Annotated in this window: 46 protein-coding genes (2 of these 46 cut by a window edge); 19 read left to right on the plus strand and 27 right to left on the minus strand. The window is 66.7% G+C overall.

The window, feature by feature from the left end; translation table 11 throughout:
- Window positions 1-476, plus strand: the 3' end of a protein-coding gene (locus NTCA1_RS12815) for an alpha-glucuronidase family glycosyl hydrolase (RefSeq protein ID WP_374705186.1). 1,621 nt of this gene lie to the left of the window's left edge; 476 of the gene's 2,097 nt are visible here — the last part of the coding sequence; its start codon lies beyond the left edge, outside the window; the stop codon is at window positions 474-476.
- 97 nt (window positions 477-573) lie between these two features.
- A complete protein-coding gene (locus tag NTCA1_RS12820) occupies window positions 574-1,632 on the plus strand; it encodes a LacI family DNA-binding transcriptional regulator (RefSeq protein ID WP_086493133.1) in 1,059 nt (352 codons plus the stop codon).
- A gap of 87 nt (window positions 1,633-1,719) precedes the next feature.
- Here NTCA1_RS12820 and NTCA1_RS12825 read toward each other — a convergent pair whose 3' ends face one another.
- The 9 genes from NTCA1_RS12825 to NTCA1_RS12865 form a co-directional block, all read right to left on the minus strand.
- Complete coding sequence (locus NTCA1_RS12825; protein ID WP_159830821.1) at window positions 1,720-3,153, minus strand: sugar porter family MFS transporter; 1,434 nt, start codon at window positions 3,151-3,153, stop codon at window positions 1,720-1,722.
- Between the two features lie 62 nt (window positions 3,154-3,215).
- Window positions 3,216-4,094 (minus strand): SMP-30/gluconolactonase/LRE family protein, encoded by an 879-nt coding sequence (locus NTCA1_RS12830; RefSeq protein WP_159830822.1) that lies wholly within the window; start codon window positions 4,092-4,094, stop codon window positions 3,216-3,218.
- Window positions 4,078-4,830 (minus strand): SDR family NAD(P)-dependent oxidoreductase, encoded by a 753-nt coding sequence (locus NTCA1_RS12835; protein ID WP_159830823.1) that lies wholly within the window; start codon window positions 4,828-4,830, stop codon window positions 4,078-4,080. Before NTCA1_RS12835 ends, NTCA1_RS12830 begins: the two co-directional genes overlap by 17 nt.
- A gap of 14 nt (window positions 4,831-4,844) precedes the next feature.
- Window positions 4,845-5,948 carry a fumarylacetoacetate hydrolase family protein gene (locus NTCA1_RS12840; RefSeq protein WP_159830824.1) on the minus strand — a complete coding sequence of 368 codons (1,104 nt, stop codon included), beginning with the start codon at window positions 5,946-5,948 and terminating at the stop codon, window positions 4,845-4,847.
- 175 nt (window positions 5,949-6,123) lie between these two features.
- Window positions 6,124-8,304, minus strand: a complete 2,181-nt coding sequence (gene treY, locus NTCA1_RS12845) for a malto-oligosyltrehalose synthase (RefSeq protein WP_159830825.1) — start codon at window positions 8,302-8,304, stop codon at window positions 6,124-6,126.
- A complete protein-coding gene (gene treZ / locus NTCA1_RS12850; RefSeq protein ID WP_159830826.1) occupies window positions 8,301-10,052 on the minus strand; it encodes a malto-oligosyltrehalose trehalohydrolase in 1,752 nt (583 codons plus the stop codon). Before treZ ends, treY begins: the two co-directional genes overlap by 4 nt.
- A 6-nt stretch (window positions 10,053-10,058) precedes the next feature.
- A complete protein-coding gene (glgX, locus tag NTCA1_RS12855) occupies window positions 10,059-12,173 on the minus strand; it encodes a glycogen debranching protein GlgX (protein ID WP_159830827.1) in 2,115 nt (704 codons plus the stop codon).
- Window positions 12,174-12,183: 10 nt separating this feature from the next.
- Entirely contained in the window at window positions 12,184-13,407 is a 1,224-nt protein-coding gene (locus NTCA1_RS12860) for a sugar phosphate nucleotidyltransferase (protein ID WP_159830828.1), read from the minus strand.
- 92 nt (window positions 13,408-13,499) lie between these two features.
- Complete coding sequence (locus NTCA1_RS12865; RefSeq protein ID WP_159830829.1) at window positions 13,500-14,648, minus strand: glycosidase; 1,149 nt, start codon at window positions 14,646-14,648, stop codon at window positions 13,500-13,502.
- A 349-nt stretch (window positions 14,649-14,997) separates the two neighbouring features.
- On the opposite strand from NTCA1_RS12865, the gene NTCA1_RS12870 reads away from it, so the two are divergent.
- Window positions 14,998-16,206 carry a mechanosensitive ion channel family protein gene (locus NTCA1_RS12870; RefSeq protein ID WP_086493085.1) on the plus strand — a complete coding sequence of 403 codons (1,209 nt, stop codon included), beginning with the start codon at window positions 14,998-15,000 and terminating at the stop codon, window positions 16,204-16,206.
- Between the two features lie 183 nt (window positions 16,207-16,389).
- Here NTCA1_RS12870 and NTCA1_RS12875 read toward each other — a convergent pair whose 3' ends face one another.
- Window positions 16,390-17,424 carry a class 1 fructose-bisphosphatase gene (locus NTCA1_RS12875; protein ID WP_086493086.1) on the minus strand — a complete coding sequence of 345 codons (1,035 nt, stop codon included), beginning with the start codon at window positions 17,422-17,424 and terminating at the stop codon, window positions 16,390-16,392.
- A 437-nt stretch (window positions 17,425-17,861) separates the two neighbouring features.
- Entirely contained in the window at window positions 17,862-18,314 is a 453-nt protein-coding gene (locus NTCA1_RS12880) for a MarR family winged helix-turn-helix transcriptional regulator (RefSeq protein WP_236549291.1), read from the minus strand.
- Between the two features lie 142 nt (window positions 18,315-18,456).
- Here NTCA1_RS12880 and NTCA1_RS12885 point away from each other — a divergent pair, with 142 nt between their 5' ends.
- Genes NTCA1_RS12885 through NTCA1_RS12895 form a run of 3 tightly spaced genes read left to right on the plus strand, consistent with a single transcriptional unit; the run spans window position 18,457 to window position 22,606 of the window.
- Window positions 18,457-19,617, plus strand: coding sequence for an HlyD family secretion protein (locus NTCA1_RS12885; protein WP_086493088.1), 1,161 nt, complete (start codon window positions 18,457-18,459; stop codon window positions 19,615-19,617).
- Window positions 19,614-21,149 (plus strand): MDR family MFS transporter, encoded by a 1,536-nt coding sequence (locus NTCA1_RS12890; protein ID WP_159830831.1) that lies wholly within the window; start codon window positions 19,614-19,616, stop codon window positions 21,147-21,149. Before NTCA1_RS12885 ends, NTCA1_RS12890 begins: the two co-directional genes overlap by 4 nt.
- An 8-nt stretch (window positions 21,150-21,157) precedes the next feature.
- A complete protein-coding gene (locus NTCA1_RS12895; protein WP_159830832.1) occupies window positions 21,158-22,606 on the plus strand; it encodes an efflux transporter outer membrane subunit in 1,449 nt (482 codons plus the stop codon).
- A 57-nt stretch (window positions 22,607-22,663) separates the two neighbouring features.
- On the opposite strand, the gene NTCA1_RS12900 is transcribed toward NTCA1_RS12895, so the two are convergent.
- Window positions 22,664-23,968, minus strand: coding sequence for a methyl-accepting chemotaxis protein (locus tag NTCA1_RS12900; RefSeq protein WP_159830833.1), 1,305 nt, complete (start codon window positions 23,966-23,968; stop codon window positions 22,664-22,666).
- Window positions 23,969-24,389: 421 nt separating this feature from the next.
- Between NTCA1_RS12900 and NTCA1_RS12905 the strand changes: the two genes are divergently transcribed.
- The 4 genes from NTCA1_RS12905 to NTCA1_RS12920 all read left to right on the plus strand — a co-directional run bounded on the left by NTCA1_RS12905 (window position 24,390) and on the right by NTCA1_RS12920 (window position 29,210).
- On the plus strand, window positions 24,390-25,754 hold the full coding sequence (locus NTCA1_RS12905) for an amino acid permease (RefSeq protein ID WP_086493092.1): 1,365 nt from the start codon (window positions 24,390-24,392) through the stop codon (window positions 25,752-25,754).
- 99 nt (window positions 25,755-25,853) lie between these two features.
- Entirely contained in the window at window positions 25,854-26,771 is a 918-nt protein-coding gene (locus NTCA1_RS12910; protein ID WP_086493093.1) for a LysR family transcriptional regulator, read from the plus strand.
- A 158-nt stretch (window positions 26,772-26,929) separates the two neighbouring features.
- A complete protein-coding gene (locus NTCA1_RS12915; RefSeq protein ID WP_159830834.1) occupies window positions 26,930-28,279 on the plus strand; it encodes an MFS transporter in 1,350 nt (449 codons plus the stop codon).
- Between the two features lie 28 nt (window positions 28,280-28,307).
- Window positions 28,308-29,210 (plus strand): shikimate dehydrogenase, encoded by a 903-nt coding sequence (locus NTCA1_RS12920; protein ID WP_086493095.1) that lies wholly within the window; start codon window positions 28,308-28,310, stop codon window positions 29,208-29,210.
- A 3-nt stretch (window positions 29,211-29,213) separates the two neighbouring features.
- Here the strand turns inward: NTCA1_RS12920 and NTCA1_RS12925 are convergent, their stop codons facing one another.
- Window positions 29,214-30,341 (minus strand): alpha/beta fold hydrolase, encoded by a 1,128-nt coding sequence (locus NTCA1_RS12925; protein WP_236549292.1) that lies wholly within the window; start codon window positions 30,339-30,341, stop codon window positions 29,214-29,216.
- A 243-nt stretch (window positions 30,342-30,584) separates the two neighbouring features.
- Between NTCA1_RS12925 and NTCA1_RS12930 the strand changes: the two genes are divergently transcribed.
- Window positions 30,585-32,150 carry an alginate export family protein gene (locus NTCA1_RS12930; protein ID WP_086493097.1) on the plus strand — a complete coding sequence of 522 codons (1,566 nt, stop codon included), beginning with the start codon at window positions 30,585-30,587 and terminating at the stop codon, window positions 32,148-32,150.
- 211 nt (window positions 32,151-32,361) lie between these two features.
- On the opposite strand, the gene NTCA1_RS12935 is transcribed toward NTCA1_RS12930, so the two are convergent.
- Genes NTCA1_RS12935 through NTCA1_RS12965 form a run of 7 tightly spaced genes read right to left on the minus strand, consistent with a single transcriptional unit; the run spans window position 32,362 to window position 38,830 of the window.
- Window positions 32,362-33,312, minus strand: a complete 951-nt coding sequence (locus tag NTCA1_RS12935) for a LysR substrate-binding domain-containing protein (protein WP_159830836.1) — start codon at window positions 33,310-33,312, stop codon at window positions 32,362-32,364.
- Between the two features lie 36 nt (window positions 33,313-33,348).
- Entirely contained in the window at window positions 33,349-34,392 is a 1,044-nt protein-coding gene (locus tag NTCA1_RS12940; RefSeq protein WP_159830837.1) for a PDR/VanB family oxidoreductase, read from the minus strand.
- Complete coding sequence (locus NTCA1_RS12945) at window positions 34,389-35,441, minus strand: aromatic ring-hydroxylating dioxygenase subunit alpha (RefSeq protein WP_159830838.1); 1,053 nt, start codon at window positions 35,439-35,441, stop codon at window positions 34,389-34,391. The genes NTCA1_RS12940 and NTCA1_RS12945 overlap by 4 nt, the downstream gene beginning before the upstream one ends.
- Before the next feature lie 26 nt (window positions 35,442-35,467).
- Complete coding sequence (locus NTCA1_RS12950; RefSeq protein WP_086493100.1) at window positions 35,468-35,830, minus strand: protocatechuate 3,4-dioxygenase; 363 nt, start codon at window positions 35,828-35,830, stop codon at window positions 35,468-35,470.
- 3 nt (window positions 35,831-35,833) lie between these two features.
- Window positions 35,834-36,715 carry a gallate dioxygenase gene (locus NTCA1_RS12955; RefSeq protein ID WP_159830839.1) on the minus strand — a complete coding sequence of 294 codons (882 nt, stop codon included), beginning with the start codon at window positions 36,713-36,715 and terminating at the stop codon, window positions 35,834-35,836.
- 22 nt (window positions 36,716-36,737) lie between these two features.
- Window positions 36,738-37,832, minus strand: a complete 1,095-nt coding sequence (locus tag NTCA1_RS12960) for an aromatic ring-hydroxylating dioxygenase subunit alpha (RefSeq protein ID WP_159830840.1) — start codon at window positions 37,830-37,832, stop codon at window positions 36,738-36,740.
- Between the two features lie 14 nt (window positions 37,833-37,846).
- Window positions 37,847-38,830 carry a PDR/VanB family oxidoreductase gene (locus NTCA1_RS12965; protein ID WP_159830841.1) on the minus strand — a complete coding sequence of 328 codons (984 nt, stop codon included), beginning with the start codon at window positions 38,828-38,830 and terminating at the stop codon, window positions 37,847-37,849.
- Window positions 38,831-39,045: 215 nt separating this feature from the next.
- Here NTCA1_RS12965 and NTCA1_RS12970 point away from each other — a divergent pair, with 215 nt between their 5' ends.
- Both NTCA1_RS12970 and NTCA1_RS12975 read left to right on the plus strand, forming a co-directional pair.
- On the plus strand, window positions 39,046-39,753 hold the full coding sequence (locus NTCA1_RS12970; protein WP_086493104.1) for a GntR family transcriptional regulator: 708 nt from the start codon (window positions 39,046-39,048) through the stop codon (window positions 39,751-39,753).
- A 105-nt stretch (window positions 39,754-39,858) separates the two neighbouring features.
- Window positions 39,859-41,190, plus strand: coding sequence for an MFS transporter (locus NTCA1_RS12975; RefSeq protein WP_159830842.1), 1,332 nt, complete (start codon window positions 39,859-39,861; stop codon window positions 41,188-41,190).
- On the opposite strand, the gene NTCA1_RS12980 is transcribed toward NTCA1_RS12975, so the two are convergent.
- From NTCA1_RS12980 to NTCA1_RS12990, 3 genes are all read right to left on the minus strand, one after another.
- Entirely contained in the window at window positions 41,191-42,153 is a 963-nt protein-coding gene (locus NTCA1_RS12980) for a transporter (RefSeq protein ID WP_159830843.1), read from the minus strand.
- A 128-nt stretch (window positions 42,154-42,281) separates the two neighbouring features.
- Window positions 42,282-44,204, minus strand: a complete 1,923-nt coding sequence (locus NTCA1_RS12985) for a bifunctional sugar phosphate isomerase/epimerase/4-hydroxyphenylpyruvate dioxygenase family protein (protein ID WP_236549293.1) — start codon at window positions 44,202-44,204, stop codon at window positions 42,282-42,284.
- Between the two features lie 118 nt (window positions 44,205-44,322).
- A complete protein-coding gene (locus NTCA1_RS12990; protein WP_159830844.1) occupies window positions 44,323-44,730 on the minus strand; it encodes a low affinity iron permease family protein in 408 nt (135 codons plus the stop codon).
- A 211-nt stretch (window positions 44,731-44,941) separates the two neighbouring features.
- Between NTCA1_RS12990 and NTCA1_RS12995 the strand changes: the two genes are divergently transcribed.
- Window positions 44,942-46,774: a sensor domain-containing diguanylate cyclase gene (locus NTCA1_RS12995; RefSeq protein WP_086493108.1), complete on the plus strand. Its 1,833-nt coding sequence runs from the start codon at window positions 44,942-44,944 to the stop codon at window positions 46,772-46,774.
- A gap of 156 nt (window positions 46,775-46,930) precedes the next feature.
- Here the strand turns inward: NTCA1_RS12995 and NTCA1_RS13000 are convergent, their stop codons facing one another.
- Window positions 46,931-47,989 carry a pyridoxamine 5'-phosphate oxidase family protein gene (locus NTCA1_RS13000; RefSeq protein ID WP_159830845.1) on the minus strand — a complete coding sequence of 353 codons (1,059 nt, stop codon included), beginning with the start codon at window positions 47,987-47,989 and terminating at the stop codon, window positions 46,931-46,933.
- Window positions 47,990-48,086: 97 nt separating this feature from the next.
- Here NTCA1_RS13000 and NTCA1_RS13005 point away from each other — a divergent pair, with 97 nt between their 5' ends.
- Window positions 48,087-48,944: a class I SAM-dependent methyltransferase gene (locus tag NTCA1_RS13005; protein WP_159830846.1), complete on the plus strand. Its 858-nt coding sequence runs from the start codon at window positions 48,087-48,089 to the stop codon at window positions 48,942-48,944.
- On the opposite strand, the gene pncB is transcribed toward NTCA1_RS13005, so the two are convergent.
- A complete protein-coding gene (gene pncB / locus NTCA1_RS13010; RefSeq protein WP_159830847.1) occupies window positions 48,941-50,245 on the minus strand; it encodes a nicotinate phosphoribosyltransferase in 1,305 nt (434 codons plus the stop codon). The two genes, NTCA1_RS13005 and pncB, sit on opposite strands and share 4 nt — an antisense overlap.
- Window positions 50,246-50,273: 28 nt before the next feature.
- Between pncB and NTCA1_RS13015 the strand changes: the two genes are divergently transcribed.
- The gene (locus tag NTCA1_RS13015; RefSeq protein WP_236549294.1) at window positions 50,274-50,909 is read left to right on the plus strand and encodes a cysteine hydrolase family protein; all 636 of its coding nucleotides are present in this window, start codon (window positions 50,274-50,276) and stop codon (window positions 50,907-50,909) included.
- A 140-nt stretch (window positions 50,910-51,049) separates the two neighbouring features.
- On the opposite strand, the gene NTCA1_RS13020 is transcribed toward NTCA1_RS13015, so the two are convergent.
- On the minus strand, window positions 51,050-51,904 hold the full coding sequence (locus NTCA1_RS13020) for an energy transducer TonB (RefSeq protein ID WP_159830848.1): 855 nt from the start codon (window positions 51,902-51,904) through the stop codon (window positions 51,050-51,052).
- Window positions 51,905-52,127: 223 nt separating this feature from the next.
- On the opposite strand from NTCA1_RS13020, the gene NTCA1_RS13025 reads away from it, so the two are divergent.
- The 3 genes from NTCA1_RS13025 (at window position 52,128) to NTCA1_RS13035 (ending at window position 56,079) form a co-directional block, all read left to right on the plus strand.
- The gene (locus tag NTCA1_RS13025) at window positions 52,128-53,051 is read left to right on the plus strand and encodes a LysR family transcriptional regulator (protein WP_159830849.1); all 924 of its coding nucleotides are present in this window, start codon (window positions 52,128-52,130) and stop codon (window positions 53,049-53,051) included.
- A 92-nt stretch (window positions 53,052-53,143) separates the two neighbouring features.
- The gene (locus NTCA1_RS13030) at window positions 53,144-55,132 is read left to right on the plus strand and encodes a TonB-dependent receptor domain-containing protein (protein WP_236549295.1); all 1,989 of its coding nucleotides are present in this window, start codon (window positions 53,144-53,146) and stop codon (window positions 55,130-55,132) included.
- A 68-nt stretch (window positions 55,133-55,200) separates the two neighbouring features.
- The gene (locus NTCA1_RS13035; RefSeq protein WP_159830850.1) at window positions 55,201-56,079 is read left to right on the plus strand and encodes a DUF4198 domain-containing protein; all 879 of its coding nucleotides are present in this window, start codon (window positions 55,201-55,203) and stop codon (window positions 56,077-56,079) included.
- Between the two features lie 190 nt (window positions 56,080-56,269).
- Here NTCA1_RS13035 and NTCA1_RS13040 read toward each other — a convergent pair whose 3' ends face one another.
- Window positions 56,270-57,671, minus strand: partial view of a potassium transporter Kup gene (locus NTCA1_RS13040; RefSeq protein WP_086493115.1) — the 3' portion only. Its footprint extends 482 nt past the window's final position; only the last 1,402 of its 1,884 coding nucleotides appear in the window; its start codon lies off the right edge, out of view; the stop codon is at window positions 56,270-56,272.

Raw genomic sequence — 57,671 nt, forward strand, 5'->3', positions numbered from 1 at the left:
CGGTCTACTATCACAAGGCCGATCGCGACGGCATCGGCTTCGACCGCACGAAGACCGGCAGCAACGCCGTGGCGCAGTACGAACCGGCGGTGGCGAAGCTGCTGGCGGATCCGCGCACGACGCCCGAAAGCGAACTGCTCTGGTTCCATCACCTGCCGTGGGACTGGAAGATGAAGTCCGGCCGCACGCTGTGGCAGGAAATGGTCGCCCATTACGATCGCGGCGTCGCCACGGTGGCGCAGATGCAGTCCGAATGGCAGGGCGTGAAGGGCCTCGTCGATGCGGAGCGCTGGCAGAAGACCGCCAGCTATCTCCAGATCCAGCACAACGAGGCCAAGTGGTGGCGCGACGCCAGCCTGGCCTACTGGATGTCGGTCAACGGCTTGCCGCTGCCTGCGGGCGTGGCCGCGCCGGAGCACGATCTGGCCTGGTACAAGGCGCAGGACTTCCCGCTCGCACCGGGACATCCCCACTGATCGCCCTTTGCCTGGTTGCGCTACCAGCGCGATTTGTGGTGTTAGCGAACATTCCCCGGTGCTCTTGGCGAGCGCCGGGGTCATGCGGGGGAACCAGATGAGCAGCCAGACCAGAGTTCCGCGCAAGCAGCGCTCCAGTGCCAAGATCGACGACGTCGCCCGCCTTGCCGGGGTCTCGCCGATGACGGTAAGCCGCGTCATCAACAAGGGCGCCAACGTCCGCGAGGAAACCCGCCGCAAGGTCGAGGCCGCCATCGCGGAGCTGAACTACGCCCCCAGCGCCGCCGCGCGGATACTGGCGGGCGGCGAGGACTTCAGGATCGGCCTGCTCCACTCCAACCCCAGCTTCGCCTATCTCAGCGAATTCCTGGTCGGCGCGCTGGAGGAAACCAGCACCGCCAATGCCCAGCTTCTGGTCGAGCCCTGCAACGAGGAAGGTGGAGAGGCCGGAGCGGTGGAGAAGCTGCTGCGCACGCGTATCGACGGCGTGATCCTGCCGCCGCCGCTCAGCGATTCCCCGGCCGTACTGGAGGCGCTGCGCCATGCCGACGTACCGGTGGTGGCCGTCGCCACGGGCCGCGCGCCGGAATGGGCGCTGTCGGTGAGCATCGACGACCGCGAGGCCGCCTTCACCATGACCCACCACCTGGCCGCACTGGGCCATCGGCGGATCGGCTTCATCACCGGCCATCCCAACCAGACCGCCAGCGCCGAGCGTCTCGACGGCTACCGCGAGGCGCTTTCGGCGCTGCACCTGCCGTTCGATCCGGCGCTGGTGGCGCAAGGCTACTTTACCTATCGCTCCGGGCTGGAAGCGGCCACGCAGTTGCTCGATCTCGACACGCCGCCCAGCGCCATCTTCGCCTCCAACGACGACATGGCGGCAGCGGCGATCACGGTGGCCCATCGGCGCGGGCTGGACGTGCCGCGCCAGCTTACCGTCTGCGGCTACGACGATACCGCGCTGGCCGTATCGGTCTGGCCGGAACTGACGACGATCCGCCAGCCCACCACCGACATGGCCCGCCGCGCGGTACGCCTGCTGATCGACGAGATCCGCGCACGCAATGCCGGGGCTCCGGCGGTCGAGCATCCGCATGTCGTGGCGGAATTCAAGATGGTCCGCCGGGATTCCGACGCAGGCCCTTCGGCCTGAACCTCACGCCGCACGAAGGAAAAGCGCCCCTTGCGACCTGTCGTCGCAAGGGGCGCTTTTCATTGAACTTCGGCAAGGCCAAGTGTTTCAGCCCTGCATCTCTTCCAGCTCGCGGCCCTTAGTCTCGTTGACCATGGCGCGGACGAAGAAGAACGACACCGCCGCGAAGAACGCATAGCCGGTGTAGGTCACGGCAAGGCCGGGGCTGACGGCCAGCGCCGGGAAGCTCACCGAGACCGCCGCATTGGCGATCCACTGGGCGAAGCCCGCAACCGCCAGGCCGGAGCCGCGGATCTGGTTGGGGAACATCTCGCCCAGCATGACCCACATGATCGGGCCCCAGCTCATGTTGAAGAAGATCACGTAGAGATTGGCCGCGACCAGCGCGATCACGCCGTTGTTGCCGGGCAGGGAAACCGCGCCGTCCGCGCCGGTAACGGCGGTGGAGAAGGCATAGGCCACGGTCGCCAGCGTCACCGCCATGCCCGCCGAGCCGATCAGCAGCAGCGGCTTGCGCCCGATGCGGTCCACCAGCGCGATCGTCGCAAGGCAGGCGCCGATCGAGAGCACGCCCGAGAGGATATTGGTCTGCAGCGCGTAGTCTTCCGAGAAGCCGACCGCCTCCCACAGGGTGGCGCCGTAATAGAACACCACGTTGATGCCGACGAGCTGCTGGAACACGGCGAGGCCGATGCCCGCCCAGACGATCGGACGCACGCGGCCGCTGGCCTTGTCAATCAGGTCGGAAAGCTTGGGCTTGTGATGGTCGGCGGCCAGGCTGGCGCGGATCTCTGCCACCTTGCGGTCTGCCTCGGCGGTGCCGAACAGCTTGGTCAGCACGGCATGGGCACGCTGTTCCTGGCCCTTCACGACCAGATAGCGCGGGCTTTCCGGGATGATCAGCAGCGCGAAGAAGTAGATCGCGGCGGGGATCGACTGGAGCCAGAACATCCAGCGCCAGGCCGGAAGGTCGAGCCACAGGGCCTCGGTGGAGCCGCCCGCAAAGCGCGCCAGCACGAAGTTGGCGACGAAGGCGCCGGTCAGGCCAGTGATGATCATGACCTGCTGCACGCTCGAAAGACGGCCGCGAATGGCGGCAGGCGTCACTTCCGAGATATAGACCGGCGAAATCACGCTGGCCGCGCCGACGCCGAGACCCCCGACGATGCGCGCGATGATGAACACCGCCGACGAACCGGCGGCGCCCGCCACCAGGGCGCTGACGAAGAACAGCACGGCGGAAAGCATCATCACGCCGCGCCGGCCGATCACGTCGGCCATGCGGCCTGCGGCGAAGGCACCGATCGACGAGCCCACCAGGATCGCGCCGACATTGAAGCCGATACCCAGCTTGCCAAGGTCGAAGGCGGCCTCAAGCCCCTTCTGGGTGCCGTTGATGACGCCGGAATCGTAGCCGAACATGAAGCCGCCGATCGTGGCGACGGCCACGATGGCGACGATGAACGCCATGTTGATCCGGGTATCCGACCCGGATATCGGGCCGCTCTGCGCCGCAGTCATTCCTCTTTTCCCCTTAATCGAATGCGCCGATATTGTTCTTGGCGCCCGTATGGTGTGCGGGCTTAACTGTTGGCCGGGTATACCGGCAAGCCGGAAACGCCCGGATCGAAAGCAAAAACGTTGCCCGCCAGCGGCTGCTGTTCGAGTTCGGCGGCGGAAAGGCCCTTGCGCGCCGTCGTGGCATAGGCGGTGGCAAGATCCGGGCCGCCGAAAGCGATCTTGGTGATATTGGCGACGGGGAACCGGACGGTCGCCATCAGCCTGCCCGAAGGATCGTAGCGGCGCACGCCCCAGCCGCCGAACAGGCCGGTCCAGAGGCAACCCTCGGCATCGATCACGCAGCCGTCGGGCCAGCCCGCGCCGTCCTCGATGGTGACGAACGCTTCGGGCTTGCCCAGCGTGCCGTCCTCATCGACGGAAACGCGCCAGATCGTCTTGCCCAGCGTATCGGTGTGCCAGAGCGTCCGCCCGTCGGCGCTGATCGCGGGGCCGTTGGTAATGACCACCTCGGGCAGGCCCGCGTGGACGCAGAGACCCTTGTCCATCCGATAGAGCGCGCCGGAAGCCTCGGTTTCCGCGTCATGCATCGATCCCAGCCAGATGCGTCCCGAAGGATCGGTGGCGGCATCGTTCAGCCGGTTGTCGGCGCGCGTCGGCTCGGGATCGTGGAGCAGCGCGAAAGTGCCGGTTTCCGGGCTGAAGCGATGGAGCCCGGTCTTGATGCCGACGATCATGTCGCCGCGCGCGCTCGGCAGTGCCCAGCCGATCTGGTCCGGGGCATGCCACATGTCGAGCATGCCGCTGGCCGGATCGTGCCGGTAGAGCCGGTGCTCCTTGATATCGACGAACCAGAGCCGGTCGCCGGTCCAGACCGGCCCCTCGCCCAGCGTGGCGCCGATGGAAAGAACGGATTCCGGCGTCACGTCAGCGCCACCCGGCATCGACGAAGTAGTCGTGTCCGGTACACATGGCGCCGTCGTCCGATGCCAGGAACAGGCAGAGCGCGGCCACGTCGGCAGGCTGGATCCGCGCCTTGAGGCACTGCGCGGCCAGGATCTCGGCCTCGCCCTCGGGCGTGTACCACTGCTTCTGTCGCGGGGTATCGACATTGCCGGGCACGATCGTGTTGACGCGGATATTGTCCGCCCCCAGATCGCGCGCCATGGCGCGGGTCATGCCCTCGATGGCGGCCTTGGCGGTCTGGTAGAGCACCAGGTCCGGCAGGCCGAGGTGCCAGCTGATCGACCCGAAGTTCAGGATCACGCCGTGCCCTTGCGCCTTCATGCCGGGGATCACCGCCTGGGCGACGAAGAACTGGTGCCGCAGGTTGGTGGCCATGCGGTCGTCCCAATAGGCGGGCGTCACGTCGTCGATCGTGTGGCGATCGTCGTTGGCGGCATTGTTGAGCAGCACGTCCACGCCGCCCAGCAGGCCCGAAAGCTCGGCCATGGTCGCGGCAGTGGCGTCCAGATCGCGAAGGTCGCAGGCGCGGAAATGCGTGCCGGGCAGCGCGGCGGAAAGCGCCTCGCCGGCGGCGGCATTGATGTCCACGAAGGCCACCTGCGCACCCTGCGCGGCGAAAGCCTCGACAAGGCCCGCACCGATGCCGGTGCCGCCGCCCGTGATGAGCACGCGCTTGCCCTTGAGGCTGGGATAGTTGGCGGAATGTCTGGTCATGGTTTCTATCTTCATCAGGCCGTGAGCAGGCCGCGCGAGAGCAGATTGGCGTAGAGCGCCGAGATGCCGGTGCGCCAGGGCGCCGCATCGCGCGAGGTGACGACGCGGTTCTGCAGCTGGCCGAGCTTGTCGCTCTCGATGGTGACGACGTCGCCCACCTTGTGCGTGAAGCCGCGGCCCGCTTCGTCACGGTCCTGCACGGGCGCGAAAAGCGTGCCCAGGAACAGCACGAAGCCGTCTGGATAGTGGTGCTCGCTCAGCGTCTGGCGCACGAGATCCAGCGGATCGCGGCTGATCTCGGCCATGTTGCTGGTGCCGCGCAGCACGAACTGGTCTTCGCCAGTGATCGACAGGCGCACTTCGGCGACGCGCACGTCGTCGATGGTGAAGCTCTCGTCGAACAGGCGCACGAGCGGGCCGAGCGAGCAGGAGGCGTTGTTGTCCTTGGCCTTGCCCAGCAGCAGCGCCGAACGGCCTTCGAAATCGCGCAAGTTCACGTCGTTGCCAAGCGTGGCGCCCACGGCCTCGCCATTGCTGCCGACCAGCAGGGCGATCTCGGGTTCGGGATTGTTCCAGCTGGAATCCGAGCGCACGCCGATTTCGGCGCCGACGCCCACCGTGGAGAGCACGGGAGACTTGGTGAAGACTTCGGCGTCAGGACCGATGGCGACTTCGAGGTACTGCGACCAGAGGCCGTCCTCGATCAGCGCGGCCTTGAGGGCGGCGGCGCCTTCCGATCCGGGCACGACCGAGCGGATCTGGCCGCCGATGCGCGCTTCCAGACGCTCGCGAATGGCGGCGGCGGCGCTCCAGTCGCCGCGCGCGCGCTCCTCGATCACGCGCTCGATGGCGGAGGTGGCGAACGTGACGCCGCAGGCCTTCACGCACTGGAGATCGACCGGGCTGAGCAGTTCTACTGCCGCAGGATCGAAGGCGCCCAGGCGCTTGCCGCCGTTGCCGGAGAAATCGCCCGCCTCGACGAGCGCCGAAACGGTCGGCGCGACAGCGGACATGTCGATCAATTCACCGCGCACGACGAGGATCGGGCTCGGCCCTTCGCCGAAATCGGCACGGCCCAGGAAAGTGCCGGAAGTCCAGTCGGCAGGCATCAACGACATGCAGTCTCGGGATTCGACACGATTCCCCCTCCCATGTTTCATTTACTGATAGCGCTACCATCTGGCAGACTGGCGCGGGTTGTCAAGGCCGATTGCACAGTCCGGCAACAGTTCGGGAAGAGGAGGCGCTAACGGGAGAACGGCTGGAGGAAGCGGAGCGGGGCTTTCGCGCGTTTCAGCCCTGCTTTCCGGCCAGAGGGCGTGCGATCTGCAGCGAGAACGTCCTGCCTTCGCATTCGCGCGTGACCCTCCAGCCCCCGGCACTTTCGACGAGGCTGTAACTGCCCCTGGCGAAGAGCGCCGGGTCTGCCCGGCGTGCTTCCAGCAAGTCCCGGGTCAGCGCCTCCTTGCGGGCGGAAAGGTCGTCGCGGCCCTCGCTCCAGTCGATGGGACGCCGGTTGTCGGGGTCGGTCAGGGCGGGCGTGAAGCGCTGCGTGCCCTGATAGATGTCGGGAATGCCGGGCGCGGTCAGCTGGAACGCCGCTTGCGCCAGGACCGTGCGCGCCCGGGCCGCCTGATAGCGCGCCTGGATGTCCCCGGGCCAGAACCCCGGATCGTCCAGCGCGGCGTGGAGCGCGCAGCAAAGCGCCGCGCCGCGCGCTTCGGCCTGCTCGTCCGGGTCTTCATGCGTGGAAATGTCCTTCGCCTCGCGCATGGCCTTGGCGATATGGGCGGCGATGCGATCCTGCGCTTCCGCCTCCCCCCATAGTGCAAGCGCGGTCTGCAGCGCGTAGAGGCCCCAGCGCTCCGGCAGACCGGCCGCAGCGGCGCGGCGGCGCGCCTCTTCGCAAAAGCGGCGCGCCGGTTCCGGGAAATGACTGAGGGCGATCAGGGCAGCGCGCGCGTCCGCCGAACGCTTGGTATCGTGCGTGGAAAGGGCATTCAGCGCAAAGGGCGTGGACTTGGCACGGCGTTGCATGAGCGCTTCGAAAGCCCCGGTTTCGATCGCGTCCAGTTCCGGTTCGGCGCCGACTTCGCAGAACGGCAGATAGGCCACGCTGCGGAAAAACACGGTATCTTCCTCGGACTTGGCCGTAAGCGCGCCCGTCAACTGCTCGAAACGGGCGGCGAAGATCCGGGCGGGTTCGTCGTCCGCGGCGGCATGGAGCAGGTCCAGCAGCGCGCCCGCCTGCCCGCTCACGCCGCGCAGCGCGTCCAGCGCAGGATCGAGCGGGCAACCGTCGGCGGTATAGGCGCGATAGACCGGCCAGACGCAGGCGAGATCGCGGATCCCCTCCCCAAGCGGTCCGCGCCGATCCGGCGGCACAGCCAGTGCCTCTCCCGCAGCGCCTGTCACGCGCCGCAGTTCGGGCGCCAGCGTCCCAGCCAGCAATTGCGCGCGAACCGCGCGCACTTCGGCCGGGACATCGTCCGGCACCGCACCCAGCGCTGCCTCCCGCATCGCGGCGAGGCCGGGGGCGTGGGTGAGCAGGCCCGTCACCGGGGTCATGAATTCGTAGCCGCTCATGCCCTCTATCGGCCAGGACGCCGGGATCGCCTCGCCCTGCTTGACGATCTTCTCGATCCAGACCGGCACCTCTCCCACCGCTTCGCGCAGGCGCCGCAGATAGGCGCCGGGCCGCGCCAGCCCGTCGATATGGTCCACGCGCAGGCCCTGGATGCGGCCCGCCCGGACATGTTCCACGATCCAGCGGTGGGTGAGATCGAAGACCGCCGGGTCCTCCTGCCGGACGCCGATCAGGCCGGTGATGTTGAAGAACCGGCGATGGACGATGGCATCCGCAGTCCCGCGCCAGTCCCCCACCGACCACCACTGCTGCGCAAGCAGTTCGGACAGCGTAGGCGCATCCAGCCCGCCCGCTTCCGCGACCTCCCGCGCCAGCGGCGTATCGCGCAGCGGATAGGGCTGGCCGTAGATCGTCAGCACCGGCGACTGCGCCGTGCCCCCCGCGCCGATCTGCCCGGCTGCCAGCAGGTCCTCGGCCGTGCCGTCCAGCACCGGGAAATGGAGCGGCCCCTTGTCCCAGTCGATATCGAACACCCCGGCGAACCGGCTGGCGCGTCCATGGCGCATGATATCCGCGACGAAGGGGTTCTCCGGCGTGAAGGCCATGTGATTGGGCACGATATCGAGCACCAGCCCGATCCCCGCGTTCCGCGCCGCATCGGCGAGCGCGACAAACGCCGCCTCCCCGCCCAGCACGGGGTCTATCGCGCGCGGATCGATCACGTCGTAGCCGTGCGTGGAACCGGAAGCGGCGGCAAAAGGCGGCGAGAGATAGAGGTGGCTGATGCCCAGTGCGACGAGACGGGGCAGCAGCGCCCGCGCCGCGTCCAGTCCCACGCCGCCGCGCAGTTGCAGGCGGTAGGTCGCGACGAGCCCGGGATCGCTCATGCCCGGCGATCCGCAAGAAGCGCGGCGGAAAAGGCGAAGGGGCTGGTCTCTTCAGCTATGACAAACAGCGGATCGTCATGCGCCGCAAATTTCCCGTCACCGAGACAGGCCCGCAGCGACAGCCGTGTACGTCCGAAATCCCAAGTCGCCTCGATCGCCGGCCCTTCCCGCGTGACAACGGCCTTCGGCACCGCGTCCGTCGCCAGCAGCGGCGCGATTTCGGCGCGGCGCAAGTGCAGAAGCTGCCTCACGAAGTCCTCATGATCGCGCTGGTCGCGGCGCTGCGGCTTGCCGATCTTGCTGGCCGCAAAACTCTTGGGCGAGATCGGATCGGGCACCTCCCCGCCGAACGCCGCGAACTTCGCGAACTCCTCGGCCCGCCCCTTGCGCACGGCTTCGGCGAGATCGCCGGTAAAGTCCGCGAAGAACAGGAAAGGCGCGTCGGTGAGGAACTCGTCGCCCATGAAGATCATCGGCACGAAAGGCGAAAGCAGGGTCAGGGCGGTAACGACGCGCAGCGCCGTGCGGTCGGACACCAACTGGTGCAGGCGCTCGCCCCGGGCACGGTTGCCGACCTGATCGTGATTGCCCAGGAAGTTCACGAAAGTGCTGCGCGGCAGGGCGGCGGAAGGCTCTCCGCGCGGCTTGCTCTCGCCGCTGCGCCGCTGGCCCTGTTCGACATAGCCGTCGCGCAGGGCGATCTCGATGTCAGCCAGGGGATCGACGGCGAAGCTGGCATAATAGGCCTCGTCCTCGCCGGTCAGCAGGCAATGGACGGCGTGGTGCCAATCGTCGTTCCAGGTTGCATCGAAGGCCCCGTGCTGCCCGGAGTTTAGCCCGAAGTAGCGCACCGGATTGCGCTCGTCCTCGGTTACCAGATGGATCGGCCGGCCCCAGTCCGCAGCGCGCACACGCTCGCCCAGTTCATCCAGGAAATGGACCGGCGAATGATCCTCGATGGCGTGGACCGCATCGAGCCGCAGCCCGTCCAGCCGGTATTCGCCCAGCCAGCAGAGCGCGTTCTCGATGAAATAGTCGCGCACCGGCCGCGCCTCGTAGGCGATGCCCTGCCCCCAGGGAGAGCGGCGCTCGGGATGGAAGAAGGAGGGACACCACGCGGAGAGGTAGTTCCCCGAAGGCCCGAGGTGGTTGTAGACGACGTCGAGCAGCACCCCGATGCCCAGCCCATGGGCGCTGTCCACGAAGCGGCGGAAATCGTCGGGCGATCCATAGGCACGGTGCGGCGCGTAAGGCAGCACGCCGTCATAGCCCCAGCCGCGCCGCCCGTCGAACTGGGCAACCGGCATGAGTTCCACCATGGTCACGCTCAGGTCCCGCAGCCGGGGCAGTTCCCGCGCGGCGGCGGCGAAAGTGCCCTCTTCGGTAAAGGTGCCGAGGTGCAGTTCATAGACCACCGCATCGGTCCAGGGCAGGCCGCTCCAGTCGCTTTGCCATGCGAAGTCCGCCGGATCGACCAGCAGCGAGGGACCATGGACGTCCCCCTGCTGCGCACGCGCGGCGGGGTCGGGATAGGCCTTGCCGTCCACGAGGAAACGGTAGGCCGCGCCCGGCTGGGCGGGCGCTTCTATGCTCCACCAGCCGTCGGCCTCGCTTTCAAGCGGGATCGCGGTGCCGCCAAGCTCCACCGATACCGCACCGACATCGGGCGCCCAGAGGCTGAAGCACCAGCGCCCGTCGTGCAGCGGCTCGGCTCCCCATGACTTGTGCCACCATTTCCCGCCAGCCATGACAGATCACTCCGGCGCGAAGACGCAGACGCTGGCGGCGGGGATCACGGCGGCGCCGTTCTCCACCGCCTCCACGGCAAAAGCATCTTCGCCCGAAGTGTCGGGCTGCGCCGTATCGAGCACGCGGTGCCACCCGGTTACGCCGTTGTGGGAGGGCAGGGTGAAAGTCACCTCGTCGCCCGCGTTGAGCACGATGAACAGCGGCCTTTCGCCTTCCACGAAGGCCTCCTGCCCGGAATATGTCAGGAAGAAGCCCAGCACGCGCAGTTCGGCCTGTCCCCAGAGTTCCTCGTCCATCTCGCGCCCGTCGGGCTGGTGCCAGGCGATTTCCACGCGGCCGTCCGGCCCGCGTTCGCCGCTGAGGAAATTGTCCTGCGAGAGCACCGGATGGTCGCGCCGGAAGCCGATCATGCGCGCGCAGAATTCCAGCAACGCGTCGTCCCGGCCCGCCCAGTCCACCCAGGCGGTCTCGTTGTCCTGGCAATAGACGTTGTTGTTGCCGTTCTGGCCGTTGCCGATCTCGTCCCCGGCCAGGATCATCGGGATGCCCTGGCTGAGCAGCAATGTCGCCACCATGGCGCGGCGACGACGGGCGCGGGCCAGGTTGATCCCCTCGTCCTCGCTACTGCCTTCCGCGCCCATGTTGTCGGAGACGTTGTTGTCGTGCCCGTCGCCGCCGCCTTCACCGTTGGCCTCGTTATGGCGATCGTTGAAGGACACCGTATCGAGCAGGGTGAACCCGTCGTGCGCGGCCAGGAAATTGACCGAGGAGGTGGCGCCGCGATCGGAATGATTGAATTGTTCGGGCGAGCCGATCAGGTGGTTGGCAAGATCGCCCACCAGCGCCGCATCGCCGCGCCAGAAACCGCGCGCGGTGTCGCGGAACTTGTCGTTCCATTCCCGGAAGGGATAGGGAAATCCGCCAACCTGATAGCCGCCGCTGCCCACGTCCCACGGCTCGGCGATCAGTTTCACGCCTGCCAGGATCGGGTCCTGCCGGATGGCGTCGAAGAAGCCGCCCTCACGGTCGAACCCCATCGCCTCGCGGCCGAGGGTTGAGGCAAGGTCGAAGCGGAAGCCGTCCACATGCATGGCCTGCACCCAGTAGCGCAGCGAATCCAGCACCATGCGGATGACCATCGGATTGGCGACGCTCAGCGTATTGCCGGTGCCGGTCTGGTCGAAGCTGTAGCGCGGGTTCTCTGGCGAAAGGACGTAGTAGGCCGCATTGTCCAGCCCGCGAAAGCTCAAGGTCGGGCCGCGCTCGGAGCCTTCGGCGGTGTGGTTGTAGACCACGTCCATGATCACTTCGATCCCGGCCCGGTGGAAGCGCTTCACCATGTCCTTGAACTGGCGGATGGCCGGCGCCTTTCCGCGTATGGGGCCGAGATAGCGTGGTTCGGGCGCGAAATAGCCCAGCGTCTGGTAGCCCCAGTAGTTGGACAGGCCCTTGTCCAGCAGCATGCGGTCGTCGAGGAAAAACTGGCAGGGCAGCAGTTCCACGGCCGAGACGCCCAGCTTCAGCAGGTGATCCAGGATCGGTTCGCTGACCATGCCCGCGTAAGTGCCCCGCAGCTCGTCCGGTACGTCGGGATGGAGCATGGTGAAGCCGCGCACATGGGCCTCGTAGATCAGGGTCTCGCTCCAGGGGCGGCGGATCGAGTTGTCGCCCTCCCAGTCGAACGCCGGGTCCTGCACCACGCCCTTGACCATGAAAGGCGCGGAATCGCGGCCGTCGAACGTCAGGTCGTCGCCGCTGGCAAGGTCGTAGCCCCAGAGCGCGTCATGCCATTGCAGGGTCCCGGCGATCTCGCGCGCATAGGGATCGAGCAGGAGCTTGTTGGCGTTGAAGCGGTGCCCCCGTTCCGGCTCGTAGGGCCCCTGCGCGCGGTAGCCGTAGAGCTGGCCGGGCTTCACGTCCGGCACATAGCCCGAAAAGATCGAGCCCTCCCGGCTGGGCATTTCCAGCCGGGCCAGCTCTTCCTTGCCGTCGGGCGAGAAGAGGCACAGCTCCATGGCCTCGGCATTCTCGGAAAAGATCGCGAAATGGGTGCCGTCGCCGGTGAAATCGGCGCCGAGTTCGTGCTGCTGCCGCTCCGGCTTGGCGAAAGCGAAAGTCATGAAGCCCCTTTCAGAGGAAGGAGACGGGAACGGCGGCCTCGGCCATGCGGGGGCGGGAATCGCGCTCCGGTCGGCCACCTGATGTGCCGGGATCGAAATGCCCCGGATCGAGCGAGCGCCTGCGCCGCGAGGCCAGCCGCTGGAGCGCCCTTGCGGAGATCACGCGAATGCCGCCTTCCGAGATCGTACACCACTTGCCATGCTCGGACAGTTCGGCTTCCAGCTCGAAACCGTCGGGAATCTCGGTATCGGCCAGCACGATCGCGTCGGATATGGTCACCGCCCGCCCGACCCGCGCGCCGGGCAGCAGCACGACGTTGCGAAGATGCGATCCGAAGCCGATCGCGCGCCGGTCGCCCAATCCGTGATGGATGGGATATTCGATCGGCCAGACCGGATCGAGCGGCAGCGATCCGTCCAGCAGGCGGCGCTGCACGGCATGATAGGCGTCCAGCGTGCCGAGGTCCTGCCACAGCGGCTCGCGCCCCTGCCGTCCCGGCAGGGCATAAGCATAGGCGGTGCCGCAGGAAACCAGCGCGGGGATGATGTGCTTGCCGAAATCGAGATCGGCCACGGTGCCCTCGATCTCCTTCAGCAGATCGCGCAGGAGCGACCATTCGAACACATAGATGCCCATGGAGGCCAGGGCCTGATCCGGCCGGTCCGGCGCGGCAGGGGCGACGAAAGGCTTCTCGATGAAAGCGGTAATGCGGTGCGCCGCATCGACTTCCAGCACGCCCAGCCCGGTAGCCTGCCCGCGCGGGACATGGACGACGCCCACGGTCACTTCCGCCCCGGTCGCGACATGGCGCTCCACGAAAGGACGATAGTCCATCTGGTAGAGATGGTCCCCCGCCAGGATCACGACATGGCGCGGCGCGGCGATGTCGATCTCGTCGATCACGCAGGAAATCGCGGCGGCCGTGCCCTCGTAAGGGCCGTAGTCGGCCCCGTCGAGGATCGAGATCGCAGCCTCGGCGGTCTCGGCCTGCCAGTTGTCCAGAAGATGGCGCTGAAGTGTATCGGGCTGGTACTGGGTCAGCACCATGGTCTCGCCAAGGCCCGAATTGACGACATTGGCCAGCGTGAAATCGATCAGCCGCGCGTGAGGCCCGATCGGCAGCGCCGGTTTCGCCTCGCCGTCGGTCAGGTCGTGAAGGCGGCTTCCCCGCCCTCCCGCCAGGATGATCGACAGGACATTCCCGGTAAGGCCTTCGGAACTCGTGCCCGCCATCGGCGCCTCTTCATTGCATGGGTTATGCGCTGCCTAATCCGCGAAAGTGGGGCCGGTTCCGGCGCCGGAAGCACAATTCGTCGCATTCATGGCTAGCCCCGCCACCCTTCGAAACGCGCCTTGGGAACATGGGTCACCCGGCAAGCCAGATCCGCCTCGCCCGAAGCCACGATGTAGCGGTCTCCGGCATCCGCGATTCCGGTCGTGAAAACAACGTCGTGGAGGTACATCTGCGCCTCCAGCGGCGCGGTGAGGGCCGGGCTCGCCTCGATCAGCGGGGCATGATCGGTGTGGAGCACGCGGGAGGGATCGTTGCGGTCGAGGATCGACCAGTAGGTGCGATAGATGCCCACGATTTCCTTCGGCTCCACCCCGTGCCAGAGCGTCAGCCAGCCCAGATCCGTCAGGATCGGCGGGGCGCCGCCGCCCATGCGCGCCGTGGCGAGCGTGGCCGCATGAGGCCGGATGCCGGGCTTGCGGAACGGCTTCCAGAACCGTCCGTCGGGGGAATGGGCTAGGTTGATGGAGGGTCCCGATCGCCATTCGCTGCCCGGCGGATAGGCGAAATAGAGATCGCCCAGCGGACGGGTCTGCGCCCAGTACTGCCCCGCGATCAGCCCCTCGAAGATCAGCATGTCCTTGTTCTGGTGATCGAGCACGATATCCTCGAAGCGCCAGTCCAGTCCGTTTTCCGAACTGTAGAGTGTGGTGGAATGGCGCTCCGGGCTGACCGAGCAGGTGGTCATCAGCCATGCGTCGCCCACCTTGCTGATCCGCGCATCTTCCACGCCGTAGCATTGCAGGCTGCTCTGCGGCGCGATCGCGCGGTCGTAATGGACGGCCACGACCTTAAGCCCCGCCGCGTCGAGTTCCACCGGCAGCAGCCAGGACAGCGAGGTCAGCGCCATGATCCGCCAGCCGCCGCCGCGCAGCATGAACTTGCGGGGATCGGCGGTATCGACATGCTCCAGCGGCCAGGCATCGAGGACGTAATGGCCCGCGCTTCCTTCCTCGCCTTCCCAGCGGATGGCGTGGACATGGCCGTCATGCACCGGATCGCGCAGCGCCTCGGCCACGCGGACCATCATCAGCAGATTGCCGCTTTCCAGCCGCGTCAGCCCCGGATTGAACGCCCCCAACACGTAAGTCTCGGCATCGAGGTGCCCTGCCAGCGGAGAACGGGAAAGGTCCACGTCGTCGGGGACGAAGACAAGACGATCTTCGGGAAACGGATCGGGCATTCGCCAGTGCTCCTTGGGGGGACGCAATTCCGCCGCCGTAACGCATGACATCCCGTGCGAGTGCCCGGAACCTGGCAAAAATCGAGGGCGACACGCATGCACGCACCGCGCGGGAAGCCCGGTTCGCGGGTACGCCGGTTGACGCCGCCAAGCGCCTTTCCCTAGGAAAGCCGGGAACAAATCGACCGGCCTGGCCATTGATCCGGCTTGCGGCGGCGCCTTTCCGCCAAGGAAAGGCTCCCTCCGCAGGTCGCATTGGCGGATTCCGGCGGCGGATCATTCCGACCGGCAGGACCGCACCCCCACGGCGGGGCGCGCCGCCGGCAAGCAGAGCAGACGAAGAGTACCTATGGCTGCAAGCACCCCTACCCCCGCCGTTACGGCGACAACCGCTCCCACCCGCGCCCCCGCACCCGACGTTCAGGCCCAGATCCACGATCTGACGAGCGCCACGGTGAACTGGTTCCAGGCCTACTGGTTGCAGATCATCATCGCCGGGGCCATCGCTGCGGGCATCGTTTCCGCCCTCTACGCGCTGCGGGGGCTCGGCACGCGGCTCTGCCGCCCCGGCAACCCGCGGGGCGCCTGGCTCACGGTGGTGGGCCGGGTCGTCGCCAAGACGACGAACTACTTCATCATCATGACCGCCATCAAGGTGGTCGACAACTATGCCCAGACCCCGCTCGCGCTCGACCGGCTGATCACGTTCCTGTTCACCATCGCCGCCGTGCTGCAATGCGCGATCTGGGCGCGCGAGTTCATTCTCGGCACGATCGAGCACAAGACCGCCAGCGAGCATTTCCAGGGCGAGACGATCATCAACGCCATGGGCCTGATCCGGCTGCTGGTCAGCGTGGCGGTCTTCGCGGTCGCCGCCATCGTGCTGCTGGACAACCTCGGCGTGAACGTGACGGGCCTCGTCGCCGGTCTCGGCGTCGGCGGCATCGCCATCGGTCTTGCCGCGCAGGGCATCTTCGCGGACCTCTTCGCGGCGCTGGCGATCATCTTCGACCGCCCCTTCAGCAAGGGCGACCAGATCAGCTTCGGCACCAGCACCGGCACGATCGAGGCGATCGGCCTCAAGTCCACGCGCATCCGCGCCTATACCGGCGAGCAGCGGATCATCTCCAACAAGGCCCTGCTGGACATGGAGATCCTCAACGTCACCAAGCGCGACCATATCCGCCTGCCCTTCACCATCGGCGTCGCTTACGAGACGCCGCCGGAAACGCTGGCCCGCATTCCCGATATCCTGAAGGAACTGGTCGAGGAGGCTGGCGGCAAGGCCGCGCGGGCCGGGTTCGAGACCTTCGGCCCCAGTTCGCTGGACTTCGCGCTGCTGGTGGACGTCCCCGGCGCCGACTGGAGCGTGGCCCATCCGCTGCGCGACCGCCTGCTCGTGGGGATCATGAAGCGCTTCGCGGCGGAGGGCATCTCGATCCCCTATCCCACGCAGACCACTTATACGGCGGCCCCGAACGGCGAGCTTATCATGCCCTATGCGGACGGGCACGACCGCACGGAACACGCGGGCCAACCCCGCATCCACCGGGCCTGACCCGCACCGCAGGATACCCGGACACGAAAAAGCCCCGGCCGCCTCAGGCGACCGGGGCTTTTCGCTGCCCTAGAGCGGCTTTCGACCCGATTGCATCGGATCGGCCGCTCTAGGTTATTGGTTTGTCGCATTTTCCGAGTCATCAGGTGATTCCACCTGATTAGAAAATGCACTAGAGAAGGATCAGGAAACCGGGGCGTCCTGAAGATCCATCGCCAGCGAGAGTTCGCGGACTTTCGCCACTTCCTCGGGATCGCCCAGCACCACGCCGATGCGCTGGTGCAGGCCGACCGGCTCGGCATCGAGAATGCGCTCGCGCCCGTCGGTGGCCGCGCCGCCCGCCTGCTCGATCAGGAGCGCCATCGGGTTGGCCTCGTAAAGCAGTCGCAGGCGGGCCTTGCCGGGCTTGCTGTGATCCGAAGGATAGAGGAACACGCCGCCGCGCTTGAGGATGCGGTGGACGTCCGCCACCATGGAGCCGGTCCAGCGCATGTTGTACTGCCCGGCGAGCGGGCCGTCGATGCAGCCCACGCGCTCGTCGACATAGCGCGAGATGCCCGGCGACCACTGGCCCCGGCGCGCCATGTTGATCGCGACTTCGGGATTGCCCGTGGCGACCTTGAGCGGGCCGTCGGTCATCCGCCAGGCGCCCACTTCGCGGTCCAGCGTGAATTCGTAGACGCCGGTGCCGATGGTCAGCACCAGCAGGGTCTGCGGCCCGTAGATCGCATAACCGGCAGCCACCTGCTCGCGGCCGTACTGGAGGAAGTCCTCCTCGGTCACTTCGCGGCCCGAAGCGCCTTCCGGCGCCTTGAACACCGAGAAGATCGTGCCGACCGAAAGATCGACGTCGATATTGCTGGAACCGTCGATGGGATCGTAGAGCAGCAGGTATTCGCCCTTGGGATAGCGGCCCGGAATGCGATGGATGGTCTCCATCTCTTCCGAGGCGAGCGCGGCAAGGTGGCCGCCCCATTCGTTGGCGTCGACCAGCAGGTCGTTGGCGATCACGTCCAGCTTCTTCTGGACTTCACCCTGGACGTTCTCTGACCCCAGGCTGCCCAGCACGTCGCCCAGCGCACCCTTGGAAATTGCCTGGGCAATCACCTTGCAGGCGCGGGCCACGGTCTCGATCAAGAGGCGCAGTTCGGCGGGACAGGCGGAATTTGGCTCCCGTTGCTGTTCTATCAGAAAGCGGGTGAGCGTGGTCGGCTTCATGGTCGTTTACCTGGCCTCGGCAATTATAGGGAAAATCACGTACAAGGAAGCACGGGCGAAGGCGGCCCGAAAGCCTGCATGCGCGCGCGCCGACTATCGAAAGCCATCGCCCGCCGCTCGCCTACCCTCGGTCCACGTCTGCCTTAGACCAAGCGATGCTCTGCCACCATCGCCAAACGCTGGAATGAAGGATTAGAAAGACGACTATTTCCGCTCCCATATCCGCAGGGGCGATACCGGGCGAAGAACACTGTTCTCTTTCCCGGTACGGGCGAACTGTGGTATCCTGCATGCAACCGCCAAAGAGCGGAAATAACAGGAGAGCGATATGGAACGTCTCGAATCCGTATTTTGCGTCTGCGAATTCAAGGCATTGTGCGCTGCGGTGTGTTGCTCCGGCAGTTTCGCACTCGTTACGATACTTCTGCTGACCTGATTCAGACCTGCGGGTCGGAATTTTTACTGTAAACGTTTGCCTCAAGCGTGCTCGGCGCGCCCATTTCGACCAGTCGATCGTTCAGGACCTGCAGAATAGTCAGGAATTTCTCCTGGTCTTCGCTATCGAGGACCCCGAAGAACTGCGCGGTGAACGCTTCCCGGTGAGGCGCCACGTCCCGGATGACCGCGCGCCCTTCCTCCGTCAGATTGATCCGCTTCGCGCGCCGGTCGCTGGGATCGGGATTGCGCACGACAAGGCCGCCCCGCTCCGCCGCATCGACGGCCTCCGTCACCGTACGGGGCGCCTGACCGAGCGCCTCGGCAATGTCGGTCGATCGCATTTCCCCGCAACGTTCTATCAGCAATAGCAGTTTCAGCTGCGCCAGCGACGCCCCCTGCGCCCGCATCCGGTCGTTGAAGAGCCGGTGCATGCGCAAGTGCAGATCGCGCATCTGCTCCATGAGTTCGTGCTGGACGCTCATGACAAGAAATATTGTGGGACCATATGAAATGGCATTGCCATAGGCTCCCTTCCAGTGCAAGTGCGAGCGACATCACTGCTGCGATGCAGCAACAAGGCACGAGTAACGATTGATGGCAAACGACGGTATCGAGTCGCACGAGGCCCCCGAAAACAACGGCGTAGAACAACCTGCCGCCACCAAGCGGCCCGGCGTTCGCCGTGCCCTGCTGGCAGGTGTTATCGTGGCGGCGATCGGCGGCGGGGCCTGGCTGCTCCACTACGAGACGCGCGGGAAGTACCTCGAAGATACCAACGACGCCTATATCCAGGCCGATGCCGTCACGATCTCGCCCAAGATTTCCGGCTATGTCGAACAAGTGCTGGTGGGCGACAACCAGGACGTCAAGGCCGGACAGGCGCTCGTGCGGATCGACCCGCGCGACTATGACGCGCAGGCCCAGCAGTACCAGGCCCAGATCGACGTCGCCAAGGCCAATGCCGACAATGTGCGCGCCGGTATCGGCGAACAGGAAGCCGGTATCGCCCAGGCCCGCGCCCAGCTTGCCTCGGCCGAGGAAGACGCCCGCTATGCCGAGCGCGAGGCCGCCCGCTACGCCCCGCTCGCCGCCAGCGGCGCCGAAACCAAGACGCAGCTGGCCAACTTGCGCAACCAGGCCGCCAAGGCCCGCGCCGCCGCCGATGCCCAGCGCGCCGCCCTGCTTTCGGCCGAGCGCCGGATCGGATCGCTCAAGGCCCAGATCCGCCAGGCCGAAGCCCAGGGCGAAGCTGCCAAGGCGCAGCTCGCCGCCGCCCATGTCAATGTCGGCTCCACCGTGCTCAAGGCGAGCGTGGACGGCCGCATCGGCGATCGCACCGTGCGCGCGGGCCAGTTCGTCCAGGCCGGTACTCGCCTGATGTCGGTGGTGCCGCTGTCCAAGCTCTACGTCACCGCCAACTTCAAGGAAACGCAGATCGGCCTGATGCGCCCCGGCCAGCCCGCGACCATCCAGGTCGATGCGCTGGACGGCACCAAGATCCGCGGCCATGTCGAATCCATCTCGCCGGGCACGGGCGCGCAGTTCTCGCTGCTGCCCCCGCAGAACGCCACCGGCAACTTCACCAAGATCGTCCAGCGCGTGCCGGTGCGCATCGCCATCGATGCAGGTCCCGAAGCGCGCCGCGTGCTCGTTCCCGGCCTTTCGGTGATCGTCACGGTCGATACGATCGCGGCCAAGGGTTCGCAGGGCGCCATCGCCAAGCAGGAGGAAGCACGCCGGGACGGCAATCGGTGAGCACGTCCGCCCCGGTTCAGGCGCCTGAACAGCGCGCCGATGCCGCGGCCTGGCTGGCCGTGGCGGCAGGCACGCTGGGCGCGCTGATGGCGACGCTCGACGTCTCCATCGTCAACAGTTCGCTCCCCACCATCCAGGGCGAGATCGGCGCCAGCGGCACCGAAGGCACCTGGATCGCCACGGCCTATCTCGTCGCCGAGATCGTCATCATCCCGCTGTCCGGCTGGCTGGAACGCCTGCTGGGCCTGAGGACGCTGCTGCTGGTCGCCTCGGCGCTGTTCACCGCCTTCTCGATCATGTGCGGCCTTTCCACCACGCTGACGATGATGATCATCGGCCGCGTCGGACAAGGCTTCACCGGCGGCGCGCTGATCCCCACCGCCATGACCATCGTGGCGACCCGGTTGCCGCGCGCGCAGCAGCCCATCGGCAATGCCCTGTTCGGCGCCACCGCCCTGCTCGGCCCCGTGGTCGGCCCGGTGCTGGGCGGCTGGCTGACCGAGAACGTCAGCTGGCACTACGCCTTCTTTCTCAACCTGCCGGTCGGCATCGCGCTGGCCACCCTGCTGCTGGTGGCGATCCCGCATCAGAAGTCCAACCTCTCGCTGATCCGCGAGGCGGACTGGCTGGGCATCATCGGCCTTGCCCTCGGCCTCGGGGGCCTGACCGTCGTGCTGGAGGAAGGCGAGCGCGAACAGTGGTTCTCGTCCGAACTGATCGTCATGCTGACCGGGGTCACCATCCTCGGGCTGGTGCTGATCGCCCTGGGGCAAGTGCTGGCGCGCAAGCCGGTGATCAAGCTCAGGCTCCTGCTGGACCGGCAGTTCGGCAGCGTCGTCGCCATGGTCACGGTTGTGGGCATGGTGATCTACGGCACGTCCTACGTGATCCCGCAGTTCCTGTCGCAGATCGCCGGGTACAACTCGCTGCAATCGGGGCAGGTGGTCATGCTCTCGGGCATTCCGGTCATGCTGATGATGCCGATCACCCCCTGGCTGATCCGCAACGTCGATATCCGCCTCTCGGTAGGCTTCGGTCTTTCGGTCCTGGCCCTCAGCGCTTTTCTGGAGACCGGCCTCACACCCCTGTCGGACGGCGCGGACTTCGTCGAATCCCAACTCCTGCGCGGCATGGGCACGGTGTTCTGCATGATGTTCCTGAACCAGGCGGCGATCCGCTCGGTGCCCAAGGAAGAGGCGGGCGACGCCTCCGGCCTCTACAACGCCGCGCGCAACCTCGGCGGCTCCTTCGCGCTGGCCGGGATCGCCGTGATCCAGGACCAGCGCCTCTGGCTCCATGCCCGGCGACTGGAGGAAAGCCTCAATGCCAACTCCGTCGCCGTGCAGGACTATGTGGCCGCGCAAGGCCCCGGCGTCCTGCGCTCGCTGGAATCGACCATCCAGATTCAGTCGCTGACGATGACTTACGCCGACATGTTCTGGATGATGTCGGTGGGCATCATCTTCGTCATTCCGCTCGTCCTGTTCCTTCGCCCGCTGCCCAAGAACGCGCCGCTGGCGACCGGACATTGAGGTACACCATGCGTTCCATTCTCCTCCTGCCTCTCCTGACCGGCATCCTGGCGGGCTGCACCGTCGGCCCCGACTATGCCGGTCCGCCCAAGGCGGTGTCCGACGCCGCGCCCCCCGCCGGTTTCGTGCGCGGCGACGCCCAGGCCGTCACCGCCGCGCCGCCTGTCGCGGACTGGTGGAAGCCGCTCGGCGATCCGCTGCTGGACGACCTGATCGCCCGCGCGCTGGCCGGCAATACCGACGTCAAGGCCGGGGAAGCCCGCCTGCGGCAGGCCCAGGCCGCACTCGGTGAACAGCGCGCCAACCTTGGCCCCAAGGCCAGCGCGTCCGCCCTCTACGCCCATGCCCATGTTCCCGGCGTCGCCTTCGGCCAGAGTGATTCCGGCAGCGATTCCGGCTCCGACAGCGGCGGCAGCGGCGACGGCACCGATCTCAATCTCTATAATCTGGGCTTCAACGCCAGCTGGGAAATCGATCTGTTCGGCGGCCAGCGCCGCGCCGTGGAGGCCGCCCGCGCCGGGATCGAAGGCGCCGAGGCCAGCCTGGCTGACGTGCAGGTGAGCATCGCCGCCAATGTCGCCAAGTCCTATCTCGACTTGCGCGACCGGCAGCAGCGCATCGCCCTCGGCCAGCAGTCGATCGCCTGGCAGGAAGAAGCGCTCGGCCTGACCCGCCAGCGGCTGGAACGCGGCACCGCCACGGCCATGGAAGTGGCGCAGGCGGAAGGCCAGCTCGCCTCGGCCCGCGCCCAGATCGCACCGCTCGCGGCCGAACGCGACGCCTTCATGAACGCGCTGGCCACGCTCACCGCGCAGGCGCCGGGGGCTCTGGACGCAGCGCTGGCTCCGGCGGGCGAGATTCCCCTGCCGCCCGCGGCGGTCCCCGTCGGCGATCCGGCCCGCCTCATCGCCAACCGCCCCGATATCCGCGCCGCCGAACGCGAGCTTGCTGCCGATACCGCCAAGATCGGCCAGGCCGAAGCCGCCCGTTTCCCGCGCCTCTCCTTCATGGGGCTGATCGGCATCGGCGGCACGAAGATCAGCGATCTCGGCAAGCTGGACGATTTCACTGCCCTCGCCGCGCCCCAGCTGAGCTGGAGCTTCCTCGACTTCGGCCGCAACAAGGCCAAGGTCGGGCAGGCGGAAGCCGTGCGCGACGAAGCGGAGGCCCGCTATCGCGGCACCGTGCTGACGGCCCTGCGCGATGCCGAGGATTCGCTGGCCCGCTACCGCGAGGGACGCGTCACCGTAGCCGCGCTCGCCCGCACGCGCGACAAGGCCGCGCTGGCCGAAAGCCTGACCGAGCAGCGCTTCCAGGCCGGCACCGCCACCCGCATCGCCCTGCTCGACGCCCGGGGGCAGCGCAACAGCGCCGAACAGAACCTCGTCTCGGCCCGCGCCGCGCTTACGGCGGACTATGTCGCGATCCAGAAGGCGCTGGGACTCGCCTGGAAATGAAAAAGGCTCCCCGACCGATAAAGTCGGGGAGCCTTAGCGCACCCGCAGCGAAACCGCTTAACCCTGCCGCGATATGAGGCGCAGGCCGGGCATGGGCGGTCCCATTCGGAAACGATCGGCTTCCGCCGCCAGAGCGGCGATTTCCGAAGAAAGGTTGCGTGCGGCGGCCGAGGTTTCCTCGACCATGGCCGCGTTCTGCTGGGTGGCGTGATCCATTGCGCCCACGGCCGTGTTGATTTCACCGATGGCGGCGGCCTGGGCGTCGTTGTCGGCAGCGATCTGGCCCGCCAGCCGGGTCACTTCCTCGCCCGAGGATGAAATCACGCCGAATGCGGAATCCACCTTGTGAACCGCTTCCACGGCCGCCTCGATATCGGTCTGGGTGACGCCGAGCTGGTCGCGCGCACGCTTCGATTCCTCTTCCGCCCGCATGGCCAGCGCCGAGACGAGATCCGCCACGACCGCGAAACCGCGCCCCGCATCGCCCGCGCGGCCCGCCTCCACGGCGGCATTCATGGCCAGAACGCGGGTCTGGAAGGCGATCTTGTCGAGCCCCTCGATCACCCCGTCGATGCCCTTGGCACTGTCGCTTACGCGGTTCATCGCCTGGACGGCCGCGTCGGTACGCGCCCGGCCTTCCAGCACCGCGCCCATGGCCTGTTCGGACGTCGTCACCGAGCGGGTCGCCGCCTGGGCCGTGGCTTTGAGCCGCTCGTCGATCTGCTGGATCGCCGCCGCCGTCTGCTCCAGGCTGGCCGCATTGCCCTCGGTTCGCCGCGCCAGGTCTTCCGAGGCCTGTGCGATCTCGCGCGAACCCGTCAGGCTGTTCTGGGTGCTCGCCTTGACCGAGCCCAGCAGGCTGCGCAGGCTGGCCAGCGCCTCGTTGAAGCTGACCTTCAGCGCGGCATATTCGGCCGGATAGTCCTCGACGATGTCGGCCGTCAGATCGCCTTCGGCCAGGCTGCGGAAATTCTCCGCCATGCCCTGCACGATCAGCGCGCCGCGACGGCTTTCTTCGTTCGCGGCGATTTCGGCCTGGGCCGTGGCGCGAAACTGGAACATGGCCTGGGTCAGGCGTCCCACGCAGTCGCGGTATTCGGTGAATTCGATCGGGCTGTCGAGATCGCCCGCTGCCAGCCCCTCCATCCGCACCACCGTCGTAACGTAAGGCCCGGCGATAGCCTCCCGCCAGACCACCGCCAGCCCGAGCGCCAGCACGGTAGCCGCCAGCGCCACCCAGTGGCCGGCATCCTCCCCAACGAACAGACTGGCGGCGCCGGAAAGCGCCACGAGCGCAACGAAGCTGCCGAATGCGATCAGCAGTTTAAGACGAATTGGCGCATTGGCCTTGTACCATCCCATCGGATTTCCCCCACCCCTGAGCTGACCGACCCGGAGAGAGTTCTCTTCCGCGTCGAATATCCTTCAGGCATTATAGAAGAAACGGATGGGGCCACGCCTTATCTTGAAATTTATGTCCAATATTGGGGAATTTACATTTTGTAATCGATATTATTACAATCGATTTATGTTAGCTTATTTTCCCAAAACGATTGCAATGTTCATAAGTGAACCATGAAATTGCCATGTTTTTCAGAACAATAATCGCCAAGGGCAGAATTTTGCGAGAAGATCGCAACAATGTCGGCTAACATCGGCAGCGCGGCGGCCCTTCACGGCGCCTTTCCCCGGGGGCACGATTGAGGCTGCAAGCAGCGTAACAAACTTGCGCGTCTGCGCACGGATGCTAGGGCGTTATCCATATCGAGAGGATAAGACCAAGATGACCGCCGCGCCCAACGTCCCCGCCGCGCTTCCCAAGACGCTTTCGTGGCCCCATCTGCTGGCGCTGGGCGTCGGATCGATCGTCGGCACCGGCATCCTGACGCTGATCGGCGTCGGCGCCGACCGCGCGGGACCGGCCGTGCTGCTCTCCTTTGCCATTGCCGGCGCCATCTGCGCCTGCGCCGCGCTGGCCTATGCCGAACTGTCGACGATGATGCCCACCGCAGGCAGCGCCTACAGCTACAGCCACAAGGTGCTGGGCAACACCATCGGCTGGATCGTCGGCTGGAGCCTGATCCTCGAATATTCGCTGGTGGTCTCGACCGTCGCTGTGGGCTGGTCGGGCTATGCCGCGCCGCTACTGCACGGGCTGGGCTTTCCCAAGGCCCTGACCGAAGGCCCGGAGCTGGGCGGCATCGCCAATCTGCCCGCCATTTTCATCATCGCCGTCGTCGCCGGTCTGCTGGCCTTCGGCACGCGCGAAAGCGCGCGGGTGAACACCGTGCTGGTGGTCATCAAGATCCTCACCCTCAGCCTCTTCGTGGCAGTGGCCCTGCCCGCCTTCGACGCCGCCAACCTTTCGCCCTTCATGCCCTTCGGCTTCGGCAAGTCGATGAGCCCGGACGGCGTGGAGCGCGGCGTCATGGCGGCTGCGGCGATCATATTCTTCGCCTTCTACGGCTTCGACGCGATCTCCACCGCCGCCGAGGAGACCCGCAATCCGGGCCGCGACCTGGTGATCGGCATCATCGGCTCGCTGGCGATCTGCACGCTGGTCTACGTCCTCGTCGCCGCCGCCGCGATCGGCGCCATGCCTTTCGCGCGCTTTGCCGACAGCCCCGAGCCGCTGGCTCTGATCCTGCGCCAGATGAACCGCGAGGGCGTGGCCCATATCGTCGCCATAGCCGCCGTGATCGCGCTGCCCACCGTGCTGCTGGGCTTCCTCTACGGCCAGAGCCGCATCTTCCTCGCCATGGCCCGCGACGGCTTCCTGCCCGCCTCGATGGCAAAGCTTTCCACGCGCGGAACCCCGGTGCGGGTGACGACGATGACGGCGGTGATCGTGGCGGTACTGGCCGGGATCCTGCCGATTTCGGAGATCGCGGCGCTGGCCAATGCGGGCACCCTGATCGCCTTCGCGGCAGTCGGCACCTGTCTGATCGTCCTGCGCAAACGCGCGCCCGAGGCGCACCGTCCGTTCCGCGTGCCCGCCGGAATCGCGGTGGGCGTGGTGACGATCCTGGGCTGCCTCTACCTCTTCGCCAGCCTGCCGACCAAGACGCTGATCGCCTGCCTCTGCTGGAACGTGCTGGGCGCCGTACTTTACTTTGTTCGCGGCAGGCCTTCGACAAGCTCAGGCTGAGCGGGGGGGCAACCCCAACCCCGCCCAGCCTGAGCCTGTCGAAGGCCCCGGCACAACCGCGCGGTTGGCGCATCCCCGGCGGCGTGCTAGCCGGAAGCCATGCTGACCATCAGGCAGATCGAGATCTTCCGCGCGGTGATGATCACCAAGACGGTGAGCGGCGCCGCGCGCATGCTGGGTACGTCGCAACCCGGCCTCAGCCGCATGCTCGGGCACATGGAGGACAAGCTCCACTTCCGCCTGTTCGACCGCACGCGCGGCAGGCTGGTGCCGACGTCCGAAGCCCGCGTGCTGTTCGAGGAGATCGAGCAGATCTACAAGGGCTTCAGCGATCTCGAACACGTCGTGCGCCGTCTGGCCAAGGGAGAGGACCGCACCTTCCGGGTCGGCGCCTCGCCCTCGCTGGGGCATTCGGTGGTGCCGCAGATGCTTTCGCGGCTCACCGCCAACTACCCCGACCTCACCATCCAGTTCGACATCCTCTCCGTGGAGCAGGCGGACGACTGGCTGGCGCTCCAGCGCGGCGACTATGCGCTGACCGTCTTCCCGATCGACCATCCCAACGTGCTGTCCAGCCGCATCGGCAACGGCCGCATGGTCTGCGCCGTTCCCGCCGGACACCCCCTGGCCGAACGCGAGCGGATCACCGTGGCGGACCTCAAGGGCGCGCGTATCCAGTCGTTCCGGGAAGACACGCCCCACGGCCGGATCATCGCCCGCATGTATGCCGATGCGGGCGAGGAACTGGAAGTTTCCACCTACATCCGCTTCGCCGAAACCGCCGTGGCCTTCGTCGCGCAAGGCATGGGCATCGCGCTGGTCGACAGCTTCACCGCCATGCAGCCCCATGCCGATACCGTGCGCTTCCTGGAGTTCGAGTCGCCGGGCCTGCTGCCGGTCTACGTCAGCCGAAACCTGGACGTGGCCCGCACGCTGGTGGGCGAGACCTTCGAGGAGATCGCCCGCAACATCCTGATGAACCTGCCAAGAGTTATCGCCCATAACATAACGCTATAAGTCACAGTCCCGCAATGTCTGGCAATGCGCCCCCGGATCAAACACCGTCATCAAGCTCGCAAGGTTCTACAAGTCCCGGCACCGAGCGGCCGGGCGACGACAGGCTCGATGACAACAGGCGCGAGGCAAGCGCCGCTGAGGATGGGAAAGGCGTTACCATGGCCAGCTATTCCGCCGCCGGATCGGTATCCGTGCGCCCTTACGTGACGGTCGGCGAGTCCGCCTCGCAGAACGTCGACGGCTGGACCGCGCGGCAGGTGCTGGTGGTCGCCATCTGTTTCCTGCTGAACATGCTGGACGGCATGGACGTGCTCATCCTCTCCTACGTCGCCCCCGCCCTTTCCGCCGACTGGAAGGTCAGCCCCGAAAGCCTGGGCGTGGTCTTCAGTTCCAGCCTGGCCGGCATGGCCGCGGGCGGGCTGCTGATCGCGCCGCTGGCCGACAAGTTCGGCCGCCGCAAGCTGATCATCGCCTCGCTGGTGATGATGACGGCGGCCATGTTCGGATCGGCATTTGCCGGATCGATCGCCGAACTGATCGTCTCGCGCTTCGTGGTCGGCATCGGCATCGGCACGGTGCTGGCCAGCATGGCCGCGCTGACCGCCGAATATGCGCCGGCCAAACACCGCACTTTCGCGGTGGGCTTCCTCCAGGCCGGATACCCGGTCGGCGCGACGCTCACCGGCTTCATCGTCGCCCACCAGATCGACACCCACGGCTGGCAGGCCATGCTGCTCGGCGCGGCGACGCTCTGCCTGCTGGCACTGCCGCTGGTCTGGGCACTCCTGCCCGAATCCGTCGATTTCCTGCTGGCGCACCAGCCCAGGGGCGCGCTCGCCAAGGCCAATCGCCTGCTCGCCTCGCTCGGCCGCCCGACGCTGGCGGCCCTGCCCGAGCGCCGCACGGCCGAAGCCCATTCCATCGGCCTGCGGGGCGTACTGGGCGAAGGGCGGACCATGGGCACGATCCTGCTCTGGACCGCCACGATCTTCGGCTTCATGACGCTCTACTTCGTGATCAGCTGGATCCCCAAGCTCGCCGTCGAAGCGGGCCTGCCCTCGACCCAGGCGATCTACGCCGGAGCGGTCTACAATATCGGCGCCTTCATCGGCATCACCTCGATCGGCCTGATCGCCAGCCGTATCGACCTGCGCCGCCTGATCCTGCTCTACATGGTGCTGGCCGCCGTCGCCCTCGTCGTGTTCGGCGCGGTTTCCATGACGATCGCCGCAACCCTGCTGACCGCCTTCTTCATCGGCGCCTTCATCCAGGGCGGTTTCAACGGCTGCTATCCGCTCGCCACCAGCTTCTACCCGCCGCAAGTGCGCAGCACCGGCCTTGGCTGGGCCATGGGCGTGGGCCGCATCGGTGCCGTCATCGGCCCGATGCTGGGCGGCGTGCTGCTGGCCGAGAAGGTGCCGCTTTCGGCTATTTTCGCCATCTTCGCGGTGCCTGCCGTGCTGGCCGGCCTCGCCGTCACCCTGATACGCATGCCAGGCCAGCGTTGAGCCTGCCATAACCCCCAAGGACTAGACAATGACCACGCCCGCTGAGGCTCCCTCCCGCTCGTCTCTTCTCTGCGGCCTGATCGGCTCCGGCATCGGCGCATCGCGCAGCCCGGCCATGCATGAAACCGAAGCGAAGGCGCTCGGCCTGCCGTTGGTCTACCGCATTCTCGACAGCGAGGTGGTCGGCTTCGGCGCGGAAGATCTTGGCCCGTTCCTCATGACCATGGCCGCGCTGGGTTTCGACGGCACCAACGTCACCCACCCCTTCAAGCAGGCGGTCGTGCCGCTGATGGACGAGCTGTCGGATGCCGCCGCCCGGCTCGGCGCCGTCAACACCGTGCTGCTTCGGGAAGGACGGCTGATCGGCGACAATACCGACTGGTCCGGTTACCGCGCCAGCTTCCTCGCCGCGCTCGGCGTGCTCCCGCGTGCGCGGGTGGCGATGGTCGGCGCCGGCGGCGCGGCCTCGGCGGTGGGCTATGCCCATCTCGACATCGGCGCGGCCCGGCTGGCGATCTTCGACCCCGCCACCGAACGCGCCGAAGCGCTGGCGCAGCGTCTCGGCGCGCTGTTCCCCGAAGCCGAAGTGATCGCCGCAGGGTCGGCGGCGGAAGCGATCTCCGGCACGGACGGCGTGGTCCAGTGCTCGCCGGTGGGCATGGAAAGCCACCCCGGCCTGCCGTTCGATCCCGCACTGCTGACCCGCGACATGTGGGTTTCGGACGTGATCTACTTCCCGCTCGAAACGGAGCTTCTCAAGGCCGCCAGATCGATCGGCTGCGCGACGCTGGGCGGCGGCGGCATGGCGGTGATGCAGGCCGCGCACGCTTTCGCACGCTTCACCGGACGTGAGCCCGACGTGGCACGCATGCTCGCGGACTTCGCGGCAGCCAGCGCAGCGGCCAGCCCCACCCGCGACACCGCGATCTGACGATCAGGTGAAAGCGAGCGAACCCCTGCGGCTTGCGAAGCGCCAGACCCGGTCGCTTTCCAGCACCAGCCTGTCGTCGAAGTCGCCGATCAGGACGGTCTCGCCCCTTTCGCCGCTATAAAGCACGACATAGCTGCGGGCGCGCGCCTCGGTTTCGCTCAGGAAATCGACGACGACGTTCGCCATGACGTGCCGGGTACGCCGCGCCGGGCGATCGCGAAAGAAGGCGCGGATCGCCTCGCGCCCCTCGACCGGCCGGTCCGGCTCGGTGGGCCGCGCGAATGTGCCGTCCTGCGTGAACATCTCCGCCAGGGCATCATGGTCATGCGCATCGTTCGCTTGCGCGAAACGATAGATCTGCGCCGCGATCGCCTGCTCGGCCATGGCCCGCGCCAGCACGTCGCCCGGCGTATTTCCCGGCTCCCGAGCAGACGGCATCTGCATCCAGTCCCGCAGGGCGGCGGTTACCGCCTCGGGACTTTCCATGGGCGCCATGTGCCCGCTATCCGCGAAGACCACATAGCGCGAACCCGGCACGGCGGCGGCGATCTCCTCGTGCTGGGACGGCGGACTCCAGCGATCCTCCTCGCCCACGCCGACCAGCAGCGGGCAACGGACGGCGGACAGCGCGGCGCGGGCATCGGGACGGCCGAGCAGCGCCGCGATATGGTTGCGGTGGATCGCCGGGTTCATGCGCTCCACCATGGCGCGCAATGCCCGGTCCAGGGCCGCGTCCTGTGTTAGCCGCCCTTCCTTCACCATCGGCGGCAGCCATGCCTCGGCCAGGGCGCCCATCCCCTCTTCCTCGCCCAGCCGGATCAGGGCCTGTCGGCGCTCCGCCTCCCCGTCGCGAAGGCCGTGAATGCCGGTATCGAACAGGGCCAGCCGGTCCACCCGCTCCGGCGCCGCGCGCACGACCTCCAGCGCCACGCGTGCGCCCATCGAATGACCTGCCAGCGAGAACCGGGCAGGCGCGATGTCGAGGACATGCCGCGCCATGGCCGTGATGGAATCGAAGGCGCGAAGATCGGCGACCAGCACCGCGTGGTCCGGTTCCAGCCCGCGAACCTGATGTTCCCACACCGCCGCGTCGCACAGCAGGCCGGGCACCAGGATGATCGTTTGTCGCACGGGCTTTTCCTTTCGCTGCTCGCTTTCCCGACCGGGGTAGCGAGCAGCGGCAAGGCCTGTCCTATTCAATTGGCGGGCCGCGATATGCCGATCCGGCATGACAGGGCTATCGGAAATGGTGATAGCGGGCGCGGCGGAAAGCATACGCCCTATCCGGCCCGCCATGCGTAACCTCTCCAGTGCCGCCCCAAGGTGGTGACAAAAGAGCAACGACCCGCACAGCAGGCGGAGAGGACGCATCCCATGACCCCGGCCCGTGGCCTGTTCCCGCAGATGACGGCGGCCTGTGCGCTGCTGTCTCTGGCTACCCCTGTCTTCGCCGCGCCCGTTCCGGCCGCATCCGCAAGCGCCGCATCCGACATGAGTGCCGCCATCGTGGTCGACCAGCCGCTGCCGCCCCCACCGGTGGAGATCGGCGCGCCGCCGCCGGTGCCGCCGCCCGCCTCGCCGCCCATTCCCGAGCCCGTCCCCGGCGGCCGTCCGGCCACACCGCTCACCCCCCAGAGCCTGCGCTGGACCGAGGACTGGTCGCCGCTTGCCGATCCGGCCAGGCGCACTTCACCGCTGGAAGTGCTGCGCTATCTCCCGCTCGGCAGCGACCCGGATGTCTATCTCTCCATCGGCGGCGAGGCGCGCTACAACTATACCTACTGGAGCGCGCTCAACCTCGGCGCCAAGGGCAAGGACAAGCTCTCCGCCCTCCAGCAGCGGCTGCGGCTCGTGGCGGATCTCCATCTCGGCCAATATGTCCGCGCCTTCTTCGAACTGGGCGACAACCGCGAGTTCTTCGAGGACTTCGCGACCCCGCCCAACCGGGACAAGCTGGATATCAACCAGGCCTTCATCGACGTGACCCTGCCGCTGGGTGAGACGACCAGCCTGACCTTGCGCCCCGGTCGCTTCGAGATGCCGATCGGCAACGGCAAGCTCGTCGGCCTGCGCGACGGCGTGAACGTGCGCTACGTCTACCAGGGCGTGCGCGGCACGCTGATCGAAAAGGGCAAGTTCCGGCTCGATGCCTTCGCAGTGAAGCCCGTCACGTTCGAACCCGGCACTTTCGACGACGGCCCCGAGGACGGGCGCCATTTCAACGGCGTCTACTTCGCCACCGCGCCGGGCCTGGTCGTGCCCAATCTCGCGGTCGACCTCTACTGGTACGATCTCTACCGCGAGAATGCGCGCTATACCACGCTGACCGGCACCGAAAGCCGCCGAAGCTGGGGCCTGCGCCTGTCAGGCCGGGCGAGCGGGTTCGACTACGACGCCGAGGGCACCTATCAGACCGGCAGCTTCGCCGGGCAGGAGATCAAGGCCTGGGGCATGCTGCTGGAAGGCGGCTATACGTTTGCCCAGGCGCCCCTGAAACCGCGCATCGGCGGCCGCTTCAACTGGTTCAGCGGCGATGACGACCCTAACGACGGCAAGATCGGCACTTTCGCCCCGCCCTTCCCGCGCACCCCGCTCTATAGCGATGCGGGCTGGCTCAACATGTCGAACATGATCGACATCACGCCCACCCTGACACTGAAACCGTCGAAGAAGCTGACAGTCGTGACCGGCCCGGAATGGTTCTGGCGCGATACCGCCGCCGACGCGGTCTATGCCGGGCCGACCAACTTCCCGCTGCTGCGCCCCACCGACGGCAAGCGCTTCGTCGGCACCGGCCTCAATTTTCAGATGGACTACCTCGCGACGAAGAACCTCAGCTTCCACCTCTACTTCACGCACTTCATCGCCAGCGATTCCCTGCAATCGGGCGGTGGGCGCAATTCGGACTACTTCGGTTTCTGGACGGACTTCCGGTTCTGAGAAGAGTCTGTTTGAAAATCCGCCGCAGGCGGATTTTTGCGGCACCGGCGAGTCTTTGTTGAGTACGCCTTCGACATCCATCGAAGGCTTACGGCACCGGCCCACACCCCCACCCGACCTCCCACGAGTGTATCCTGATGGGAGGTCGGGTGGGGGTGTGGGCCGGTGCCGCAAAAAATGCCCGGATGGGCATTTTTCAAACGGAGTGAACCTAATCCCGCAGCGGCAGCTCCACGATGTCGCTCTCTTCAAGACGGGCGACCTCGCGCTCCAGCTCGGCGAGCAGCAGCTTGCCCGCATCGCCGAGATTGCCGCGATGGATGATCCCGGCAGGACGCGCGGCGGCGGGGATTACCACCGGCAGGATGCGCAGCATGTCCCGCGCCAGGTCTCCCGCCACCAGCACGCGCGGCACCGCGCTGACGAAATTGCCGGAAAGCAGCAGTTCGCGCATGAAGCCGACCGAAGTGGACTGCACCGCGGCATCGGTGGAGAGGCCGATCTGGCGCAGGATTTCCCGCACGTCCCGCTCCATCAGCGTGCTGACGGCAGGCAGGACGAGGCTGAAGCGCTGGACTTCGGCAACCGAGATCGCGGGCATCGCGAAAAGCGGATGGTCGCTGCGCGCGACCAGGGAAATCGGCTCGTTGTAGAGGACCCGCCGTTCCAGTCCGTCGGACTGGGCCGGGGGATAGAGGCGCCCCACGATCACGTCGATCTCGCCCGACAGCAGCGAGGGGATCATCTGGTCGGTCCTGCCCTCCACCACCGAGATCGAGAGGTTCGCCGTGCGGCTTCCCGCATTGGCGAGCACCGCAGGCAGAAGGCCGTGCGCCGCCACCGGCAAGGCCCCGACGCGAATGGTCCGCTGCTGTCCGTCGGACAGGCGGTCCAGTTCGGTTTCGAGATCGCGGATGGTCGAAAGCAGCTTGCGCGCCGTGGCGGTGAGCACCTTGCCGGTCGCATTGGGGCGCACGCCGCGCGGGTGGCGCTCGAAGATCTCGGCCCCGATGATCTCCTCGACTTCCTGCAAGGTGCGCGAGAGCGCGGGCTGGCTGACCCGCAAGGCGCGCGACGCGCGGAGCAGGCTCTTGTGCTGCTCCAGCGCGTCGATCACCCTGAGGTGCCGGATCTTCAGCCGCTGTTCGAGGTAATGGGCCAAGGCTTGCGTATTCTCCTCAGGCGGCCGGTCCGCCGCTCATGCCGTTTCCCTTAACGCCGCTTCGCCTCCCCCAAAAGCAAAAGCGCCGTCGCCGCGCCAGGCCGGGTCGATCGTCACGCAGCCGCCCGCCACGCGTGAGACGCAGGCGCACATCTGCCGGTTCTCGCGGTGCTGCCGCGCCGAAAGGAAGACGTCGCGGTGATCGACAACCCCTTCGGCCTCGACGATGTCCACGGCGCAGAGACCGCATTCGCCGCGGCGGCATTCGAAGACCACTTCCACGCCCGCCGCTTCCAGCGCGTCGAGCATGGATTCGTTCTCGCGCACCACGACTTCGGCGCCGAGGCGCGGGACCTTGACCGTGAAGGCCTCGGCGCGGTGGCTGCCGCTCGATCCGAAGGTTTCGTAGCGCAGCTTCGCGCGGGGGCGACCGGCCGCTTCCCAGGCCTGCCGCACCGCTTCCATCAGGCCCAGCGGCCCGCACATGTAGAGTTCGCCGTCCGGCGGCAGGCGGTCGATCTCGGCGGCGAGGTCCAGCGCCGTCTCCCCGTCCGACGGGTACAGCGTTAGCCGCTCGCCCAGCAGGTCTTCCAGTTCGCGGCGATAGGCGAATTCCTCGGATGAGCGCGCCGCATAGACCATGCGCAGCGCAGCGCCGCGCGCCGCCAGTTGCCGTGCCATGGCCACCATCGGGGTGATGCCGACGCCGCCCGCCAGCAGCAGGTAATGCGGCGCGCCGTAGGTCAAGGGAAAGTCGCAGCGCGGCGCATCGACGGCCAGGGTGTCTCCCACCGTCAGCCCCCACATGAAGGCCGAGCCGCCCCGGCTTTCCGGCTGAAGCTTGACGGCGATGCGCAGTACCGCGCCGTCGGTTTCGACCACCGAATAGGAACGATGGTCCTGCCGGTCGCCCAGATCGACGCGAACGCGCAGATGGCTGCCGGGCGGGCAGGCGCGAATGTTGTCCATCGCCAGCGTGAATTCGCGGATCGTCGGCGTCACGTCGCGGATCGCCGCGACCCGCGCCTCGGTCCAATGGGCGTTCAGTGCAGCGCCCGCCGCTTTTGCCGACGCGCTCATTCCGCTGCCTCCGCCAGATAGGGTTCTTCCTCGGCCGCGATCATCCGGTCGATCGCCCGACGCGCCCACATGGAGCCCGCGTCGATGTTGAGGTTGTAGAAGACGTGGTCGGGATGCTCGTCGATGGCTACTTGCTGTGCCTCGATCACCGTCTCGTCCTCGACCATGATGCCGCCGCCAGCATTGAGCACGCGGCGGGTATGGCCCTGATCGCCTATGTTGTAATTGCGCAGGTGCGCCCAGAAGTAATAGCAGGTCTTGTCCGTCGAGGGCGTGGGCAGGTGCAGCACCCGCATATCGACGCCCTGCGAACGATCGCCTTCCGGCGCGCCGGTTCCGGCCGGGGCCACGCCGACTTCGAGGTAGATCACCGAGGGCGCAAGGAAATTGATGATCTGCCAGCGATCGGTCTTGCCCGGCTTGCCGAGTTGCCCCGCCCAGAACGGGGGCGCTTCCTCGTTTAGCACCCAGCGTTCGACGCGCGCGGTGCGCTCGCCGTGGAAGGCATCGAAGGGCGCCTCGGCCAGGGCCTCGTTGCCGATGCTGGAGGCATGGACGAACGTCTCGTGGGTAAGGTCCATGAGGTTGTCGATGACCAGGCGGTAGTCCGCCTTCACTTCGGTCATGCTGCCGTCGCCTGCCCATTCCGCATGGTCGGGCCAGGGCAGGTCCGGGATCAGCGCCGGATCGGCCAGCGCCGCGTCACCCGGCCAGACCCAGACGAAGCGGTGGCGCTGGACGACCGGGAACGACTTCACGCAGGCCGAGGGGTTGATCGTCTCCTGCGAGGGCATGTGGGTGCAGCGCCCGTTGGGGCCGAACACCAGCCCGTGATAGCCGCAGCGCACGTCGTCACCCTGAAGCGATCCGATCGAGAGCGGCACCAGCCGGTGCCAGCAGGCATCCTCCAGTGCTACCGGCGTCCCGTCCTGCTTGCGGTAGAGCACCATCTTGCGATTGCAGATCGTGCGCGAAAGCAGGCTGCGGCCCACTTCGGCATCCCACGCGGCGACGTACCACGCATTCATCGGGAATGTGCGTTGCTTCATGTTCTCTTCTCCCAAGATCCCGGCCATCAGCGTGCGTGCGGCACGGCCCGGGTCTGCATGAATTCCTCGAGGCTCTCTCCGCGCATGATCGCGTAGACTTCGAGATTGGTCTTGCGCACCACCCGCGCCCACTTTTCGAGGACGAAGAAGTTCACCCCTGATTGGACGATGCCCAGCCAGTCGCGCGCGCGGACAAGGGCCTTTTCCTCATCGTCCAGCCCGGCGGAGGCCATTGCCGCTTCCTCGTCCTGCCAGAAGGCCTCGCGGGCTTCCGGGCGGATCATGTTCCAGAAGAAGCGGTTGAAGGCGAGGCGGCGATTGCAGGTGCGTAGGTCGAACACGTAAGTGCCTTCCGGCATGCCCAGCGTCTGGGGATTCTGCGTGAACATGGCTCAGGCCACCTCCTGCTCGCGCATCGGCGCGGCAAGATCGCCGGCAACGCGCTCCTCGTAAGTGACGACCGTCATCGCGGTGGTGGTCATCAGGTAATAGTTGCGGTGAACCTCATCGAGCTGCGGCCCCAGCGCCCCGCGCATCGCCAGCCACATGATCTGCTCGACGCTCTCGGCGCCGCCCAGCCGCACATAGTCGGCATGGCTGAGCCTGGTCAGCCGCTCGGGGTCGTCGCGCAGCAGTTCCAGGAATTCGAGGTCCCACTCGGTATTGTTGAAGCCGGTCCGTTCGCCATGAATCTGGTGCGATAGTCCGCCGGTTCCGACCACGACCACGCTCAGGTCCTCGGGATAGCTTTCCACCGCACGCCGCACCGCCTGCCCCAGCCGGTAGCAGCGCCGCGCGGTGGGGAGCGGATATTGCAGGACGTTGATGGCGATCGGCACGACCGTGCCCGGCCAGTCCGGCTCATGCGGCCAGAGCAGCGGCAGGGGCGAGGCGATGCCGTGGTCGATCGGCTTGTTCTGGAAGAACGCCAGGTCGAACTCCTCGTTCACCAGCGCCTCGCCGATATGGGCCTGGAAATCCACGTCGCCGCGAATGTCGGGAAGACCGCGCAGCCCCGCGCCTTCGTCCGCGACCGGGAAGCGCGCGCCCACGCCCAGCGCGAAGGTGGGATAGAGATCGAAGAACAGCGTCGTCGCGTGGTCGTTGTAGAAGAACAGCAGAACGTCCGGCTGCTTTTCCGCGAGCCAGCTGGCGACCGGCTTGTAGCCTTCGAACAGAGGCGCCCAGACCGGGTCTTCCTGCCGCCCCTTGTCATAGGCGACGCCGATCGTGGGTACGTGCGAGGTGCCGATGCCGCCGATGATCCTTGCCATGGTATGTCCTTTTGAAGAGCGTTCAGTACCCGCGCGCCTGCTGCGCGGCGGCGCGTTCGAAGATGGAGCGGCGCATCAGCAGTCCGGGTTTGTCCGGCGCGAAGTTGAGGTCGAACTGCGGCTCCGCATCGGCGTTCACCGTCTCGGAAATCCATTCGAGAGCATCGACGTCTTCCAGATAGGCCTGCTCCGAAGCGCTGCGCAGGAACTCGTCCGCCGCTTCGTCGTCCAGCCGCCGGTCGCGCGAGTTGAACCACCAGTAATGGAGGGAATTCTGCGTCTCGGGCGTGATGAGATGGGTGATGTTGAAACGGTAGACTTCTGCCTTGCCGGAGGGATCCTCGTTGTCGGTCACGCTGGCATAGGCGGTGTGCAGCGCCGGGGAGACGAAGCGGGCCTCGGAAAACCGGTCGACGCGGCGCTCCATCAGGCCCATCGGCACGCCGTAGATGCCCGGAGGCGGCGCATTCTTCAGCGACCGGTAGATGACGATGACATCGCCCTCCTGTCGCACATCCAGCTTGGAGCGCGCGAATTCGGGCGTGCCGACGGTGCCGGGATGAAGGAAGGGGAAATGCGTCTGGTCCAGCAGGTTCTCGTGCATGGCCACGTAGTCCGACTTCATGTGGAAGCTGCCGCGCACGCTTTTCCAACCGGGACTGGCCAGCCACGACGTGTCCGGGATCAGGCTCTCGTCGGCATGGTCGGGATCGCCCATCCAAATCCACACCAGCGGGCCGCGCTCTGCGGTGGGAAAGGCGCGGACATTGGCATTGGTCGGCACGATCGGCATCGAGGGCATGTTCACGCAGCGCCCCGAGGGATCGAACTGCATGCCGTGATAGCCGCAGACCAGCACGTCCCCGTCGAGACGCCCTTTCGCCAGCGGGAAGGAGCGGTGCGGGCAGCGGTTGCGCACGGCCACGGGCTCTCCCGCCAAAGTGCGGTAAAGCGCCACGTCCACGCCCAGCAGGCGGCGGGCAAGGATGTCGCGGGTGATCTCGTCAGAGAAGCCGGCGACATACCAGCAATCGCGCACCAGCGGCGTGTTCTGGTCGGCAAAGCGTCCCATCTCCAGAGGGGAGGGCGTGGCGGCAATGGCGGTAATCGAATTCATGTGATGTCTCCCAATCACGCGTCGAGGACGAGCGTGCCGCCGCGCAGGCGCGACACGCAGATGCACAGCGTGTCTCCGGCGGCGCGCTCTTCTTCGCTCAGGTAGGAATCGCGGTGGTCGATGCGCTCGCCGCCCTCCAGTACGGGCAGCGGGCAGAGGCCGCATTCGCCGCGCCTGCAATCGGCAAGGGCGTCGATCCCGGCCACGGTCAGCGCATCGAGAATGCTGGTATCGCGCCCGACGCCCAGGGTCCGGCCCGAACGGCGCAGCTCGACTTCGAAAGGCACGTCGTCCGGCGAAGGTCCGGCCGTGAAGCGCTCCGAACGAACGCGGCCCTCCTGCCAGCCGAGATCCCCGGCCGCCGCATGGACGGCGTCGATCATCGCCGCCGGGCCGCAGACGTAGACGGTGGTGTCGTCGCTCTGGCGCAGCAGCAGTTCGCGAATGTCGAGGTGGCGCGCGGCGGCCTCTCCGCTGACATGGAGGCGTCCCGAGGCGCCCGCCAGCCGGGCGACGTCATCGGCATAGGCCATCTGCTCCGCGGCGCGCCCGGTGTAGATCAGCTCGAACGGGCGCTTGCGCCGCACCAGGCTGCGCAGCATGGAGTAGATCGGCGTGATGCCGATACCCCCCGCGATCAGCAGGCTGCGGCTGTCGCGCAAGTCGAGCGGAAAGTTGTTGCGCGGCCGGGATACCTTGAGCCGCGTGCCGACCGCGAAGGTATCGTGGATATGGGCAGAACCGCGCTGCCGGTCCTCCCGCTGCACGGCGATGCGGTAGCGATCCGGTGCATCGTCCTCCAGCCCTTCGCCGCCGACCAGCGAGTAATGCCGCACGACAGGGCCGCTGAGCGGCGAGACCGTGTGCAGTTCGACATGGGCGCCGGGCGCCGGACGCGGGAGCGGCGCGCCGTCCACGGCGGCGAGGGCATATTCGCGAATGCGCGGCGTCAGCTGGCGGATTCCTGCCACCGCCACATCGATCAACTGGCCTTTCACCCGACCTCTCCTTTGTCTGGGCAATGCGACGATTGCCACCGCGATCTCTGTCGCGATTCGATAATCAGAGATTCACATTGTATCCATTAATTGTCAATACGCCCGAATAAAGGCCTGTTTTCGGCCTTTATGGATCCATTATACCAGACAATGAATCCAAAGATGCTGCCGCAGCCTCTTGGCCATGCGAGGCTTGCTGTTGTAGGTTGCCCCCGATGTTGACCGATGCGACCCAGACCGTTCGCGGCAGACCCTCCGCCCTTACCCGCCTGCGCGAGATGATCCTGCGCGGCATGCTCCAGCCGGGCGAGCGGCTGCTGGAAGTGGAGCTGGCCGAGCGCCTCGACATGTCGAGAACCCCGATCCGGCAGGCCCTGCCCGCGCTCGCGCTGGAAGGGCTGGTCGTTCCCGCTGGCGGGCGCGGCTATGCCGTGCGCGCCTTCACGCGGGCGGAAAGCCTGGACGCCCTGCACTTGCGCGCCATGCTGGAAGGCTATGCCGCGCGCAGCATCGTGCTGGCCGGAAAGGGCCGCGACGTGGCGGACCGGCTCGCCGTGCTGCTGGCCGAGGGCGACGCGCTGCTCTCCGCCGCCGCCCTGTCGGACACGCTTGAGGAAAAGTACGGCGTGCTCAACGAACGCTTCCATGACGTGGTCGTGGAAGGCGCGGGCAACAGCCTGCTCAAGGACCTGATCGGCCGCTGCAACGTGGTTCCCTTCACCTCGCCCAAGGTCATCGCCTTCGAGGAAACCGAAGAGGAGGAGATCCTGGAACTGATGCGCTTCGCACACCGCCAGCACCACGCCATCGTCAATGCCTTTCGCGCCGGGGACGCGCTGCGCGTGGAGATGCTGTTCCGCGAACATGCCACGACGCAGGAAAGCAGCATGGCGATGGGAGAGACGCTACGCCGCGCGCTATAACGGTAGCGACATAGCTCGCACCGACAATGCGATAGGCCTCTGGCGCCCGCCTGCCCCTAGCATGACCTCCAAAGCGCCGGACCAAGGCGCGATGGAGGATGACCGATGGTAACGATCGCCAGGGCCGCGCCCTATCCGCAACATGCCGATCCCGGCGAGAAGATGACGGCATTCCAGATCGCGGCGATCGGGGTCTGCGTGCTGATCAATGCGCTGGACGGGTTCGACGTCCTGGCGATAGCCTTCACCGCCCCTGCCATCTCGCGCGAGTGGGGCCTTTCGCCGACGCAGATCGGCGGGCTGTTCAGCGCGGGCCTGGCCGGGATGGGCATCGGCGCCTTCACCATCTCTCCACTGGGAGACAAGCTGGGGCGTCGCCCGGCGATCCTGTTCTGCCTGGCGCTGCTCACCATCGGCATGGCCAGTTCCGCCCTGACTGACAGCCTGCAATCGCTGGCGCTGACCCGCGTCGTCACCGGGCTGGGCATCGGCGGGATTCTTGCCAGCATCAACACGGTCGTGGCGGAATATGCCTCTGCGCGGCGGCGCAGCCTGGCGATATCGTGCATGGCGCTAGGCTATCCGGTGGGCGCGACGATCGGCGGCCTGGCGGCGGTGCCGCTGATCGAATCCTTCGGATGGCGCGCGGTCTACGTGCTGGGCGCAGCCGCAGCGGCCGTGCTCATCCCGCTGGTGCTCTGGCTCCTGCCGGAATCGATCCAGTTCCTGACCGCGCGGCGCCCTGCGGGAGCGCTGGACAAGATCAACCGCGTGCGCGCCCGCCTGAACCAGATGCCGCTCGCCGTGCTGCCCGAACCCGCAAAGGACGCCCGAGCCCGCGAAGGCAGCATCGCCGACCTGTTCCGGGGGGAGATGCTGAAGTCGACCGTGCTGGTCCTGCTGCTCAACATCTGCGTCATGGCGACGGTCTACTTCACGATCAGCTGGACGCCCAAGATCCTGTCCGAGCTCGGCTTCAGCGACAGCATCGGCATCTATGCCTCGCTGATGATGAACGTGGCGGGCGCGATCGGCTGCCTGCTGTTCGGGCTGATGGCCAACCGCTTCGGCCTGCGCAACCTTTCCGCCGTCGTCTTCCTCGGCATGGCGCTGGCCCTTGCCGCCTTCGGCCTTGCACCGGCGCAGGCGGGCATGCTGATCGTGACCGCTTTCGTGGCGGGCTTCTTCCTCAACACCTCGATCACCTGCCTCTACACGATCCTGCCGCAAGTCTTCCTGCCCGCCACCCGCGCCACCGGAACCGGGATCGGGCTGGGCGGCGGACGGATCGGCGCCGTGCTCGGCCCCTATCTGGCGGGCATGCTCATCGACGGCGGCTGGAGCCGCGCGGCCTATTGCATCGCGTTGGCCGTGCCGATGCTGCTGGCACTGACGATCCTGACGGCCCTGCCCTCGTTCAGGAGGGAAGCGGCATGATCATTGGGCCGGAATGTTCATCTTCAGCGGGATCGAGAAATCCAGCCAGAAGGACGTGCCCTTGAGGCGGTTGGTGGTGTCCACTTCCTGAAGGACGCGCGCGCGAAACGTGGCCGGGCTCCTGCCCATGGTCACGTTGAGCGCGGCGGTTCCGCCAACCCCCACCGCCTCGCCCTTGAACGGGCCGAGCGGGCCTTTGTCCCCCGTCACCTGCTTGAGGTAGTAGCCCTGCACACCCAGCGAGAAGGCAGGGGAGAGCGCCTTTTCCACGGCCGCTTCGGCGTGGAATTCGTTGCCGCTGTCGTAGTCGGTCGTGCGGTTCTTGCCGTTGTAGGTATATCCGGCCTTGCCCGAGATATCCCAGCCCGACTTGGTATCGTGCCAGCTCAGGGCCAGCGAACCGTCGGCAGCCCAGCGGTGGAACGAGAGATTGGCCAATTGCCCTTCGCGATAATGGCCCACCGGCACGTTGACCATGCTCGAAACCTGGACATGGAACTTCTCGCCATGCCAACCCATCATGACGAGGCCCACCGGATCGCCGACCGTAAGCGTGGAATCGCGCCGGGACGCGGAAAGGGCCGGTCCGCCCGGTCTGGTCAGGACCGCCTCCACATCCAGCATCGGCGCGCCGAGCGGCATGATCGCGCCCACGGCCAGCGTGCCGCCCAGGAATTTGGTCGAAGGGACGAAGAGCAGCGTTTCGAAATCCGCCACGATCGTCGCGTCCAGACCGGCGACCACCCTGCCGTTGAGCGGAAACTCGCGGGAACGCCCGGCATCGCCGTCATAGACGTAGATCGTCTTGTCGTAGAAGATGCCCTCGACGGGGGGCATCACCGCCGCCCCCGGTCCGCCCGATCCCAGCAGATAGAGCGAGGCCGCCCCATCGGTGGCCTGCGCGGGCGCAGCGCAACAGAGGCCGAGAATTCCGCCTGCCGCGCAAAGCATGACCTTTTTCATGACTCGTCTCGCCTGACTGCTGCAACGAGCCTGAAAATATCGACGAATTCCGGCACAATATTATTGGGGAAATCCCCGAGGTCGCCCCGGAATGCTGCCCGCCATGCTGCCAGGAGGCTTCCCGCGCCTTATTCGGCGACGTTTTCCGCCGCGCGAAACCGGTTCTGCGCCGCCAGCCTGATCCCGGCATTGGGGGCGCCATATCCGGCGTAAGTGCCGCCGCGCTCGACGAATTCGAAGAAGAACAGCTTGTCGAAGGCACGGCTGTAGAGCTGGCGATAGGGATTGCCCGAGGCATCCTCGTCATAGAGGATGCCCGCCGTTTCCATCCGCGCCGCGATCCGTCCGTCGAAGCCGAAGCGGGCGACCAGGTCGTCATAGTAGTTCGCCGGGATATCGAGCATCGCCGCCCCGCGCGCACGGACGATCGTGGCGGTGGCGAGCAGGTCCTCGCTGGCCAGCGCGACATGCTGGAAGCCGCCGCCCAGCCCCTGCGCCAGGAAGCGCGAGGACAAGGTCTCGCGCGCGTCCGAGGCATTGAGGGTCAGGCGGAAGCTCCCGTCCGGCGATTGCAAAGCCTGGCTATGGACCAAGCCGGAAGGGTCGATCACGTCGTTGGCATCGCGCCCTTCCAGGCCGAAGAGCGCGCGCCAGTAAAGCTGCCAGGAGAGGAACTCGTCATTGTGGACCACGGCGGCCAGGTGATCGATCGAACGGGCGCCTGCATCGTCGGTCAGGTCTTCCACCGGCACGGCCTCGAACTCGCGCGCCCAGAGCGCCTCGGCGCCGTCGTCCTCGACCAGATAGACAAGGCTGCCGCCCACGCCGCGCAAGGCGGGCATGGCCATGCGGCCGGGGCGGCCTTCCGGGCTATAGGCGCGGATGCCGAGCGCGGCGGCGCGCTCCATCACGGCGGCGGCATCCTTCACCCGCACGCCGATCGCGCAGATCGAGGTGCCGTGAACGATGCGATAGGACTTGGCGAAACCCTTCGGCTCGGCATTGATCACGAGGTTGACGTTGCCCTGACGCCAGCGCGTGACCTTCTTGGTGCGATGCGTGCCGATATGCGCAAAGCCGAGCGCGGCGAAAGTCTCGCCCAGCCTCGGCACGTCCTCGCCGGTGGCGGTGAACTCGACGAATTCGGCGCCGAGCGGCGGCTGCGGTGCGGGCATCGCGGCGGGCCGGTCCAGCAGTCGCAAGGCGGCATCGCGGACATATTCGAGCGACCGGTGCCCGTCCTGCGCGACGAGGCGCGAGGATATCGAGCGGAAACGGTCGTTGAAGATCTCCAGCGATAGCGGCCCTTCGTAGCCGGTGCGCAGGATCTCGGCGACGTAGCCCGGCAGGTCGAGACCGCCCTGCCCCGGCAGGTTGCGAAAATGGCGGCTCCAGTAGAGCAGGTCCATGTCCAGCAGCGGCGCGTCGGCAAGCTGGACGTAGACGATCTTGTCGCCCGGAATCTCGCGGATGCTTTCATTGGGAATGCGGCGCGAAAGCGAGTGGAAGCTGTCGAGAATGATGCCGATGGCGGGATGATCCACCGCCTTCACGATCGACCAGACATCGCGGTGGTCGTTGACGTGGCGGCCCCAGGCCAGCGCCTCGTAGCCGACCCGGATGCCGCGCGCCGCAGCCCGGTCGCCCAGCTCGCGGAAATCGTCGACGATGCGCTGCCGATCGCCCAGCGCATGGGGCGAGCAGTTGGAGCAGACGAGAATTCGGTCCGTGCCGAGTTCGCCCATCAGATCGAACTTGCGCTCGGCCCGGTCCATGGCGCGGGCGCGCATCTCGCCGGGCATGCCTTCGAAATCGCGGAAAGGCTGGTAGAGCGAGCAATGGATGCCGAGATCGCCCATCAAAGCGCGCACTTCACGCGGGCTGAGGGCGGAACCGATCAGGTCGTTCTCGAAGATCTCGACACTGCCGAACCCGGCATCGGCCGCCGCCTTCAGCTTTTCCTCCAGGGTGCCGCGCAGCGAGACGGTGGCGATGGCATTCGACGGAGCCATGGCAAAGCCGGAGGGAGCAGTATTGGAAGAGCTGGGCATGGCGCGAATTCCCGGAACTGTGATCCTGGGAATATCGCTCTCACGGGGGCTGGATTGAAGCCGGTTCGATGCACTCGCCCATGCCATGTTGTTATGGACAAGGCAGGTCGAGGCCGATTCAGTATCGACTGAGCAGACGGTCAACGCTGGCATGGGCCTTGTGCCCGTCCTTGCATTCGCCGGTCTCTTCCTCGAGCAGCCTGCGCAGCCGTTCGATCTCCTCGACGCTGAGATGCTCGATGCCGATGAAATCGTCCCGCGCGGTTTCCAGCGCGCGCAGCAGTTCGTCCAGCTTTGCCTGGAACGCCGCGGCATCGCGGTTCTGGCTGTTCTGGATCAGGAACACCATCAGGAAGGTGACGATGGTGGTGCCGGTATTGATCACCAGCTGCCATGTGTCCGACCACTGGAAGATCGGGCCGGACACCGCCCATATGGCCACCACGGCCAGGGCGATGATGCAAGTCTGGGCCTTCCCGGCCGCACCGGCAATGAAATTGGCAAAGGCGGTGAACGACTTGCGCATGAAGGGCCTCCGGCTTGAGCCTGGGAGAAACGCCCAGGGTTCGGCAGGCGTTCCCTCCCCGGCGCCTGCCTGAACATCCCAACCGAAGCGGTGGTTTTACCGTCTGGCAAGTTCCCCGCACTAGAGGCATGGAGACGAGCGAGGCCTGCCGCGCCGGAATCGGCCCGAAATCAACCCCGAATCAACTGGGTCAGGGGCAGGATCACGAACGATGCGTATAGCGACGATCACCAACTGGGCCTACGGGGCAACGGTCTGCCTGACGATCGCGGCCGGCATCACCATGGTCATGGCGTCCAGTGCCGACCGGCTGGAACGCGACGCCGTGCGCCAGCGCGACCTGTTCGACCAGCTTTCGTTCGAGGTGGAAAACGACGAGGCGCAGTTGACCGACCAGGCGCGCCTGGCGGCAGTGACCGGCGACCCCAGCCACGAGATCGCTTATAACCACACGCTGGCGGCGATCGGCTCGGTAGAGAAGCGCCTCGGCCGGTTGAAGGACAACGGCGCCAAGGAAGAGGAACTCCACTCCCTGGAAGAAGGGCTGCGCTGGGCGCAGACGCTTCAGGACGAGCAGCAGGCCGCCATCGCCGCCGCCCGGCGCGGAGACCGGGACACGGCCTACAAGATCATCTTCGGCGCCGAATACGAACGCGAGCTGGAACGCACCCATTTCCTGCTCGGCCGCTTCCGCTACATGCTGGACCAGCGCTCCGACCGCGCCATCGAGGAAGCCAGCCGCGCATCCCAGCGGCTGCGCACGGTTTCGGAAGTGATGGTTGCGATCACCGCCGTCTTGTTCCTGTTCGTGCTGGGCTTCGTGCTGAAGCGCCGCATCCTCAAGCCGGTGGTGAAACTCAGCGACGTCGTCAACCGGCTGGCCGACCAGGACTATGCCGTGGAGCCGCCCCAGCTCTCGCAGATCGACGAGATCGGCGACATGGCCCATGCCATCCGCATCTTCCGCGAGAACGGCATAGAACGCCAGCGGCTGGAGCGTGAGCGCGATGCCGACTGGCACGTGCGCGACCTGCTGGCCCGCATGACGCAGCGCCTGCAAGGCTGCGAATCCGTGGCCGACCTGTTCGAAGTGGTGCGCCTTTTCGCGCCGCGCATCGCCCCCGATCTCGCCGGGCGGCTCTACACGCTCGACACCCGGCTGGGCATGATGGCCTGCGCCTCGGAATGGCAATCCGGCAGCGGCCAGCCTCTGGGCGGCAGCGACGCCGCCTTCACGCCGGACGATTGCTGGGCCTTGCGGCGGGGGCAGGCGCATATGCCGGGCGGCGATCTGGTGGACGTGCCCTGCAAGCACATCCCGCCGGAAAGCGCCTGTGCCGCCGTCTGCGTGCCCCTGACCGCCCAGGGCGAGACGATCGGCCTGCTGGTGCTGGAGAACATGGCCGGCGCGCGCGGCCCTGGAGAGAATACCAAGGTCTACATCGAACTCATGTCCGAAACGGTCGGACTGGCGCTCGCCAATCTCAAGCTGCGCGACGCGCTCCACGAAAAGGCGCTGTTCGATGCCCTCACCGGCCTGCGCAACCGGCACGAACTGGCCGATACCCTGCGCCGCAACCTGGCCCAGGCGGACGCCTCGAAAACACCGCTGGCCTGCCTCATGGTCGATATCGACCATTTCAAGCAGCTCAACGACCGCTACGGCCACGATGCCGGGGATCTCACCATCCGCTCCGTCGCGGGCGCGCTGGACAATGCAGTGAGCGAGGACGGGATCGCCTTTCGCTATGGTGGCGAGGAATTCCTGCTGCTGCTCCCCGCCTGCGACGAGGAGCATGCGCGGGAACGCGCGCGCCTGATCCAGGAACGCATCACCGGCATGACCCTGGTGCATGACGGCACCCCGCTGGGCCCGATCACGGTATCCATCGGCATCGCCATCTACCCCGATCACGGCCCCGCACACGGGCTGATCGGCACCGCCGATGCCGCGCTTCTCCGCGCGAAGGATGAAGGCCGCAACCGCATCGTGGTCGCCGCCAGCCGCCGCGATATCGGCACCGCATCGGCGGCAATGGGTTAGGCATGGACGGACCGATATTCAGTTCAGGTGGAACCGAGAAGCGTGATTTCCGAGCATCGCAGCGCAGCGGACTTTCGGTCCGTGAGCACCGAAGCCCAAAGGCACTGGTTGCAAATTGCGCTTCGCAGGCCCGCATGAGCTGAATATCGGTCCGTCCTAGTAGAGGTTGTCCTTGTAGTCCTGGGCCAGCCCCTTCTTCACCATTTCGGAGGCGCCGGGCACCGAAAGGCTGGCGCGGGCAAGCTTGGCGGCGAGGCCCTTGGTCCTGTTCAGCTTGATGTGATCGACGAAAAGCCGGGCCGGATCGATGTCGCTGCTCGTCCCCAGCGGCCAGAGACCCGCGCGCTCCAGTGCGGCACTGGTGCGCAGGACGATCTCCTCCACCTCCACCCGGACGGCCAGGGCCGGAACCTTGCCCTGCACTGCGAAGCGCGCCCGCTCCGCCTCATCGGTGGAAAGGGCGGCGCGGCCCTGCACCATGGCCACGCGCGTCGAGCCGGGCACCAGCAGCGCCATGGCCAGCGCGGGCTGCTGCACGATGTTGCGAAAACTGTCGACCCGGCGATTGCCCGGCCGATCCGCAAACCACAGCAGATCTTCCCTGTCCCCTGCATCCAGCCGCGCGAGCGATCCGGCCGGGTCGCCCTTCGGGCTGAGGTCCGCGCGGCCTTCGCGGCTGACCGTGGCCAGCGCCAGAAACCGGCTTTCCGCGACGAACCCGGCCGCCTCATCCGCTGCCGTAACCGGTTCCGCCGACCAGAGCCGGGAACGGATCAGGGCCTTGGCGCAGTGGCCGTAGCATTCCTCGACGGCGACATGCAGCACACCGTCTGCGACCGCGCGCACCCGCCCGTTGACCCGCAAGGTCTCGCCGATGCCCGGCAGGAGAAACAGCGAACCGAACGACTGGCCGGGTCGCGGGAGCTCAGGATCGTCTAGCAGATCCAGCGGCACCCGCAACGCCTTGCCCTCGCCAGCAGCGAAGCCCGCGCTGCCGCCCGCCAGAGTCACCCGAACGCACGCAGCGTCTTCGCCCATTTCGGCGCCCGTTTCTGCGCCCATTTCTGCAAAAGTGGCGAACATCAGCGGCGACTGCCCGATCCAGCGAAGCGCGCCTGCGTCGAGATGGTCGATGTCTTTGAGGAACATCTGCGGCGGCGTCTGGCCGATCACGGCCTCAAGACCGGCGATTGTATCGATGAAGGGACCGCTCATCCCGATCTCCTGATGCACCGGCTCAAGCTGCAAGCCATTGCTTTGTCGAACGCCATGCCTAAGATATTTGCGAACGATTCGCAAATAAAGTATGGAAATGGCAGAAGCCTACAAAGTCAGCGACTGGAGCGGGGCCAATGGCGCGCACTGGGTTTCCAATCAGGTCCGCCTCGATGCCATGCTGGACGTCTTCGGCGCCGAGGCCCTTGCCGCCGCCGCGCCCCGCGAAGGGGAGCGGGTGCTGGACATCGGCTGCGGCGCGGGGGCGAGCAGCTTCGCGCTGGCGGCAAAGGTCGGCGCTTCGGGCCATGTCCTGGGCGTCGATATCTCCGCCCCGCTCTTGGAACGGGCGCGGCTGATCGCGCCCACCGGCGCGCCGCTCGCCTTCGAACTGGCCGACGCCGGGGGAGCGGCATTGCCGCAGGCCGCGTTCGACCTGCTGTTTTCCCGCTTCGGCGTCATGTTCTTCACGGATCCGACCGCCGCATTCACCCATATGCGCAAGGCGCTGAAGCCGGGGGGCCGCCTTTCCTTCGTCTGCTGGCGGGGTGCGGCCGAGAACGACTGGGTCCGGCTACCGATGGGCGCGATCAAGGGCATGATACCGGATGTTCCGCCGCCCAACGCGGAAGCGCCCGGCCCTTTCTCCTTCGGCGACCAGGCCCGGATCGAGCTTATCCTTGGTGCTGCCGGTTTCACGGACATTGCGGTGCTGCCCTTCGACCACGACATCCCCTTCGGTCACGGCAATACCCGCGAGGCCGCGCTGGACGATGCCGTGGCCATGGCTTTCGAGGTCGGCCCGCTATCGCGCGCGCTAGCCGACCAGCCGCAGGAGATCCGCGCCCGCGCCGCCATCGCCGTGCGCAAGGCTTTCGCGCAGCGCCCCGGCGAGAATGCCGTGATGATCGACGGCGCGGCCTGGATCGTGACCGCGCTTAGTCCAGCCTCCTAGACCGAGACCGCTGCCGAAACCCGCCCTGCTTCTCCGAATACGCGCAGATAGCGCTGGATCTCGGCCGCGTCGCCGGTCGCCTTGGCCGGGTTGTCCGACAGCTTCACGGCCGGGCGCCCGTTGGCGGAGACGACCTTGCAGACCAGCGAGATCGGATCGAGGTCGGCCGTCTCGAACGGCGCGCAGCCGCGGAAGTCGTTGGTGAGGTTGGTGCCCCAGCCGAAGCTCATGCGCACCCGGCCGTGGAAGTGGCGATAGGTCGCCTCGATGCTGTCGATATCCATCCCGTCGGAAAAGATCAGCAGCTTGGTCCTGGGATCGCGGCCCTTTTCGCGCCACCAGCGGATGATCTGCTCGCCCCCTTCGATCGGCGGCGCGCTGTCAGGGCGGAAGCCGGTCCAGTCCGCCACCCAGTCCGGCGCGCGTTCGAGAAACGCCGTCGTGCCGAAGGCGTCGGGCAGCACCACGCGCAAGTTTCCGGCGTAGTGATCGCTCCAGTCCTTGAGCACGCGGTAGGGCGCCTGCCGCAGTTCCTCGTCGTTTTCGGCCAGGGCGGCCAGCACCATCGGCAATTCGTGGGCATTGGTGCCGATCGCCTCCAGATCGGCATCCATGGCCAGCAGGACGTTGGAAGAACCGATGAAGCGGCTGCCCAGCCCTTCCTTCAGTGCCTCCACGCACCAGCGCTGCCACAGGAAACCGTGGCGGCGCCGGGTGCCGAAGTCCGACAGCACGAGGTCGGGAAGCTGGGCGAGCCGCTCCACCTTCTCCCACAGCTTGGCCTTGGCGCGGGCATAGAGCACGTCCAGCGCGAAGCGTCCCCGGTCCTTCAGCGCCGCGCGCGAACGCAGTTCGTTGACGATGGCGAGCGCGGGAATCTCCCACATCATCGTATGGGTCCACGGCCCTTCGAAGCGCAGTTCGTACTGGCCGTCCACTTTGTGCAGCTCGTATTCGGGCAGGCGGAAATCGGCCAGCCAGGCGATGAAATCCGGGCTGAACATCTGCGCCTTGCCATAGAAGCTGTTGCCGGCCAGCCAGATCAGCTCCTTCTTGCCGAAGCGCAGCGAACGGGCATGGTCGAGCTGGGCGCGCAGTTCGGCCTCGTCGATCACTTCGGCCAGCCGCACCGACCTTGAGCGGTTGATCAGCTCGAAAGTCGCCTGCACATCGGGATAGAGGTGCCGCACCATCTGCAGCATCAGCAGCTTGTAGAAATCCGTATCGAGCAGGCTGCGCACGATCGGATCGAGCCGCCAGTTGTGATTGTAGGTGCGGGTTGCGATATCCGTGTAGACCATGACCCTAGTCTTAGGACGATCTCGAGCGATGACAAACCGTGCAGCACTGGAACTTTCGGCAACGCCGCTTCCGGTTTCCGGCAGAAGGCGGTTCGTCGTGGTCGTGGACATGCAAGGCGATTTCGTCCACCCCTCCGGCGCACTGCCGGTTCCGGGCGCCGAGGCGATAGTCGGGCCGATGCAGCAATGGCTTGCCGGACTCGATCCGGCGACCACAGCGGGCGTGCTCCTGACTTTCGACAGCCACGTGCCGGAAATCTATGCCCGCTCGCCGGAAAGCGAGGCCTTTCCGCTCCACTGCGTGCGCGGCACGGCGGGCTGGGAAAGCGTGCTCGATATCGGCGCGATCGCCCCCGCCATCCCGGTCCATGCCCTGCACAAGGGCGTGTTCGACATGTGGGCAGAGCCTGGCCTGACGGTGCATCCGCTGCGGGAATACAGCAGCGGAGGCGACATCGACCGCGAGGCATTCTTCGCAGGACTTCTCGCTAGGGGCGTGCGCGAAGTCACCGTCGTCGGCGTCGCGGCCGATTTCTGCGTGAAATGGGCGATCGAAGGCCTGCTGGCGCGCGGCTTCCGCGTCGAACTGCCCGCCATGCTGACGCGCGGGATCGGCATGGATGCGCAGGCCGTGGTTACGCAGCTGGCCCAATCGGTGCCTTAAAGGCGTATCGACATTCAGTTCAGGTGGAGCCGAGAAGCGTGATTTCCGAGCATCGGAGCGCAGCGGACTTTCGGTCCGTGAGCACCGAAGCACAGGACATCGCGCTTCGCAGGCCCGCATGGGCTGAATGTCGATCCGCCTTAGGTTCGCAGGACGAAGGGTATCTCTACCAGCCCCCTCACCATCACCGGCGCGCCGTCGCGCTTGGTGGGCATCCATTTCCAACGGCGGACGGAGGACAACGCCGCCTTGTCGAGCCTGTCGAAGCCGCTGCTTCGCGAGACCGAGATATCCGCCACCGCGCCGTCGATGCCGAGGATGACCATCAGAACCACGGTGCCCTGCTCGTGCTTGCGGCGCGATTCCAACGGATAGCGCGGCGGCTCGGCGGAGATCATCTTGGAAGAGAGGTCCCCCGCATTCTCGATGCGCGGCGCCGGTGCCACGGCCACGCCCTGGGTCTGCGGCGCGGGCGGGCCGGGGATCGCCACTTGCACGACCGGCGGCTCGGGCGAGGTGCTGACCGTGGCGGGGGCCGTGGTCAGCACGATCGGCGGCGGCGGCGCGACCACCGGGGAGACCGGCTGCACCGTCTGCTTCACCGGCTGGGGCTGAGGCTGGATCTTCGGCGGCGGCGGGGGTTTGAGCTGCTGAAGGTCTGCCACTACCAGCCGCTTGCGGGCCTCGCGGTGCGCATTCACGATATTGAGCGCGAGCATGGAGGCGATCATCCCGCCGACGATCGCCGCCGCCGCCAGCATCGCCGCCACGTTGGGCCTGCGGCTTTCGCCATAGCGCGAACCCGCCCAGGGAGCCGGAACGGCGACGGCTTCGGCCGAGCCGCGCGCCGATATCAGCGTTTGGGACGGGAAGCCGACCGGCTTCGACAATGGGCGATCCGGCGCGATGTCGTCCGCGTGGTGGATGGTGGCGTACATGGTCAAGCGCTCGAACCCCAGAAGGCCGCCCTGTCGGCCAAGGCTAATGCGAGTCATTCGCATAGCCCAGACTTCCTTTCTGGTCGAGTGCGAATCGCCACCGCTCCGGCGGATTCGTGGGCTATTCGGGAGGATCTGCCCGCCCCGTGCCAGACCCTTTCGCAGGCCCCTCATTTCCCCAGTATTTCTGCGCGTTTCGCATGTGCGACTCCGGCGCAATAAAGCGCCCTGCGCGCTCGCGGTGATTGCGATTGAGACGAAGTTGCAATAATTGCGCGCGATGGCCCTGCCGATTTCGCCCAATCTCCTCGTCACCTTGGCCCTGCTGCTCAAGACCAAGAGCGTCAGCGGCACTGCCCTTGCGCTCGGCGTAAGCCAGCCGAGCGTGAGCCGGTCGCTATCCCAGCTGCGCACGGCGCTGAAGGACCCGCTGCTGGTGCGCTCCGGCAGCGGCATGGCCCGCACCCACCGGGGTGAGGAACTGGTCGAGCGTCTGGCCGACTGGATGGTGACGACATCGGCCCTGCTGGTGGAGGAAAGCTTCGATCCGGCCCGCGTCGAACGCCGCTTCCGCGTGGCCACCACCGATTTCGGCGTCATGTCCGTGCTGCTGCCTGCCATGGCCGCCTTGCGCGAAGAAGCGCCTGCGATCGCCATCGATATCGTGCCGCTGAGCCACGCCACCCACCGCGCCCTGGCCGAGGGCGAGGTGGACCTGGCGATCTCCGGGCTGGATCACGACCCTTCGCAGCTGCACCGGGCCTTGCTGTTCGAGGACGAATTCCTCTGCGTCACCCGCGCCGACCATCCTTTGGCCGGAAGCGACGAACGGGTGCCGGTGGCGGATTTCCTGGCCCATCCGCACCTCGGCATTACCGTCAGCGAGGCGGAACTGGACCGGGTGACGATGACCCTGGGCGCCGCGGCTGCCACGCGGAAGGTCGCCGCGAGCCTGCCCTATTTCGGCCTGGCCCCGGCCATGCTGGCGGCAGGCGATCTCGTCATGGTCATGCCCTCGCGCGCGGCCGCCCATTTCGACGCGCGCCACGGCCTGGCCACGCGTCCTGCCCCGGCGGAACTCGGCCTGCTGCAATACTGGCTGCTCTGGCACGAGCGCAGCCACCGCGACCCCGCCTCACGCTGGCTGCGGGAGCGGCTGGCACGGATCTGCCGGAGCGCGGTTCCAGACGCGATTCCTGAATAGTCGATATTCGATCTTGATTGTTGGCCTTCGGCTAACCCCCCGCCAATGGCGCTACTGCAAAGCATTCGCATTAGTATTCCAAAGGGGGAATCGTGATCAACAAGTTCAAGCTGCGCGCAGGCGCGGCTACCCTGAGTCTCGCCGTAAGCATGGCGGGCAGTTTCGTAGCACCCGCACAGGCGGAAGAAGCCGCTGAAGGCACCGGCGCCTCCACCATCGTCGTCACCGCCACCAGCCGCGAGCAGGAAGTGAAGGACGCACCGGCTTCCATCAGCGTCATCACCCGCGAGGAGCTGGAACGCCTGCCCTATCGCGAAGTGACCGACGCGCTGATGGAGATCCCGGGCGTTACCGTCACGCCCGGTGAGGGCAACAGCCGCGATATCTCGATCCGCGGCATGTCGCCGCAGTACACGCTGATCCTGGTCGACGGGAAGCGCCTGAACAGCCGCGAAACCCGCACCAACGGCGGCAACAACTCGGAGGGCGGCATGCTGCCCCCGCTGGAATCGATTGAACGCATCGAAGTGGTGCGCGGCCCGATGTCCTCGCTCTACGGTTCCGATGCCATGGGCGGCGTCGTCAACGTCATCACCCGCCGCATCGCCAGCGAATGGCGCGGCAGCGTGCGCGTGAACGGCACGATGCAGCTCGGCAGCGACTACGGCAATTTCTACGACGGCAACTTCTACCTCTCCGGCCCGCTGACCAAGGGCGTGGGACTTCAGTTGCAAGGCTCGCTCAATCGCCGCAGCGAGGATCGCGTCGTCGGCGGCACGCCCGAGCGCAAGGATGAGAGCCTGGGCGGCAAGATCGGCTTCTCCGCCGGTCCCGACCACGACTTCCTTGTCGAGGGTGGTTTCTACCGCCAGGAAGTGACCGCAACGGCGGGCAAGACCGTGGAAGTGACCGCGACCGTTCCCGAAGGCACTCTCAACACCCAGACCCAGGAACGCTATGTCGCCGCGCTCAGCCACTCGGGCCGCTGGGGCTTCGCCAATTCGGAAAGCTACGTCCAGTACGAAGACGCCAAGAACCTCGAAACCACCAAGCGGATCAAGAACACCGTCGCCCAGTCGATCTGGTCGGTGCAGCTGCCTTCCAACATGCTCAGCCTCGGCGGTTTCTTCCGTAACGAAGACCTGACGGACACGGTCGGCAATCTGCTGCCGGGCTCTACCCGCGGCGGCGCCAGCCGCACCAACTGGGCGCTGTTCGCCGAGAACGAGCTGTCGATCCTCGACAGCCTGCGCCTGACCGGCGGCATCCGCATGGACAATGACGAACAGTACGGCAACCACTGGACCCCGCGTGTCTACCTCGTCTGGAACACCACCGAGCGCCTCACCCTGAAGGGCGGCTACTCGCAGGGCTTCCGCGCACCGAACCTGCGCCAGACCCTGCCCGACTGGGGCCAGGCCAGCCGCGGCGGCACGATCTACGGCAACCCCGACCTCGAAGCGGAAACCTCGCGCACGATCGAGGCGGTGGCCATGTACGAAGGCAAGGGCTTCGAGGCCAGCCTGACCGCCTACGACACCCGCTTCAACGACAAGATCACGCGCCTGACCTGCGAACAGGCCGGGGCCTGGTGCGTCGACGAGCCGCTCAGCTCGATCGGCCGTCCGCCGACGACTTACGTGAACGTCGACAAGGCGAAGGTACGCGGTATCGAGGCCACCGTCTCGCTCGACCTCACCCGGACCCTGCGCGTCAACGCCACGGGCACGCTGACGGATTCCAAGCAGCTTACCGGCGCCAGCGCGGGCATGGCGCTCAACGACACGCCCAAGCAGCAGGCCAGCGCCTCGCTGAACTGGCGTCCCGACGATCGCCTCAGCATGTACGCCCGCGCCGTCTATCGCGGCGAGGAAGCCGTGACCGAGGCGCAGATCAGTGGCAACAACCTTGTCGTCGAATCCTACACGACCGTCGATCTCGGCGGATCGTACAAGGTTTCGCCCGGCTTCACGTTCCACGCCGGCGTGCAGAACCTGTTCGACAAGCGCCTGGACTACGAAGAGGCCGGCTACATGATCGACCCGGCCCGCGTCTGGATGGGCGTGACCGCCCGCTTCTGATCTCAACGAGGCGCCCCGGCAGGTCCGGGGCGCCTTTTTCTTCTAGGCCTTTTTCTTCTAGGATTGCCATGACCATTCGCACGCTTCTGCTGGCGGGCCTTGCCCCTGCGACACTTGCCGCCGCGCTCGTCACCCCGGCCCATGCGCACCGCGCCTGGCTGCTGCCTTCCACCACCACGCTGTCCGGCACCGGGCAGGTCGTCTCCGTGGACGCGGCTGTCTCCAACGACCTGTTCCACCCCGACCATGTCGCCCTGAAGACCGACCAAATCACCGTCGAGGCGCCCGACGGCAGCAAGGGCCTGATCGAGAATGCCGCGACAGGCCGCCACCGCTCCACGTTCGACGTGACGATCGACAAGCCCGGCACCTGGAAGATCGGCACCAGCCGCACGGCCTATGCCGGAACCTTCATGCTGAACGGCGAGGAATGGCGCGTCGGCGGCCGTCCTCCCCGCCCCGCCAAGCCCGGCACGCCCAAGCCCAGCACGGGCGCGCCGCCGGTCCGCCGCGTCGCGGGCCTTGCCGATATTCCGGCCGGGGCGACCCAGGTGAAGCTGGCGGAAGTGCTTTCCACCAATGCCGTCTTCGTCACCGCCGATGCGCCCACGAAAACCGTGTTCACCAGCGGCAAGGGTCTGGAACTCGATCCCATCACCCACCCCAGCGCGCTCGTTTCCGACGAGGAAGCGCGTTTCCGCTTCCTGATCGACGGCAAGCCCGCAGGAGGCGTGAAAGTCACGCTGGTGCCGGGCGCCAAGAAGTTCCGCGAGGCCGAACAGGCGCAGGAACTCGTGACCGACGCCCAGGGCCTGCTGACGGTAAAGTGGCCGCTCGCGGGCATGTACTGGCTGAGCGCCGCCGCCAGCGACACGAAGCCTTCCGAACGCCGCGCGCAGGAACGCCGCATGACTTACGTCACCACGCTGGAAGTCGTGGCCCCCTGATCCGAAAAGCGGTCACCGGGGTTCCACGCGAACCCCGGTGACTGTTTGAAAATTCGCAGTATGCGAATTTTGCGGCACCGGCCCTCGCCCCCACCCTACCACCCATCGGTAGTATCCTGCGGGTGGTAGGGTGGGGGCGAGGGCCGGTGCCGATCTAAAATGCCCTTTCGGGCATTTTTCAAACAGACACTCAGATTTCCAGCTGGCTGCCCAGTTCGATCACCCGATTGGTGGGCAGTTTGAAGAACTCCATCGCGCTCTGGGCATTGCGGACCATCAGAGCGAAGAGCTTCTCCCGCCAGAGCGCCATGCCCGGACGGCTCGACGGGATCAGGGTCTGGCGGGAGAGGAAATAGCTCGTCTCCATCGCCTTGAACGGCCCGCCCGCGCGATCCTCCAGCGCCAGCGCGGCGGGAATGTCCGCCTCGTCCATGAAGCCGTAGTGCAGGACCATGCGGTAGAAGCCCTGCCCCAGGTCCTCCACTTCACAGCGATCCGCCTGCGCGACATGGGGCACACCCCGGTTGGCCACCGTCAGGATCACCACGCGGTCGTGCAGGATGTGGTTGTGCTTGAGGTTGTGCAGCAGGCCCGGCGGCACGCCGTCCGCGCTGGAGGCCAGGAATACCGAAGTTCCCGGCACCCGGCGCACCCGCTCTCCCACTGACTTGAGGAACGTGGCGAAAGGGATCGAATCCTCGTGCAGGCGCGTGCGTACCAGCCGCCTGCCCGTGGCCCAGGTCGTGAGCAGGGTGAAGACCACCACCGCCACCAGCAGCGGGAACCAGCCGCCGTCCGGGATCTTGGTTGCGGTGGAGGCAAAGTAGAGCCCGTCTATCGCCAGGAAGCCCAGCGTTACCGCGCCCGCCAGCGCCGGATGCCATTTCCATACCGTCAGCGTCAGCACGCCCAGCAGGCAGGCGGTAATGAGCATGGTCCCGGTCACCGCGATCCCATAGGCGGCGGCCAGATTGCCCGAGCTGCGGAAGCCGAACACCAGCAGGATCACCATGACCAGCAGGCCCCAGTTGACCAGCGGCACATAGATCTGGCCCGCCGCCTTGGCGCTTGTGTGCAGGATCTTCAGGCGCGGCAGGAAGCCCAGCTGCACGGCCTGCTGCGAGACCGAGAAGGCACCCGAGATCACCGCCTGGCTGGCGATGACGGTGGCCATCGTCGCCAGCGCCACCAGCGGCAGGCGCGCCCAGTCCGGCGCCATGAAGAAGAACGGATTGCTGATCGCCTCGGGATTGCGCAGCACCAGCGAGGCCTGGCCCAGGTAGTTGAGCAGCAGGCATGGGAAGGCCACGTAGAGCCACGATATCGAGATCGCCTTGCGGCCGAAGTGCCCCATGTCGGCATAGAGCGCCTCGGCCCCTGTCACCGCCAGCACCACGGACCCAAGCGCCAGGAAGGCCAGCTTGGGGTTCACCAGGAAAAATTCGAAGGCATGGTGCGGGCTCAGTGCCGATACCACTTCGGGCGCTTGGACGATGGAATGGATGCCCAGCCCGGCCAGCACCAGGAAGTAGACGATCATGATCGGCCCGAACAGCTTGCCCATTGCGGCCGTGCCGTGGGATTGCACCGAG

Origin of the sequence: Novosphingobium sp. TCA1 (assembly GCF_009811895.1) — a bacterium.
Classification (GTDB): domain Bacteria; phylum Pseudomonadota; class Alphaproteobacteria; order Sphingomonadales; family Sphingomonadaceae; genus Novosphingobium; species Novosphingobium panipatense_A.

Excerpts from the sequence above, each read along its gene's own strand:
- NTCA1_RS12820 (WP_086493133.1), top strand. The coding sequence starts at position 574 with ATGAGCAGCCAGACCAGAGTTCCGCGCAAGCAGCGCTCCAGTGCCAAG.
- NTCA1_RS12825 (WP_159830821.1), bottom strand. The coding sequence starts at position 3,153 with ATGACTGCGGCGCAGAGCGGCCCGATATCCGGGTCGGATACCCGGATC.
- NTCA1_RS12830 (WP_159830822.1), bottom strand. The coding sequence starts at position 4,094 with ATGCCGGGTGGCGCTGACGTGACGCCGGAATCCGTTCTTTCCATCGGC.
- NTCA1_RS12835 (WP_159830823.1), bottom strand. The coding sequence starts at position 4,830 with ATGACCAGACATTCCGCCAACTATCCCAGCCTCAAGGGCAAGCGCGTG.
- NTCA1_RS12840 (WP_159830824.1), bottom strand. The coding sequence starts at position 5,948 with ATGTCGTTGATGCCTGCCGACTGGACTTCCGGCACTTTCCTGGGCCGT.
- treY (WP_159830825.1), bottom strand. The coding sequence starts at position 8,304 with ATGAGCGATCCCGGGCTCGTCGCGACCTACCGCCTGCAACTGCGCGGC.
- treZ (WP_159830826.1), bottom strand. The coding sequence starts at position 10,052 with ATGGCTGGCGGGAAATGGTGGCACAAGTCATGGGGAGCCGAGCCGCTG.
- glgX (WP_159830827.1), bottom strand. The coding sequence starts at position 12,173 with ATGACTTTCGCTTTCGCCAAGCCGGAGCGGCAGCAGCACGAACTCGGC.
- NTCA1_RS12860 (WP_159830828.1), bottom strand. The coding sequence starts at position 13,407 with ATGGCGGGCACGAGTTCCGAAGGCCTTACCGGGAATGTCCTGTCGATC.
- NTCA1_RS12865 (WP_159830829.1), bottom strand. The coding sequence starts at position 14,648 with ATGCCCGATCCGTTTCCCGAAGATCGTCTTGTCTTCGTCCCCGACGAC.
- NTCA1_RS12870 (WP_086493085.1), top strand. The coding sequence starts at position 14,998 with ATGGCTGCAAGCACCCCTACCCCCGCCGTTACGGCGACAACCGCTCCC.
- NTCA1_RS12875 (WP_086493086.1), bottom strand. The coding sequence starts at position 17,424 with ATGAAGCCGACCACGCTCACCCGCTTTCTGATAGAACAGCAACGGGAG.
- NTCA1_RS12880 (WP_236549291.1), bottom strand. The coding sequence starts at position 18,314 with ATGCGCGATCTGCACTTGCGCATGCACCGGCTCTTCAACGACCGGATG.
- NTCA1_RS12885 (WP_086493088.1), top strand. The coding sequence starts at position 18,457 with ATGGCAAACGACGGTATCGAGTCGCACGAGGCCCCCGAAAACAACGGC.
- NTCA1_RS12895 (WP_159830832.1), top strand. The coding sequence starts at position 21,158 with ATGCGTTCCATTCTCCTCCTGCCTCTCCTGACCGGCATCCTGGCGGGC.
- NTCA1_RS12900 (WP_159830833.1), bottom strand. The coding sequence starts at position 23,968 with ATGGGATGGTACAAGGCCAATGCGCCAATTCGTCTTAAACTGCTGATC.
- NTCA1_RS12905 (WP_086493092.1), top strand. The coding sequence starts at position 24,390 with ATGACCGCCGCGCCCAACGTCCCCGCCGCGCTTCCCAAGACGCTTTCG.
- NTCA1_RS12910 (WP_086493093.1), top strand. The coding sequence starts at position 25,854 with ATGCTGACCATCAGGCAGATCGAGATCTTCCGCGCGGTGATGATCACC.
- NTCA1_RS12915 (WP_159830834.1), top strand. The coding sequence starts at position 26,930 with ATGGCCAGCTATTCCGCCGCCGGATCGGTATCCGTGCGCCCTTACGTG.
- NTCA1_RS12920 (WP_086493095.1), top strand. The coding sequence starts at position 28,308 with ATGACCACGCCCGCTGAGGCTCCCTCCCGCTCGTCTCTTCTCTGCGGC.
- NTCA1_RS12930 (WP_086493097.1), top strand. The coding sequence starts at position 30,585 with ATGACCCCGGCCCGTGGCCTGTTCCCGCAGATGACGGCGGCCTGTGCG.
- NTCA1_RS12940 (WP_159830837.1), bottom strand. The coding sequence starts at position 34,392 with ATGAGCGCGTCGGCAAAAGCGGCGGGCGCTGCACTGAACGCCCATTGG.
- NTCA1_RS12945 (WP_159830838.1), bottom strand. The coding sequence starts at position 35,441 with ATGAAGCAACGCACATTCCCGATGAATGCGTGGTACGTCGCCGCGTGG.
- NTCA1_RS12950 (WP_086493100.1), bottom strand. The coding sequence starts at position 35,830 with ATGTTCACGCAGAATCCCCAGACGCTGGGCATGCCGGAAGGCACTTAC.
- NTCA1_RS12955 (WP_159830839.1), bottom strand. The coding sequence starts at position 36,715 with ATGGCAAGGATCATCGGCGGCATCGGCACCTCGCACGTACCCACGATC.
- NTCA1_RS12960 (WP_159830840.1), bottom strand. The coding sequence starts at position 37,832 with ATGAATTCGATTACCGCCATTGCCGCCACGCCCTCCCCTCTGGAGATG.
- NTCA1_RS12970 (WP_086493104.1), top strand. The coding sequence starts at position 39,046 with ATGTTGACCGATGCGACCCAGACCGTTCGCGGCAGACCCTCCGCCCTT.
- NTCA1_RS12975 (WP_159830842.1), top strand. The coding sequence starts at position 39,859 with ATGGTAACGATCGCCAGGGCCGCGCCCTATCCGCAACATGCCGATCCC.
- NTCA1_RS12980 (WP_159830843.1), bottom strand. The coding sequence starts at position 42,153 with ATGAAAAAGGTCATGCTTTGCGCGGCAGGCGGAATTCTCGGCCTCTGT.
- NTCA1_RS12985 (WP_236549293.1), bottom strand. The coding sequence starts at position 44,204 with ATGCCCAGCTCTTCCAATACTGCTCCCTCCGGCTTTGCCATGGCTCCG.
- NTCA1_RS12990 (WP_159830844.1), bottom strand. The coding sequence starts at position 44,730 with ATGCGCAAGTCGTTCACCGCCTTTGCCAATTTCATTGCCGGTGCGGCC.
- NTCA1_RS12995 (WP_086493108.1), top strand. The coding sequence starts at position 44,942 with ATGCGTATAGCGACGATCACCAACTGGGCCTACGGGGCAACGGTCTGC.
- NTCA1_RS13000 (WP_159830845.1), bottom strand. The coding sequence starts at position 47,989 with ATGAGCGGTCCCTTCATCGATACAATCGCCGGTCTTGAGGCCGTGATC.
- NTCA1_RS13005 (WP_159830846.1), top strand. The coding sequence starts at position 48,087 with ATGGCAGAAGCCTACAAAGTCAGCGACTGGAGCGGGGCCAATGGCGCG.
- pncB (WP_159830847.1), bottom strand. The coding sequence starts at position 50,245 with ATGGTCTACACGGATATCGCAACCCGCACCTACAATCACAACTGGCGG.
- NTCA1_RS13015 (WP_236549294.1), top strand. The coding sequence starts at position 50,274 with ATGACAAACCGTGCAGCACTGGAACTTTCGGCAACGCCGCTTCCGGTT.
- NTCA1_RS13020 (WP_159830848.1), bottom strand. The coding sequence starts at position 51,904 with ATGACTCGCATTAGCCTTGGCCGACAGGGCGGCCTTCTGGGGTTCGAG.
- NTCA1_RS13025 (WP_159830849.1), top strand. The coding sequence starts at position 52,128 with ATGGCCCTGCCGATTTCGCCCAATCTCCTCGTCACCTTGGCCCTGCTG.
- NTCA1_RS13035 (WP_159830850.1), top strand. The coding sequence starts at position 55,201 with ATGACCATTCGCACGCTTCTGCTGGCGGGCCTTGCCCCTGCGACACTT.